Raw genomic sequence first — 57,011 nt, 5'->3', positions numbered from 1 at the left:
ATAGTGGCGACACAAAGCGGCGATGCAAATTTAATCTCAGATTAGCCACTTTTTAGCGGTTTAGAGTAATCTGGCAACCAGTTTGTAAACCAACCGAAACACGATCGCTACAAAAACTACCGTCAGGGCAGTCACTCCGGCAGCAATCAGAATGGTTTGCAGAGGGCTTCCTGTCGTTGCCAGCAGAGTGCGTAAAAACGGCGCACGCGGCAAAACATCGCGCAGAAACGGCAGAAAGAAAATGGCGGCAATCGACCCGCCCGCAATCAGCAATAAATCAATTCGCTCGATCCAGCGCAATGCCTGAGCTATCACCAATCCCGCCCCGATCGCCAGCAAAATTAACCAGAAAGTCGGCGTAAAAGCAATCGTTCCTAGCAAGCTTGCCAGCGCGATCGTCACCAATCCCCCTTCAAATCCTGTAAAAGCCGCATTGTAAAGATATTCCAGCGTAGAAAAGGGTTTGCGAGTCGGTTTGGACTTGGGCGCAGGCTTGGGGGTGGGCGTTGGTGCAGGAGCCGGAGTAGAAACTGGGACTGGGCTTGCCGCAGGCGGCGTTTGAATTGCCGTGCCGATCGAACCTGATTTAGCAACTTGACCCGGAGCCGGGCGAACAGGCGCAGCCGTTGGAGTGACCGCAGGAACAGACCCAGGCGAACTCGAAGGGTGTAGGGCAGCCAACACTTCACTGGCAGATTGAAAGCGTTGGCTTGGAGTGGGCAGCAGCAGCCGATCGAGCACGGTCGCCAGCCGATCGCTCACCGTCACATACGATCGCCAGTTCCACTCGTCCCGGTAGGTATCGTAGAGATCCTGGGGCTGTTCTCTGGTTAGCAGCATTAGACAAGTGACAGCAAGGGCATACAAATCGGTTGCCGGATAAACCTGATTCCCCTTCATCTGTTCCGGCGGAGCAAAGCCCATTGAGTAGATACCCGTCGAGGAGGGCTGTGCCTGCCCTGGCGTTGCAGAGGTTGCCTGCTTGACTGCGCCAAAGTCTAACAGAAATAGAGTTCCGTCTTTGCGGCGCATCACGTTGGAAGGCTTAATATCGCGATGAATCGAGCCGCGATCGTGAACGAATTGCAGCACGGGCAGCAAGCGTTGAAGCAGTTCCAGAATTTTTGCTTCCGAAAAGCGTCCCTGCTGTTCGAGTTCTTGTTCCAAATTCTGCCCGTCGATAAACTCCTGAACCAGATAAAAAAACTGATCAGGATCATCGGGGAAGCGGCGCGTTACGGGTAGCGCAAAGAAAGCCAGCAAATCAGGAATCTGCGGATTAGTTCCCAGTTCTTCTAGCACCTGACCTTCTCGTTCAAACAGGTTTTGAGCAAGCTGAAGCTGCTGAGCAGTGAGGTGGTTTGAAGGTTGAAACTGCTTGACGACGCAAAACCGCATCGCCGGAGTATAGCGATCGCGTGCCAGATACGCTGTGCCAAAACCGCCCTGCCCCAGCACTTTCACAGGAAAGTAGCGACCTGCGAGTAAAAGCTCCAGACCGCAAGCCGTGCAGTATTTTTGAGGAATCGTTCTCAGCGTTGCCGGAGTATCGAGGTCGGCAAAGTGATTGAGCGGACGAGGACAACTTGGGCGGGTGCAGTACACTTCCATAAGTCCTCAATTCTGCGCCATAACTGCCTGAGAATCAACTGCTTGAATCAATCCTTTGCGTCAGCCTGCTGAGTGATCGAACTGGATCAATCATCGAGTTGAATCACTTTACCCAGCGTTGCCTCCAGTGCCAGCGCATTCACATTCAAATGGTCTGCCATAACTTTCTCCCTCGATTTTTCCAGGACTTGGAGCGGCGACTCGTAGGTCGAAAACTGCGGCAGAATTTCTTTGGTAAAGGCTTCAGCAGCTTTTGAGCGATAGCGGTTGGGATTGGTAATCACAGAGAGCGTTCGGTTCACCACCACTCCCTCGATCGCGGCACGATGCAGCACGCCAAGCTGAAGCTCTTTTTCGATCGCTGAAATTGACACAAACGCTGCCCCCAAACCCGATTGAACCGCATTCTTAATCGCTTCGATCGTGTTCAGCTCCATCTCGATCTTGAGCCGCCGAGTTTCAATGCCGCAGCGAGTCAACACCTGATCAATGACTTTCCGAATCGTAGACTGAGAATCAAGGGCGATAAATTGCAGCTTGTACAAATCATCTTTCTCGATCTTGTCTGCCTGCGCTAGCGAGTGGAACATTGGCAGAATCAGTGCCATCTCATCTTCAGCGTAGGGAATCACTTCGAGCGAGTCTTGCAGCTCGGGTGGAATTTCACCGCCGATAATTGCCAAATCGATCTGTCCATTTGCTACGCTCCAGGCAGTTCGCCGAGTCGAGTGAACGTGAAGCTGAACCGCAACATCGGGGTACTTTTGCCGAAATAGCCCCAGCATTCGCGGCAGCAGATAGGTTCCGGTGGTTTGACTCGCACCGACAATCAACGTTCCGCCCTGAAGGTTTTGCAGGTCTTCGATCGCCCGACAAGTTTCCTGACACAAACTCAAGATTCGATCGCCGTAGTTCAGGAGCAAATGCCCCGCTTCGGTAAGCTGTGCCCGTCGTCCCCCCCGGTCAAACAAAGGAACATCTAATTGCCGTTCCAGGTTTTGCACCTGAAGGCTAACGGCAGGCTGAGAAACGTACAGACTATCGGCTGCACGCTTAAAGCTACCCTCGGCGGCAATGGCTTTAAGAATGCGTAACTGATCCAAAGTGAAAGGAAGATCAGACATGGCTGCTAAATCTAAAGAGAAGAAAAGCCTGGAGACGAAGCAAGATCAAGGGGTCAAAACAAAAGGAAAGACAGCAATTCGATGACTCATCCAAAGTCTAAATGGAAACCGGACATCTGAGAAGCAGTTCTCGATCGCTAGAAACCGCAGGATAATTTGATCGATCGAAGAAATTAACGCCAATAGAACAAAACGAGGAGCCAACGTATTTGGATGAGCAAGATTGGGAATCATAGTATTGCAGAAGCAGCTTTAAGCTATCGTCCTCTTTAAATTAAGGAGGGCTGCTGAAAGCATCTCCTGAAGATACATCGCGATCGTCATGCCCCTATACTGGCATACTCAGGGGTAGCATCGATCAAATGAGCCCAAATGAGTCGAGATTGAAAAGACTGAGGAAGTCAGCGTTTGCAATTCTGCCTAAGGCAGTGAGCAAGGGGCTGTCCCTGTCATTTCTCAGTTAGTCGACTTCGTTCACGCTTTAGCAACGGTTTAGCAAAAGTTGATTTCAGGCTTTATGAGGCGGGAGGTTGTCCAAAACTTTCTCAATTTACCGGGGGTTGCTGGAGTTGCCCTGATGGATGGACGATCGCGTCCCTACTTTTGTGGCATAGATCAAAGGCTCAATTTTCAGCAAAAAGAAGCCCTGGTACGCGGGATCCAGCAGGTGGTTAATACGACTCCGCCCGGTTTCAAATTTTTTGAGTTCCAGTTTAGCGGGCAGCAAGTTTACCTTTACAAACTCGAGCACGGCATTATTCTGCTTGTTCTTACTACCCGTGGCCTTGTCTATTCCTCCTATGCAGAAGCCATTGAACAGCTCAAGCAGGAACTGCAACAAGACATTGTCAATTCGATCGCGACCTTCCGCTTATTAGCAGGCAGCACAACGCTCTCAAAGCAAGACTACTGGCAGCAAGCGAAGTTTGAAGCGGTTCCAACCGTACCCCCAGAGGTCTGGCTGTCTAGTTCTTCGTCGCTCGCTTCTCCCTTTACGGCTCCTCCTGCTCCTGCATCAGGATCCAGCTCCCAACCTGACCTCGGCATTACGGTTAGAGAAACGATCGCAGCCATGAATCAGCTGAGCCAATTTACGATTCAATACCTGGGTGGAACAGTTGTGACAAACTACTGGAAAGCAACTCGCCCCGATACTCCCTGGCTCCAGCAGTTTCAGGTCGAACGCTCTGCCCAAATCACTTTTTCTGCTTCTACGTTAGACAATGCAGTGCTAACGCCTGAACAGCAGCAGTGGATTCAGGATTGGGTCGAAGCGTTCATTCAGCGATGTGCAAAGGTGATGCGCGACTTTCCTAAAACAGTACGGCAGCAGGCACTCAATGCTCAACAACAGTTCCTCCTGCGAGATAAGCCAGCCTAAAAAGCAGCCGTTTTCCTTGTCTTTCATTCCTATGCTCTGGAGCAGTTTTAATCTATGGTGAAAATCGTTCGACTGGAACCGATCGCGCAGGAGACGGCGATCGAAACCAATGGCAATCTACTCTCGGTGCTGCTGAAGAAAGACTTAGATGTGCTGAAGGAGTGCGGCGGACGCGGAATGTGCGCGACTTGCCACATCTATGTAAAAGATGGGATGTCTGGACTGTCGCCCATTAATCGCCGAGAACAGCGCACGCTGGAAGTGATTACGTCCTGCAAAACGAATTCGCGTCTCGCCTGTCAGGCACGAGTCCTGGCAAATGGAGTTGTCGTCGAACTGCCCCCCGGAATGTACATTAACTCGATTCAAGATATCGAGGCTCTCATTGGGCGACGCGCAGAGCAAAACCTGCTGCATCCCGTGACAGGGCACATTCTGGTTGAGGCAGGAAAGCTGATTACTCGCTCAGTGCTTAAACAGATTGAAGCAACCACAAGCTTTAACTATACAGACTTCTTTACCCACAGCAGCAACAGCTAACTCAAAATCCTCAAACCTAAAATGCTGGATTTGCAGATCATTGATGCACATTCTTAAGGGTAAGACTTTGGGGTGAAACTGCTCTGCATTAACATTCCCCTGTCTGAGTCCTCGCCTTCAACCGTCACCTAGCAGCAGGTTCTCCTTTTGTTATCTGAATTCTCAAAGTGGGCAAACTGAGAAACAGGTTCCTTTCGTAGGAGGTATAGATCAGGAGGTATAGATGCTGAGTCAACTCAATTGCTTGAGTCGAGACGTGGAAGGTCGCTATGCAACCGATGCTGAACTTTTGTTTATTGCAGAGTACGTTAAGTCCTATCTACGACGCCTGCAAACCTATCAAAAACTACAAGAGATAGAAGTTACGATCGTTCAGCAAACCCATGCAAAAATGCAATTGATCGACCCAAAACTTTTCTATTACGGCGCAGAAGATGTTACAAGCAAATGGAAACAAGACACTCTAAGAACGCTACGCTATAGCGCAGTCGCAATGCTGTTTAATGACCTGGAGACGCTGCAAGAGCAATTTTCATCCTGGCCTCAGATTATGCGTGCTTTTGGGGCACAGCAAAGCTGTCGCGTCACTTATCAGTTAATGCAAGAGGTCTTTAAGCGGCAGCTTTCCGCTCAACAAGCCGATCGACTTTGCCCGATTCTCGAACTCGCTCGCCAATCCTTAGGGTCAGTAAATTAAACCGCAAATCGCCTCGCGCTCATGGCTCTTGAGCGATCGCTTAGACAGCAGAGCAAAAGCTAGTTTCTTTCTGTTTAACCTTTAACCTGCTTAACCTTTAAAGAGGTCACTCCTCACAAACTTAATTTTCAAATTTGCGTTCAGTAAAATCTTGCTTTCTACGGTTAGAAACTGTGAAAAGAGCTCGTAAAGCTCCGTAACAAACCCGGATGGGTAAGGCTATTTTTTCAAGTTCTTTAGTGAAGCTGGGCTTTCTGCCATTCGCTCCTCAATCCGCAGCTTTTTATCAAATCAAACAATTTTTACAGCCCTCAGCAGACATCGAAATACCCTGCTTAATCCAAGACCGTTAAACCCAAACAATTATGATTACCGCAAAAACCGCAGCAACCTTAACAGAATCATCGAATCCTGCCCGGCAGAAACATCCCAAAAAGCATAACCACTACGGCTTTCGTGACTTTTTTCACTTCGACCCTGATAAAGGGACGATCGTCGATTGGAATGGTAGCCACAATATCTTAACGACTGAAGATTTTATTATTGGCTTGGTCGAGGGGCTAGAAGAAGAAGTGGGCGATGCCTCTGCCGTTACCATGTACACGATCGGCTGTGAGTGGGGTCAGAAAGACGCTTTCTTCTTTGAGAAATGGTTTGAAAAGGAGTTCGATTGTGGAATGCGTCAAACGAATCTGCTGTTTCTGCTAGAAACCTGGTGGTGGCCCTTTGTATCGCAGGGGTGGGGACGCTGGGAAGTGGATATGGGCGATCGAAAGCAGGGCTTTATGTTTATTAACATTTTCGATTCAGCCGTTGCTCGAACGCTTGGCGATGTGGGGAAGCCTGTCTGTCATCTTTACGCAGGTCTCTTTGCCGGATTTTTCACGGAGTTAGTTAGAAAACAGCTAAGCTGCATCGAAATTCAGTGCTACTCAATGGGCGAAACCTACTGCAAATTCTTGCTCGGCGGACAGGAGCGAATTGATGCAGCGACATTTTGGTTAAACGAGGGCGCAACCGCAAAAGATATTGAGAAACGGCTAAAAGCCGGGGAGGTGCTGCGATGACCAATGCACTCTTTTCCTTGCCCAACGGTTCAGCCCATTCAAATCATTCCTGGATGCAGCAGTCTGTCCAGCAGTTCTTCAGCCACTTCAACTGGGACAATCAACCCCCGGAGCTGCATAAATTTCAGATATCTTCTGGGTCGGATGATGATCCTGCTGCCAGTTTAATGCTGACGGTCAGCCAGTTCTTTAGCACCATCAACTGGGAAGGCAGCCTGCTTCATTTACAAGGAGAACCGCATTGCACCACAACCCTGGAAGACTCCCTTTTTCCTGCCTCTGTTGAGTCGTTTACGCTTGATGATTTTTCTGATTTGTTTTGATCTGAATCTAAATCTGATCCGAAATCTAATTTGATCTGGATCTAAACTCTGTTTGCAGCCGTTCCTTTTGCCCTTCATCCTCTGCTTATGAATTCTTTTCTTGAATCCATTTTTGATAACGCAGAAAACCGCTTCCTTAAGCCAGAAGAACTGAAGCTCCTGAACCAGTATGTTGGTTCTCTACCCGATCGCCTTCAAATTTACCGAATGCTGCGCGATCGTGAAATCGACATTATGCAGTGGGTTGCGGATCAGCTTCAGGCGGCCATGCCCCAAGAAAAAACTGAGCTTTTAGAACGCAGTATTAAAAATGCAGTGCTGATGCTGCGCTACTGCGCGATGGGAATGCTGATGAACGACGATCGGATTGTGTGTGATCGATATGTTACCTGGTTCAGTGAAATGAGCCACATTTACAACACTGAAGCGATTGACGCGACCCTTTATCACTACCTGAATCTAAGGCTAACTCAAACCTTAGACAGCAAGGCAATGAATCTGCTCAGGCCAATGCTGCTGCTGGCTCAAGCTCAACAGCCTGAAACCGCTTTGCTCAGCGGTGGTCTGCTCGGCTAATTCTTTTTGCCCTTAATTCGCCAATTGCTTCTCTCTCCCCCTCCCCTAACTTCATCCCTATGATTTCTGTTGCAGATTTAATCAGCAATGCTCCCGTTCCAGGTAACTATTTCGCGCCAGATGTGTATGTCCGTAGTGAATTAGAACTGGGGCTGCTCCAAAACCGTCAGGGCGATCGGCTACTTGCTCTACCTGAAACTCTGCTGCAAGCCATCTATTCTGGACTCGAAAAAGAAACTGGACAGGCAGCTCGTCTCGTCCTGTTTAACTGCGGTCGCTGGTGGGGCAAAAGCTTTTACACCCGTTTCTGGGAGCAGCTCAGTCACTACTACGAAACTTCAGCAGCGAATCTGCCAATGGCTGAATTTCTGCGCTGTCTGCAGCAGTGCTGGATTACCCATGGCTGGGGCAGGCTTGAACTCGACCAGACTTATCAAAGTCGCGGCTTCTTGATCATTAAAATTTGGAACTCTCCCTTTGTTCGTCTTGCACCTCAGTGGGAGTATCCGGTTTGTTTTTTAGAGGCGGGCGTTTTATCAAGCTTTTTCAGTCAATTGTCGGGCAGGGAGCTACACTGTATCCAAACAAGCTGTGAATCTCTAGGCGCGGACTGTAATCGCTTTGTTCTAGGTTTGTCAAAGCGGATTGAGCCAGCCGAAACAATGGTGACTAACTTCGACCACGATACAATTATGCAGCAGCTTTGCCAGTAGAGCTTTGGGGTGAGATGTTTTGCTGAGGGTGAGCGCACGTGGCAAAACCTCTAGAAAGTGAACCAAAACGTTCAAAATATCGTCTTCTCGGTCTGGTTGGGCAAGGACAGTTTGGGCGTGTGTTTTGTGGCGCCCATCGGCAGACCGGGCAGCTTGCTGCGCTAAAAGACCTCGATCGCCATCGCTTTCCCACAGCTAAATTTTTACGGGAACTCCGCTTTCTACTTAGCCTCCAGCACCCTAACATTGTGATGTTTCAGGCAGTTGAGCATACCGCGACCGGACGCTACCTGGTCATGGACTACTGCGAAGGCGGCACACTCAGAAGCTTGATTGCAGAAGAGGGCGGACTCAGCTTTTCCCAGAGCCTAAAGCTGGTGATCGATATTCTGGCAGGGCTGGAACACGCTCATGCTCGGCAGATTGTTCACTGCGACATCAAACCGGAAAATATCCTGCTCAACGTAACCTCGATCGGCTGGACAGCCCGCATTTCTGATTTTGGCATTGCCCGTCTCAATCAAGAATTAGACGATCATCGCCTGAGCAATACCAATAGCGGTTCGCCTGCTTACATGGCTCCAGAACGGTTTTATGGTCAGTTTTCTCCTATTTCTGACCTGTATGCAGTTGGAGTGTTGCTGTACGAACTGCTGGTGGGTCATCGCCCTTTTTCGGGAACTCCTGCTGAGTTAATGACCGCCCACCTGAATCATCCGGTCACTTTTCCAGCGTCTTTTCCCGAAGTTTGGAAGCCAATTCTTGTCACTGCGCTGCAAAAGCTTTCGGCGCGGCGATTTCGATCGGCACAGGAAATGCGAGAAGCCATTCTCTCGATCGCTCGTGCCGCTGATTTGCTCGATTCAACAGCAGTCCTGCCTTTGCTTAAACCAGTAACGTTGCCTTGTTCTACAGCGTTTCATGCTCAATCTCAAGAAACGTTGCGCTCCCCTGTCACTGCGCTCTGCGCGACGGCAAATCAGCTCCAGACCTATGTGTTTCGAGGTAGCAATCAACAAGCCGCTTTTCAAGCCTATCAGGGAGCAGACCCGTTGCCGACGACCTACATTCCTTGCTCAAAGCTTTGGCAGCTTGCGCGACTACCCTCTCCAATTATCCAGTTAGCTTGTCGTCCTCAAGGCTGCTTTGTAGTTGCAGAAAAGGCTCTTTACCTCATCTGCCCAGAGGTGCAGGCAGCTACCTTAATCCCTCAGCAAATCAGAAGCCTGCTGCCGTTTAGCCAGGTGGTGCTCGAAGCAAAAGGACGCTGGCTTGCAGTGCTTGCCCCCAACTCACACGGCGAACCCTATCTCTGCTTTGAGCGTTTGTCTCAGGTGGCAACCCAAATGCAGATCGTCTCTGACCCAATGCCGATTTCCCTGCCTGGGCGATCGACGCGTTCCAGTCGCATCTTTGCACTCGATGCCCATCACGTTGCAATCTTGACCGATATTGACAGCGACGGCGACCAAGGCGGATTGACCGTCAAATCCTCACAGAAAGCTGAGGAGCTGAGCTACGGTACAGAAGTCCAAATTTTCTGCCGGAGAGGGCTTCGCATTGGAGCATTAATGCTGCCCCTCCGCCTGGGAGCTACCCTGGTGACTTCCAAGCCTTATCGTTTGCTAGCGGTCGATCGGGACAACCCTGGTCTTGTGGCACTGCTTGACCTCAAGCCCTACCGCATCCTGAGAATTAGCGTTGATATTACCCCCATTTTTCTGGCAACGGCTCCCTGGGGGTATCTGCTGTCAGATCAGGAAGGAAAAATCGTTTTGCTTGACGTAGAAGGGCAAAAAGTGGGCTGTCTCATCGCGCCCGAACCGATTACAGCAATAACTGCCCTGGAGCAGCACCAAGTGGCGATCGCTACCTGGAACGGCTCACAGGGCAGCCTCTATACCGTGAATCTCAAAGACGTTGACGTTGACCTGATTTTCTAGTTTGAGCTTAAAAAGTAGCTTGAAATCAGAATCGCTCTAAACCGAGGCGGAATAAGAGCGATGGGGCAGAACTTCGGATAGTGCAACTTGCAGCATTGCTGAGGCTTCACGAAAATCGCTGCGATTGTGGAAGCGATCGATTCGGCAAAGAACCTGCTGTTTATTGAAGAGCAGCACCGTCGGTAAAGTTTTGAGTTTATAGGTGTTTGATAACTTAAGATTGTCGTCTGCGTTGATACTGACTAGTTTGATTTGCCCGTCCCAATCTTTCTGGAGTTCAAGCAGTAGCGGATCAATCATCCGACAGACTCCGCACCAGGGTGCCCAAAAGTTTACCAGCACAGGCGTAGCCGAACCCAAGACTTCCTGATCGAATGTCAACTGATTTACCGTTAGCATCATGTTGCCCATTTTCTAATTGTTCGTTCCATGAGCCTTTGGGATCATGCTACCAGCCTACGTTACTCGTTGCGCGAATCAAAATAGGGTGAATCCACCAAAAGATCAGTACGAATAGGGTCACTCCGATGTAGGCAGGACGCAGCATTTCTTTCAGATGAAATGTTTGCCGCCCCTGCAAGATTGCCAGGAACGGAATCACGGAAGTTCTTGCTCTTACCACATCAAATGCTTCTCCATAGCGAACTTTGAGCCGTCGATCGCCGTGCCACACAGCAAACAGGTGATGCAGAATCAGCCCCAGCGAAGTCACAATCATAAAGCTGGTTCCGACCCATAGCGTATGGGCAATACACCAAATTACCTGCCCCACCATCTGCGGGTGACGGGTAATCCGAATAATGCCCGTTTCGTAAAGATGTACTTGAGGCTTTTGAATTGCAGCCACTTCCAGCAAATTAAAGGTTGCCGGATAAAGAAACAAAAACGAAATAGCAGACAGTATCCAGACGATCGCCTCAACGGTTCCATTGCCCTGAACATTCCACAGGCGCACCCCGTCATAGCGATGACTAATAAAATACACAATCAGAACCACGGCATAGGGCAAACTTGCCAAGGCAAACATAACCCGATAGAGCCGTGCCCCAATCAGCTTTTCGCCTTTGGGGCGCAGTGCCGCCAGCCCGCTATGCACGATCGCAAAACCCAGCAGCAGCCCGAACATGATTCCGTGGCTTGCAGTCAGCCATCCTTCACCCATAACCTGTATCCACCCAGTAATAAAGAAGCAATAAAAGAATTCGTTAAAAAATATTGCAGCCCCAGATCAGGACTTTAGACCGAGAGGGTGCTTGCTGTAAATGGGAAAACCTGACGATCAATCGCGACTTTTCCGCCGGATTTTCCTTGGCGGGAAAGTTGCACTTTAGGGCTTTCTGATAGTAAGATTGTAGACTGTGTCAAATCAGCTAAACCAGTAGGCGAGCCATGCCCAAACTTAAGACTCGTAAAGCCGCCGCCAAGCGGTTCCAGCGTAGCGGTAGCGGTAAGTTAATGCGCCGCAAGGCTTTTAAAAATCACCTGCTCCAGCACAAGTCCGCCGAGCGCAAGCGTCGAATCACCGGATTAGCGGTCGTGAACGAGCGGGATGCTGAAAACGTTGAACTGATGCTGCCTTATTCGTAAATTGAAGTTCAGGAGAAGTAAAGTTATATGACACGGGTTAAGCGCGGCAATGTCGCTCGCAAACGCCGCAAAAAGATTCTCAAATTAGCGAAGGGCTTCCGGGGGTCTCACTCTCGGCTGTTCCGCACGGCCAATCAGGTCGTGATGAAGGCACTGCGAAATGCCTATCGCGATCGTCGCCGCCGTAAGCGCGATTTTCGTCGTCTGTGGATCGTTCGCATTAACGCCGCCGCACGGCAGCATGGCATCAGCTACAGCAAATTGATGGGCGGACTGAAGAAAGCAGAGGTGCAAATTAACCGCAAGATGCTGGCACAAATGGCAGTGCTTGACCCGGCTGGGTTTGGCAAAGTAGTTGAGGTAGTCACCCAGGCTTAACGTCTGCTGTTCTTTGACGCTTGCCCTAATACAGCTTAACTGTCGGTTATGAAACCGAGTTCAAATTTGCCTGAGCAAGTGATTGCTGAGGCGAATTGTTTTAAGTAGACAAAAATTGTTTACCTCAACTTCTATTTACCTTAACTAGTTCGCTGCATGAAGCTTCTGCGGAAGAGATTCGATCGCCTCAATCGTTTTCTGTCTATGAGTTTGCTATTGGGTGGATGGGCGATCGGGTTTGTCTGTGGATTTGTGGAACCGGGAGCCGCAGCGACGTTGGCTGAAATTCGGCAGCGCGGCTATTTGGTAGTGGCAGTCAAAGACAATTTGCGTCCCCTGGGGTTTATTAGCAATGGCGGACAAGTTCAGGGGTTTGAAATTGACCTGGCACGCTGGCTGGCTCAGGCTTTGCTAGGGGATGCGAATGCAGTACAGTTTTTGCCCGTTGCGAACCGCGATCGAATCAGTAGCCTGCTCGAAGATCAAGCGGATTTAGTCATCGCCCGACTCAGCGTTACGGATGCCCGCGCTCGATTGGTGGATTTTAGCTTGCCTTACTTTATTGACGGCACCGGTTTTGTGACGCGAAGTGAGGCAGTTCAATCACTGCGGGATTTGAGCGGACAGCAAATTGCAGTGCTAAATGGGTCAGATACGATATCAACGGTTCGATCGCTCATCCCCAACGTGCAGCTACGGGGCATCAATTCATACCAGGAAGCAAAGGCAGTGTTGCAGACAGATGAGGTAGCCGCATTTGCAGCAGACGCGACGGTGCTAGCAGGCTGGGTGCAAGAATTCCCAGACGATCGCCTGTTGCCAAATCTGATTTCTGCTGATGCGCTTGCCGTTGGAATGCCAAGAGGACAGCAGTTTGCCGCTTTGCGGCAGCAGGTGAATACAGCGATCGAGCGGTGGCAAGAGTCTGGAACGTTGCAGCAGCGAGTGTTGTTTTGGGGTTTACCCGAAGACGGTATTCCTGAGGTGAGACAAACATCTGAATTCTGACCGTTTTACAGCCAATATCGTAGTTTGCGATACTAAGACACGCTCCCAATTCCCTTAACGTAGCGATACCGGAGAACAGGAAGCGATCGATCTTCTATTTCGGGATTCTCTACGTTGAGATATTATGCGGCTGGAACAGTTGCAAGCATTTTTGGCAGTGGCGGAAGCGGGTAGTTTTCAGCAAGCAACCCGTCGCTGTCAAGTGACGCAGTCCACGATTAGTCGGCAAATTCAGGCATTAGAAGCAGAGCTGGGGCTACCCCTGTTTCATCGCGCCTCTCAGGCAAAGCTGACGATCGCCGGAGAACGTTTTTTGCCGCGTGCTCGTAAAATCTGTCAGGAATGGCAGAACGCAACGACGGAGTTGGCGGATTTGGTAGCAGGCAAGCAGCCGGAACTTTGTGTAGCGTCGATACACTCGGTTTCTGCGTACTTCCTGCCGCCTGTGCTTCAGCAGTTCTGTCAGGATTATCCAGAGGTGCAGCTTCGCGTCACTTCGTTGGGCAGCGATCGTGCCCTAAAGGTGCTGAAAGATGGCTTGGTGGATCTGGCGATCGTGATGAACAACCGCTTTCTCACCTCTAGCGCAGAAATTGTGGTGGACTCTCTGTTTCAGGAGCCGATCGCGGTTCTGATCTCGTCTAGTCACCCCCTCACGCAGTACGATCGAATTCCGTGGGCCGAATTGTCTTGCTATCCGCAGGTGGTGTTTAAGGACGGATACGGAATGCAGCGATTGGTGCAAGAGCAGTTTCAGCGATCGGGGCTTTCGTTGCAGCCAGCGATCGAACTAAATACGCTGGATGGTTTTCGCGGTATGGTGCGACAGGGAAATCTGGTTGCCCTGCTGCCTCAGTCCGCGCTATCGGAGATGAAGAGTGATCCGACGCTGGCAATTCGCCCAACCGACGAGCCGATCATTAGCCGCGAAGTAGTGCTGGTCACCACCCAGGATCGTCTGGAAATCCCTCCGATTCAGCGATTTCGCGAACTGGTACATCAGCTTGTGGCAGTGCCGCGCCTGCTGCTGCCATCGACTCCGAATGACCTGCTTGGCTCCCGATGGCCTCTCTAACCTCCTGACCTGAATCTCCTGACCTGCTAACCCGATCGCAAACAACCCGACCGCCCATGAGTGAAGCATTTCGTAATCTGCTCCGTAAAGTGGGCAGTGGACCGCACACGAGCGAGGATTTGACCCGGACTGAGGCAGCCGCTGCCACACGCATGATGTTGACTCAAGAAGCTACCCCCGCTCAGATTGGCGCATTTATGATTGCCCACCGCATCAAGCGTCCAACCGGGGAAGAACTGGCGGGAATGCTGGATGCCTATGACGAACTAGGACCGAAACTAACGCCGATCGCCGCGACCGTTCCAACCTTGGTAATGAGCATTCCGTATGACGGACGATCGCGTACTTCGCCGGTCAGTCCACTGGTTGCGCTGATGCTGGCAACGGTAGGCTGTCCGGTCGTGATGCACGGCGGCAGACGCATGCCTACCAAAGAGGGGATTCCGCTGATTGAGATTTGGCAGGGGTTGGGAATTGATTGGTCTACCCTTTCGCTGATGCAAGTCCAGCAGGTATTTGAGCAGACGCGGGTGGGATTTGTTTATCTGCCGACCCATTTTCCCCTGGCAGAAGGACTCGTGCCCTATCGGGAAGAAATCGGCAAGCGTCCGCCTTTTGCCACGCTGGAGCTATTCTGGTGTCCCTATCAGGGAGAGTCGAGGCTGGTGTCTGGCTTTGTGCATCCTCCAACCGAAGAAATGGCGCGATCGGCGTTTGCCCTGCGCGGAACTGATCGCTTTATGACCGTGAAAGGACTAGAAGGAAGCTGTGACCTGCCCCGTGAGCGCACCTGCATTATCGGCATTCACACACCGGAAAGCGGGACAGAACTCAATCGGCTCCTGCTGCACCCGCGAGACTATGGTTTTGATGCCGCCGAAGTGCCTCTGAAAGACGAAGCGCAGTACATCGACCAACTGAAAACAGTGCTGCACGGCGAACCCAGCGAGCTGCTGAAATCAACGGTTTGGAACGGCGGCTTTTATCTCTGGCAGTCTGGATTGTGTCCTGATCTGGCGATCGGACTGGAGGAAGCAAGACGGCTGCTGTTGAGCGGCAAAGTGCTGCAATTTCTTCAGGAGTTGCGTGAAAGTTTGGAGCGGGTCTGAGAACGATACACTAGTATCTTGCATTTCACAGACAATCGACGTTCACGCATCATGATTCAGCCTTTTGTTCCGATCGCCCTGACGATCGCAGGTTCCGATAGCGGTGGCGGAGCCGGGATTCAGGCAGACCTCCGCACGTTTGCCTTTCATCGAGTGCATGGAACCAGTGCCCTCACTTGCATTACTGCCCAAAACACGATCGGCGTTACGCGAGTCGATGCTCTACCGCCAGAAGCAATCGCGGCACAGATTGAGGCAGTTGTTCAAGACATTGGCGTGCAGGCAGTAAAAACCGGAATGTTGCTGAATCAGGCAATTATTGCCACGGTTGCCGATCGCGCCGTTGAGCTAGCGCTGCCCAATCTGGTAATCGATCCGGTGATGGTGTCACGCACCGGGGCGCAGTTGATCGATGACGCAGCAGTTTCAACCCTGCGCGATCGACTCGTTCCCTTAGCCACAATCCTCACGCCCAATCGCTACGAGGCACAAATGCTGAGCGGTTTAGAAATTGATTCGCTCAACACCATGCAGGCGGCGGCTGAAAAAATCCGATCGCTGGGTGCAAAAGCGGTGCTGGTAAAAGGCGGCGGAATGCAGGGAGAACTGCGCGGCGTTGATGTTTGGTTTGATGGCGATCGGATGGAAGTCCTCCGCACAGAAACGGTAAACACAAACGATACTCACGGTACGGGCTGTACTTTGGCAGCAGCGATCGCGGCAAATTTGGCGCAGGGAAAGGATGCTCTTACTGCGACCCGGGCGGCAAAAACCTACGTCACCCATGCGCTTCACTACTCACTGCGAATCGGACAGGGACAGGGACCCGTAGGACACTTCTTCCCCCTGCTAGAGGTAAACCGTTAAGGTATCGCTATGATGCAAGATAGGCAGCATTCAAGCGAAGGAGTGGCGAAAGAATGCCCAAATTTGCAAATACGCTGGCATGGCAGCAGGCAGAACTGCTGATGCAGCCTGTTTTTATCCGTATTATCGACAATATTCGCAAGCAGCTTGACGAGTCTAGCTGGAAAGGCACTTATGAAGATGTGCAGGTCTGGTCAGCCGATGTGTCTGAAGCAATCAAGGCACAGGTTGTTGAGCTTCAGCAGCAACTTGCCACCGCAAGCCCCGAAGAAGCAGAAGAAATTCACGCCGTTCTCGATCGCCTTCCGAAGCCTCATCCCGGCTATCTGCTCTGTTTAGAGAAAAACGGTCAGCGCATCACGATCGACCTGTGGGAGCTATGCTATCAAATCTGCTTTCGCAACTACAGTCCAGTACTCAATGCGCTCGATCGCGATCTAAAGGTTGAAGTGGATACGACTCTGATTGACGAAACAGGGGACGTAGACTGGCAGCAGCTAGACGAAAAAGCAAAGCGAATTGTCGGTCAAATTTTCGGCAGTCTTCCCGGTGCGGTTACCCCAACCGAGCAGGAAGTTTGAGGGTTTGCACTAATCCCCAGCAGGAACATAGAGAATTTTCCATGCACCGTTCACTTGCCCTAAAATAAGACGTTCGCCAAGCGGTCGATAAGCATAGCGGTTAAACACAAAGCCCTTCTGTCCATCGGGCAGAATTGCAGGAGTCCAGCCGTCGATCGGGTGCAGCAGTTTTGCTTCGCGCTGTTCTGGCGGAAAATCTTCCCAGGCTTGCTGATCGAACTGCACGACCTCATTGCTCAGCACTCCGACGATCGCGCTATTTACCACGGGCTGGGCACGAACATTGACCCGATTTCCCACGACAATCACCCGACTGATTTCATAGCCAACTCCCGGTTCGGTTCCAGGATTGGGATACTGCTGATTAAAAGCCGCTGTTACGTTCGAGCAAATCCAGACTTCAGAATTGGCATCGACAGTTGGATAATCCGATCGCCTGGCTGCCGCGCATCCCCGACTAATCGATTTTTCTAAAACTCCCCAAAATCGCGAACTCGGATTCTCTAGCTCTAGCTGCTCAGCCGATCGCGGTGTCCCAAAGCCGATCGAAAGACCCTCAGCCGGAATCAATCCTTTCACAAACGCTACATTCCGATCGCGAACTGCCTGTCGAAACTGCGATCGAAACTGGTCAAACGCACTGCCAGGAGGAACTTCATCGCGCAAGACGATCGGCTGGCGGGGAGCAACTGAGGTCGAAGCCGTCAGACTATCCGGGGCGACGGGTTGATATGGGCTGACAGGTTGGCTAGAAGGTAACTGACTCGCTGAATTCTGGCTTAGCTGGCTTTGCCATGAAGAGGTAGAACGGTTGCTTTGCCTATTCAGGGCAGGGGGATCGATTGGCAACCTGAGGCGATCGTGATTCACCAGAGCAAGCGTGCCACCTATGATCGAGGAACTGAGCACAATAAACCAGACAAATAGATGCTGCGGCTTCATAGAGACTACTCCAGCAATTCGATTAAGTCTGAAAAGAGTGACTACAAAAGCGACGCGACAGTTTCAGCACAGCAGCTCAGTATGATGAGAAGTAAGGATGAACAAGGCACAGGCGAAAGACACCCATGACTCAGCTTCACGACCTCCAGCAAGCCGCAGGCGCAACCTTTACTACTCTTGCCGGGGTAGAAATTCCTGCTCGCTTTGGCAACGATGCCCAGGCATTTCAGGCGGCTCAGTCTGGTGTGGCACTTTACGATCGATCTCACTGGGGCAAAATTAGGGTGACAGGAGACGATCGGCTGCGGTTTCTCCATAACCAAACGACCAACAATTTTCAGACGCTTAAGCCGGGGCAGGGTTGCGACACGGTATTTGTCACTTCAACAGCCCGGACAATCGACTTGGTCAGTGCCTATGCTATGGAAGATAGCGTGCTGCTGCTGGCTTCTCCCGGCTACAGCGAGAAACTGATTGCCTGGATGGATCGCTATATCTTTTTTGCGGACAAAGTAGAGCTAAAAGATTTGACTGCAACTCAAAGCGTTTTCAGCCTAATTGGTTCCGAGAGCAGCCAGGTTTTAGAAAAATTGGGCGCAGGGGCAATCGTCGATCAGCCGTTGGGCAATCATGTTCAAGCTGCGATCGGTGGGCAACCGGTAAGAATAGCAGTCGGTAGCGGACTCGCCCTAGCCGGATATACGCTGATTGCAGAGGTAGATCAGGCAGCAAATCTGTGGCAAACCCTGGCAGAAGCAGGAGCAGTTCCCATGGGTGAACAAGTCTGGCAGCAGCTCAGAATCCTTCAGGGGCGACCTGTTCCCGGTCAGGAACTCACCGACGACTATAACCCCCTCGAAGCCGGACTCTGGCAAACGATTTCCCTCAGCAAGGGCTGTTACATCGGACAGGAGACGATCGCCCGCCTTCACACCTATAAAGGCGTAAAACAGCAGCTCTGGGGCATCCAGCTCGATCGATCGGCTGAAATTGATACCCCAATTACTGTTGATGCTGAAAAAATTGGCAAGCTAACAAGCTGCACCCCAACCGAGAACGGTTTTTTTGGACTCGCCTACATTCGTACCAAGGCAATCGCTCCCGATTTAGTGGTACAGGTTGGTGAGGCAAAAGGACAACTGGCTTCGCTGCCGTTTATCAGCCATGAATATCTGTAAAGCCCTAACCTGAGTTTCAAAGTCCTCCATTGATGGGGAATTTAGAGGGCAATGCAGCATTTCTACGACTCCTCAAACCATCCCTTGCACAAGCCGTCCCCAGCTCGATTACCCCGTAGGAGGAATTGCTTAGCATCGCCTCATTTGCATCAGTGCAGCCTGGACAGGAGCAGGAAGTCGGCGCATGATTTTGCCCTTCTCTCGATCGATCGCTACCAGCGTCACCTGGGCAGTGATATACAGCTCTTGGGCATCCGGTGACTCAATACGGTAGTCCCAAAAAATTCGCACCCCCTGAGCCTGCACCATCCTGGCTTTTACAATTCCCTGCATTCCCAGCCGCATCGAGCGATGGTAGCGGATCGAAAGCTCTACTACGGGCAATTCACAGCCAAGGGTAACCCAATCTGCATAGTCAATCCCAATCGACCGCAGAGCCTCAACCCGCGCCTCCTCTAACCAGACAACATAAGAACCGTGCCAGACAATGCCGCCATGATCAGTATGATGAGGGTGAACGCGAATGGGATAGTCAAACCATTGGGGATTAGTTTGAGAATCGATCGATTGAATGGCTTGAGCGGAAGAAGGATCAATCTGTGGCATCGTTAAACCAGGCAAGGCTAAGGAGTATCATCCTGTTTTTATAATATTTTTTGCATCGGTTTAAACGTAAAACTTAGAAACAAAATAAGCTTTTCCTAATATCTCAAGCCGTCTTTGTTGCCTGATCGATTTGCTAAATACTTCTGTTATCAGCGCTTTTCAGCACCACCCGTTAAGTGCGATCGGCTCAAATTAAAGTTATCAAAACGATAAAAACTATTGACTTCGAGTAAAAAGCAGTGTAAGAACAAATCTCTCTAATTAAGAAACAATCGCCCTAATTGATTGACCTGATTTAACTAATTGAAACGATTATTTTTCTGTCCATTCCTTTACCTACAAGCTGTCCTAGACTGAGTCATAGAGCAATTCATGATTGACCGAGAACTCATCAGCAGCCTCGGGTTAAGGTTAAGGAGCAATTATGATAGAAAAAATTTTGCTGGCAAACTCTGGCATGGGACATACCGAAGAGATGCTCAAAGCTCTCATGGAAGTTCCCATGATCCAGCATGCCAAGGTTACTGTTTTACACGTCGTTTCACCCCAAGTCACCGCTGAGGGAATGACTCAAAAATGGGAAGAAGGCGGCAAAATTCTGGCAAACGCCATCCAAACCCTGAATCTCGACCCTGCACAGGTCAATGCAGTGCTACGCGAAGGCGATCCAAAAGATATTGTCTGTCGCGTTGCCGAAGAGATTGACACGGATCTCATTATTATGGGTTCGCGTGGTCTAAAGCGGATTCAGTCAATTCTAGAAAACTCAGTCAGCCAATACGTTTTTCAGCTTGCATCTCGTCCCATGCTGCTCGTGAAGGACGAGCTTTTTGTTAAGAAAATTAGTCGAGTCATGGTTGCTCTGGATAAGTCAGATGCTTCAAAAGACTCTCTAAAGCTAGCGATCTCCCTTGTGCGAGACATCAAGAACGGTCAACTCATTCTGGTTCACGCCAATTCTGACCTGAAACTCAAGCCTGGCGAAATTGCTGCAAATCCTAACGAAGACCCGGTGCTGATTCCAGCAATCACAGAAGCTAAAAAACAAGGAATTAATTACAAGTGTGTTGCGCCGGAAGGCAAGCCTGGCGAACGGATTTGTCAGGTGGCTGAAGAATTAAATGTCGATCTGTTGATTCTCGGTTCGCCCGATCGCCGTCCTTCAATCGCCAAAGGTCTCCCGGATCTCGATCGCCTGCTGGGACAATCGCTGTCAGACTATGTGCGCGTGTACGCCAACTGCCCGGTGCTGCTGGTGCGATCGGGAAGCTAACGGCAACAGTTCAGCCTTTTGGAAGTAGGGAATGCCTGAACTCACACCGCTTTTGCATCCCTGATTCACCTCAACCAATCAACTTAAAAAGTGCCAGAAGATAAGCTCCCTGGCACTTTCGATTATGCTTGAGTCACGACTGCTCAAGCGACAAACAATTCGTAGTCCCAATTCGTAGTCCGATAAACGACTCTACAAACTGATTAATCTTACGGGTTGTTCTGCCGACTCGCGGTTTGAATATACAGAATAATCAGAAATACCGCAGGCACCAGGACAAACAAAATCGTTGCAACAAAACCTAAATCATTAACTTGCATGAAACCCAGCCTCTAGATCATTTTGTTAACAATCCATGGTCTAAGGATACACCTCAACCTGACCAAAACAGAATGATCAGGACGACTTAGCGGGTTTTGTCACAATGCTGGCACTGCCGTGAACGAGCGTTTGGCAAGCAAGGCGGCAATTTGTCGATCGCTTCTTCAGCTTTTGCTCCTCAGTTGGCGTGCGGGGCGACAGGTTTTCCATCCCTTCCACAACTTCAACAACGCAGGTTCCACACTGACCGTAGCCGCCGCAGCTCATCATCTTGCCCATAAAGGTGTACAGGTCGATCCCGTTTTCCAATGCCTTAAAGCGGAGATTAGCTCCGTCTGCTACGATAACTTCCTTGTTTTCTTTAACAAACTTAATAGTTCCACCGAACGAAACTTTTGCCGGAGTTTGCGCTGCATCAGGGGCTTCTGAGGGCGTTAATTGTTCTTCTGCGCCAGTTTGAGTCATGCTTGCATTCGCCTCTCGCACTAGTTACACTTCTTTATACACTTTCATTTTTACAAGCGGATTGCCAAACTGTCCAAATTGTTTTTTTCAAGGAAAACAATCCAGTCTCCAAACTCCTTAAGTCTGATTAGACAAGAGGTTGAGCAACAGTTGTCAATCGTGCGATCGGGTGCTCCGATAATCTGGTAGGCTAACCAGTATTAGACACCTTAATAAAAGGCTGAAGGAAGCGTTGAAATTTATAGTAGGAGGAGCGTAGTCGATGGGACTACCCTGGTATCGCGTACACACAGTCGTCCTGAATGACCCAGGACGGTTGATTGCTGTACACCTGATGCACACCGCGCTGGTGGCAGGCTGGGCTGGCTCGATGGCACTCTACGAGCTAGCAATTTTTGATCCGAGCGATCCGGTACTCAACCCCATGTGGCGGCAAGGGATGTTCGTGATGCCCTTTATGGCGCGTCTCGGCGTCACTAGCTCTTGGGGCGGCTGGGGCATTACGGGCGAAACGGGCGTTGACCCCGGATTCTGGTCGTTTGAAGGCGTAGCCGCTGCTCACATTATTCTCTCTGGTTTGCTATTCCTGGCTGCCTGCTGGCACTGGGTCTACTGGGATTTAGAACTTTTTAGAGATCCGCGTACGGGTGAGCCTGCACTAGACTTGCCCAAAATGTTTGGAATTCATTTGTTCCTTTCTGGTTTGCTCTGTTTTGGATTCGGGGCATTCCACCTTACGGGTCTATTTGGGCCGGGCATGTGGGTGTCCGACGCCTACGGATTAACCGGAAGCGTGCAGCCTGTTGCTCCCGCCTGGGGTCCAGAAGGCTTTGATCCATTTAATCCGGGTGGTATTGTGGCACACCACATCGCTGCCGGAGTCGTTGGTATCATCGCAGGTCTTTTCCACCTGGCGGTACGTCCACCGGAGCGGCTCTATCGCGCTCTGCGGATGGGAAATATCGAAACCGTACTGTCTAGCAGTATCGCAGCCGTCTTCTTTGCAGCCTTCGTGGTCGCAGGAACGATGTGGTACGGCAGCGCAGCAACCCCGATCGAACTCTATGGACCGACTCGCTATCAGTGGGATAGTGCCTACTTCCAGCAAGAAATCGATCGCCGCGTTCAGGCAAACGTTGCTGATGGCGCAAGCCCCGAAGAAGCCTGGTCTGACATTCCTGAGAAGCTCGCGTTCTACGACTACATTGGCAACAACCCCGCGAAAGGTGGTTTGTTCCGTACTGGTCCGATGGACAAGGGTGATGGAATCGCTGAAGGCTGGCTCGGTCACGCTGTCTTTAGAGATGGCGAAGGTCGTGAGCTGAGCGTTCGCCGGATGCCTAACTTCTTTGAAACTTTCCCGGTTATCCTGACAGATAAAGATGGCGTTGTCCGGGCAGACATCCCCTTCCGTCGTGCAGAGTCTAAGTACAGCTTTGAGCAGGTTGGCGTAACCGCTAGCTTCTACGGCGGTGAACTGAATGGACAAACTTTCTCTGATCCGGCAGTGGTGAAGCGATTTGCTCGTAAAGCACAGCTCGGCGAAGGGTTCAAGTTTGACCAGGAGACCCTGAACTCAGACGGTGTGTTCCGCACCAGTCCTCGCGGTTGGTTTACCTATGGGCACGCCGTGTTCGCGCTGCTGTTCTTCTTTGGACACATTTGGCACGGCTCTCGGACACTATTCCGCGACGTATTTGCAGGTATTGACCCGGATCTAGCAGAAGAGCAAGTCGAGTGGGGCTTTTACCAAAAGCTGGGCGACAAATCGTCCCGTCGCACCACACCCATCTAGTCGAAGTCTAAGTAGCTGGAGCGCGGCAGGTTTGGTATTGATTCATCCTTGTCGCCTCTAGCTTTCCTCGATACAGTACGGTCGAATCGGACGGCTAAATCAATCACTGAATAGGAGGAATTCCACAATGGAAAGCGTTGCATACATTCTGATTCTGGCGTTGGCAATCTTTGTTCTGTTCTTCGCGATCGCATTTCGTGAGCCACCGCGCATCACCAAAGACTAATTTCGATCGCTGTGATTTTTCGCGAGCAGCAATCTACGCTTTAAATAGCAATTCGATATTCCTGAGCAGTACGCTTGATCGGGTCTGAAGCCCTTAAATCGAGTTAACTCGCTCAGGTTTTATCGTTTTTATAAATGCAGTATGATGGCTGTATGTAGCATCACTTCCTAATGAATTAGGAATACTTTTGTTGTTAAATCTGCCTAACATTGCGGAGGACGTTTGCCATGCGATGTCCATTTTGCCAGTTTCCAGACAACCGGGTTTTGGAGTCGCGTTCAGCAGAATCTGGGCATAGCGTTCGCCGCCGCCGAGAATGTTTAAGCTGCAATCGCCGCTTCACAACCTATGAGCGAATTGAGTTTGTTCCGATCGTTGTCATTAAGCGCAACGGGGAACGGGAATCCTTCGATCGATCGAAAGTTTTAAAAGGCGTCATGCGAGCTAGTGAGAAAACAGGTTTATCTCCGGCTCACCTGGAGAATTTGGTCGATGAAATTGAGATGGAGCTTCAGCAGCGATCGATTCGTGAAGTCACCAGCAATGAAATTGGAGAACTGGTGCTTAAGCATTTGCAGCAACTAAATGAGGTTGCCTATATTCGATTTGCCTCGGTGTATCGGCAGTTTCAGGGCATTCATGATTTTATTGAAACCCTAAATCAGCTTCAGACCGGATCGTTAAAAAGCAAGCGGGAAGGCAGCCTGAGTCTGGAAAGCGATAATTTTGCAGAGTCTAATTCAATGAATCAACCTCAAGAACCGACTTCTCCAGCCCTCAACTCTGTGCCTCGGTGATCTCGCCTGAAGGAGGGTCTTTAAAGAGCCTTCCTTTAACGCTTTTCTCTCCCACTTCACCATTTTAGGCAAGTCAGTGAAGGGAGGGTATGATCCTGCCCAAAATGAGCTATGATTATCTGTCTAGGGTCTAGCACGGAAGATAGCATCTTCCAAACTTTTTGCGTGTCGGTTCTGCTCAGCAGGTTGCTGTTCCTGTGGTTCCAGAGCTTTGGGTTCTAAACTTTTGGTTCTAAAATGGGGAATCGTCAACAGACCACTACTATTACGGAGACAAACACCAGGAAATACATCGCATGGTCAATCAGGAAGTAACGGAAATTGGCTTTACTCACGAGGATTTTGCGGCTCTCCTCGATCAATACGACTATCACTTCAACCCCGGCGACATTGTTGCTGGAACCGTTTTTAGCATTGAGCCGAGGGGGGCTCTGATTGACATTGGTGCTAAGACAGCAGCTTACATTCCAATCCAGGAAATGTCGATCAACCGGATTGAAAACCCGGAAGAGGTGCTGCAATCCAACGAAACCCGCGAATTTTTCATTCTGACTGATGAGAATGAGGATGGACAGCTTACCCTGTCGATTCGGCGCATAGAATATATGCGGGCATGGGAGCGGGTGCGTCAGCTTCAGGCTGAAGATGCTACGGTGCGCTCTGCCGTCTTCGCTACAAACCGAGGAGGCGCACTGGTTCGCATTGAAGGATTACGTGGATTTATCCCTGGTTCTCACATCAGCACCCGCAAACCAAAGGAAGAACTCGTAGGCGAAGAACTTCCTCTTAAGTTTCTGGAAGTGGATGAGGACCGAAACCGTCTGGTTCTGAGCCATCGTCGTGCGCTAGTTGAGCGAAAGATGAACCGCTTAGAAGTGGGCGAAGTTGTTATCGGAACGGTGCGTGGCTTAAAGCCCTACGGTGCATTTATTGATATCGGCGGTGTCAGTGGTCTGCTGCACATCTCTGAGATCTCCCATGACCATATTGATACGCCTCATAGCGTTTTTAACGTGAATGATGAGGTCAAGGTCATGATCATCGATCTGGATGCAGAGCGGGGTCGCATTTCGCTCTCGACTAAGCAGCTTGAACCCGAACCGGGCGATATGGTGAAGAATCCAGATGTGGTGTACGAGAAAGCAGAGGAAATGGCTGCAAAGTATCGGGAACGTATGTTGCAGCAATCTCAGCCTCAGGCTGCTGCGGTAGAAGCGGTAGAAGACGTTGTGCTTGAGGAAGAGCTGCCGGCTGCAACTGAGGACTAGGCGATCGATTGCTGAACGTCTTGTCTTATATATCTCATCGGTTAAGTTGGGGAGGGGTTTCTCTCCCTAATTTTTTTTGAGGTGATATTGGGAGGGAAGCGAGGTGGCAACAATTCAGTGTGGGAAAGTCACCTTCACTAACGTTGAAGCGGTAATTTTTGATAAGGACGGCACTCTGGCAAATGTGGAAGCGTTCCTTTGTAAGCTTGCCTGCTGTCGATCGCGCCTGATTGATGCTCGCGTTCCAGGAATTGAAGCTTTGCTGCTGGATGCGTTTGGTATTCAGAAAGGTAATGCTCAAGCCTCCCCCCAAGGTTATTGCCTGAATCCGGCAGGGCTGATGGCAGTTGGAAGCAGGCAAGAGAACGCAATCGCTGCTGCCGCCTATAGTGCTGCAACGGGACGAGGCTGGACACAGTCACTTGCCCTGGTTCAAGAAGCGTTTCAAGCTGCGGATCGATCGAGTCAGCCAAAAGCAAAGCAAACTCCACTCTTGCCGGGTGCAGTACCACTCCTACAAAAGCTCACTCATGCGGGAATCAGGCTCGGAATTTTGTCTTCTGATAGCCAAAGCAACGTAGATGATTTTGTCGTTACTTACGAGTTAAGCCGTTATTTTCAGATTGCGATCGGTGTTCGAGAGAATTTGAGCAAATCCGATCCAATGCTACTGGAGCAGGTTCTACTGAAATTAGGAACAGTTCCAGGACAAACTCTGATAGTTGGCGATTCTCAGATTGATATCCAAATTGCAAAAACAGCTCAGATGCTCGGCTGTATTGGCATGACCGGGGGATGGTCGAGCAAACCGAATCTGACCAATGCTACTGTTTTAGTGAATCAGCTTGATCAAATTCAAATTATTTAGAATGACCAAATCAGTAAACCTACTGGGGGAATTTATTGCTTTACAAAAGAGCTGGTTATCCGAAAGGATTCCAGAATTCGGTTAAGCTGAGATTGTCGCTCCGTTCAGGAAGGATATCAATTTATTCCCTTCCCTGATTATACTTATCTCTGACTCTAGCGTTAGGAGAGGTTGTTGCCTTGGCACGTCGTTACCTGTTCACATCGGAATCTGTTACGGAAGGTCATCCCGATAAAGTCTGCGACCAGATCTCGGATACGATCCTGGATGCGCTGTTAGCTCAAGATCCTGCCAGCCGCGTTGCGGCAGAAGTTGTCGTGAACACCGGTCTGGTGTTAATCACGGGCGAAATTACTTCAAAGGCGCAGGTCAATTATGTGGATTTGGCACGCAAAAAGATTGCTGAAATCGGGTACACCGATGCAACAAATGGCTTCTCAGCCAGTAGCTGCGCTGTCCTCGTTGCGCTGGATGAACAGTCTCCCGATATTGCTCAGGGAGTAAACCACGCACAGGAAACCCGTGAACAGTCCAGCGAAGAAGCACTGGATGCGGTTGGGGCTGGCGATCAGGGTTTGATGTTTGGCTTTGCCTGCAACGAAACCCCCGAATTGATGCCGCTCCCAATTTGTTTGGCTCACCGGATCGCTCGGAAGCTAGCCGCCATTCGGAAAACAGGACAGCTTGCCTATTTGCGTCCTGATGGTAAAACACAGGTGACGGTGATCTACGAAGACGGTAAACCTGTTGGAATTGACACAATTCTCGTCTCCACGCAGCATGCCCCTGAGATTGGTGAGATTACAGACCTGGCTGAAATTCAGGCAAAAATTCGGGAGGATCTGTGGTCGCTAGTTGTGGAACCTTGCTTTAATGATCTGGAAGTCAAGCCGGACGATCGCACTCGCTATCTGGTCAACCCGACAGGAAAGTTTGTGATTGGTGGACCTCAGGGCGATGCAGGCTTGACTGGGCGTAAGATTATTGTGGACACCTATGGCGGCTATTCCCGGCATGGTGGAGGGGCTTTCTCTGGCAAGGATCCCACAAAGGTTGATCGCAGTGCTGCCTATGCCTGCCGCTATGTCGCCAAAAATATCGTGGCAGCCGGGCTGGCGGAAAGATGCGAGGTTCAGCTCAGCTATGCGATCGGGGTCGCGCGTCCGGTGAGTATCCTGGTGGAAACCTTTGGCACTGGCAAGATTGATGACGATCGCCTGCTAGAGCTAGTGAAACAGCACTTTGAACTGCGTCCGGCAGGTATTATTCAAACGTTTGGATTGCGAAATATTCCGGGTGAGCGGGGCGGACGGTTTTATCAGGAGGTTGCTGCTTACGGTCACTTTGGACGTAGCGATCTGGAGTTGCCCTGGGAGCAAACGGATAAGGCAGAGCTTTTACGAGCAGCGGCAGACCAGTTGCTTTCGAGAGCAACCGTGTAAGCTTTAGAACCCATGTTGGCTGACAATTTCAACTGATATTCAACTGACAATTTCTAGTTTGAATTTTAGTTTGAAAAGTAAAGAGGGATCGTTGTCCCTCTTTTTTGCTGCTTCAGCGATTAGAGGAATACCATCCCACAAGACTCATTGGTAGGGGAATGCGAAACACGCGATTGCCGCTTGCCCGTTCTTGAATCACCAGTGTTGCCTGCCTCGGACGCGAAGAATTCCAGTTGCGATCGAGAAGCGAGACTGAGCCTGACATCGCTTCTCCAGGTTGCAGCACAGTTTCAGAGGTGCTGGTCAGCAAAACTCTGGAGCGAAGCACCTGGTTTTCAGCCGTTTGCACCTCAGCATAGACAGGACTAAAGCTAAATGCTCGATCGCTATTGTTGACAATACGGAGATTGGCGGTCGGCACTCCATCAGAATTAACCAAGGCTTGATCGACCCAAATAAAGACCTGGCTCGATCGATGCGTTGCCATGGCCAGACGCGGTATCGGTGAGGAGCGGCGAGGCGGCTGTGAGCGAGATGCAGCCCTTACCTGAGACGATCGCTTTAATGCCTGAGCACGGGATGGCTGAGGCACACGAGCAACAGACCGGGATGAGCTATTGGTCTGAGCTGGCTGAACAGCCGTAGGCTGCGACACAGCAGGAGCAGCAGCAGCACTTGTAATGGACGGTTGCGCCTGTAGGGCAGGTTGCCCTTGAGCCACCAATCGATCGAGTTTTGGAGACTGATCTGGCTTTAGAAACTGCGGCATTGCTGCTAGCCGTAGGTCAACTGCCTTGAGGCGAGTTCGATATTCTTCTGAACGCGATTTCGCCTGTTTTGTCACAAATGCTCGCTTAGGAATTGCCTCAAGGGTTGCAACTGCTTTTTCCCACTGCTGCTTTGCACCGATCAACTGCTGAGCCGTTTTTGCGGTATGACTTTGCGCTGCGGCTTGCTGAGCTTCTGCCTCTGCTCGTTTTAAGAGCTGTTCTGCCCGCGCTTCTTGTTCAAGGTGGACTTCTAACCCCTGAAAGACCGCCTGATACTGCCGCACCAGATTGACTGCCTGGGGCTGAGTTTGAGGGTCTGTGCTGAACGTGCTGAGCTGTGCCAAGGATTCAGAGAGCCGATCGCGGGCACGCTGCAAATCAAGCACGGTTTGAGCCTGCGACATCAGCGTTTTTGCACTCGCTGCCTGCTCAATCGCCTGCCGATATCGCTCTGCTACCTGAAGCCCTGCACAGTTGCCCAGCGGCGCACACAAAGGCGTGATGTGAGGTGACTGGACTCCGACCACAATTCCTGCTACTGGTAGCAGCAGCAGTGAGGCAACCATGAGCGCTTGACTAACCGATCGCTCAAACCAGGCTGGTTTCTGCCTAACCCAAATCTTTGAATATCCTGTCCTAGGAGCGAAGCGGAGCTGGTTCTCGTATGGAGGAATCGCGCTGCCTAGCTGCCCTGATGTCAGCGGATTGAGATCGGTCAGGGGAAGCGGCACACAAGTTGAAGACAAAGCAACCTGGGAAGCCAATGTCAGGCGAGTTCGACTAGAAGCGGATTCGATCTGGGTGGAGTCAGTCGCGATCGTCAGAAAGGAAACCGAGGACTGGAGCAGGGTCAGCTCAGGCTGGGCATTTCGGACGGAACTCTCCTCAGGTTGCGCAGTTCGAATCGGCTGCGGGCGAGACAGGAAGCTGATTGACTCAGAATGAGAACCTGTCGGCAGACCTGACAAATCCCGTAGAACAGCACGAGCCGAGGGGTAACGATCAGTGGGGCGTTCTGCCATCATGCGATCGAGGATCTGCATAAAGCGGCGATCGAGCTTAACCCTGCGATGCCATTGCCAGTCCAGCGTTTTTGGATTCATCAGCAGGTGCGGCGATTGCCCAGTCAACAGCACAACGGCGGTAACTGCCAGGGCATAGAGATCGCTGCGTGGCGAGCACTGCCCCATCCGAATCTGCTCGTAGGGCGCGTAGCCGACTTTGCCAACTGCGACAGAAGCCTGAATCAGCCCAGAGCTTTGAGGAATCAGCTCTGCCTGGGTCGTTTGCTTAACCACGCCAAAATCGATCAAAACTGGGAGATTGCGCCTGCGGGAAAGCATGATGTTGTCGGGCGAAATGTCCCGATGCACAATCTTCTGGCTGTGTAGATAGTCAAGCAATTCCAGAAGGCTGCGAAGCCAGGGCACAATTTCCTGTTCCGTAAACGCTTCACCCTGCTGTTTTCGTTCCTGAAGCTGTTTCCAGTAGGTTTTGCCGTCGATGAACTCCTGAACGATAAACAGCCGATCATTTAGCTCAAATCCTGCATAGAACTTGGGGATCTGCGAATGATCGAGCTTGTGCAGAATTGCCGCCTCTCGCCGAAAGAGCTGACGCAGTTTTGAAGCAACCACCGGGTCGCCCTGGTGATTGGGCACAAATTCTTTAAGAACGCACAGCTCGTTAAAGCGACATCGATCGATCGCCAAATAAGTCCGTCCACAGCCGCCCCGTCCAAGAACGCGCTGAATATGATAGCGGTGATTTACTACCGTGCCGGGAACCAACTCTACGCTTGACGTCACCCTCTAGCTCCTTGCTCAATGCTTCCACAAATGCTTGCTTGCACAAGAGTCTGGATAGATTTATCAAACTCTAATATCGATTCGCAAGGGGATTCTCCCCCTCATCCTGCGATGGCTTTTTCTAAACGGTAGTAGCACCTGTTCCGGACACACTGATTTAGTCACGATAGTAGGATAGCAGAATCATCCAGATCGAGATGTGATGAGTATTGCTTCATTCCGGAGAAGAAGCATCAAAAGTATCAATTCACATAGGTACCGAGAGAGCAAAAAGCTTGATTAATAGATTTATTCAGTTCTGTCACGTTTCAAAGAGTGTTTAGTAAAGTTGTGAGCAGTAACTTTGCAGTAGAGGATGTCTGTTCTTTTTGATACCTTTTTTCATCCCTTGCGTTGAACACTCTGCTGTGATTAAAGTTGAAAGCGTTAAGTCTTGAAACTGCGTGGGCTACACTCGCCCGTCCTGGGGCTCCTTGTAATTCGCGCAGGGGAGTGCATCAATGGGTTGATGTGGGCACGTTAGAAGCATACTTGTAATCGTTCAGGTTAACAAAGGACGCATGAAGAAGCTTCGATTTGGATTTCAGCTTGTTTTCGCCAGTGTTTTGCTGATGATTACCGACATCGGGCAATTTTCATTGCGAAACGATCGCGCAATGGCACTTCCGGGGCAAACGGTTGATCAAGCGGCCGCATGGATTCAAGCCAATTCTGCCCTTCGTCCTGCCAGTGGCGAAACGCTGCTTGTGCGAAAAAGCGATACGCCTGCCCGCCGATTTTCCTTTGAAGCACTCACCGCTTCACCCGGACGCGCAGCCGCTCTAGAGAGCCGGGGCACAATTCGAACAGAGCGCATTACCCTGTTTGACATGACCAATGGCGTAACATTCGATCGCCTTGCTTCAACTCTTCGCAGCGTCTACGGCGATGACATTTATCAGGATTTTGTGCAGGGAAACCTGGTGTACCGCTATCCCACGGAGGAGCAGCAGCAAGCCGCAACGAATCGTGACACTCCTCTGCTGGAATCGGTTCAAGGAGAAATTCGCCAGGGCGATCGCTATGCCTACTGGATGGAAACAGCGCAAACGCGAAGCGGCGAGGCGTACAGCGGTCAAATCTACGTTTTTCTGCCGGAAGATATCAATAAGCCAGAAACAGAGTTGCGCGATCGGAGTTAGCGATTGGATGAAACAAATACGATAGAAGCAATGCGTTTCAGAACATAGTTTGAAATCCTAATTCTGAAACCCTGGAAAAAAGTCTTTATCGACTCTTCACTATCAATCTGTATCTAAAATTACACAAGATCCGACATAACTAGAGATATCGCCCCCATTAGGCACAGCCCCATTAGGCACAGTAAGTTCTTTGCAGGCCGGATTCTTGCAGAACTCTTGCAGAATTGCGGACTGTATTCTCGCGAACCGTATCCTCATCAGGTAACTTGAGTCGTTCAGTGAGCAGTATTTTGGTGAGCAGTCGTTTGGTGAGCAGTATACCGAGCTAGAACACTGCTTCTATTCCAGCTTTTTTCGATTGCAGTGGGTCAGATATGCTTGTTTGCTGCTCTTGCTTATTACTTATCGTCTTCCCATTGCTCATGATGTTTCCCTGGTTACCCTCCTTTCAGAATTTCTTGGGTTTATGAATCATTCTTCTTTCATTCCATTTGTTGATTTTCAGTTCCAGCAGCCGCTTCAACAAGAGCTTGAACAGGCAATTCGATCGGTAATCGAGCAGGGCGACTATGTTTTGGGGCAAGCAGTAAGTGAGTTTGAGTTTGCCTTTGCTCAAGTTTGCGGAACTCGCTATGGGGTTGGGGTGGCTTGCGGCACAGATGCAGTTGCGCTGGGGCTTCAAGCTTGTGGAATTGGCCAGGGCGATGAAGTGCTGCTGCCAGCAAATACCTTTGTTGCCACACTGATTGGGGTACTGCGAACGGGGGCAACGCCAATCCTGGTAGACTGCAATCTGGAAACTGGGCTGATCGATTTGCTGGCAGCCGAGAAGGCAATCACCTACCGGACACGGGCGATCGTCCCAGTTCACCTCTACGGGCAAATGGTGTCGCCTAGTGCACTGCTGAATCTCGCCAGTGCCTATGACCTGCTGATTTTCGAGGATGCTGCCCAAGCGCACTTGGCAGCGCGGGAGGGCTATCAAGCAGGCTCGATTGGCAGCGCGGCGGCGTTTAGCTTTTACCCCAGCAAGAATCTGGGAGCATTCGGCGATGGGGGTATCGTGCTTACTTCGGAAGAGATTGTGGCGCAAACCTTGCGATCGCTTCGCAACTACGGCGCACTCCGCAAATACTTTCACACCGATCTGGGCACAAACAGCCGGCTGGACTCGATTCAGGCTGCCGTCCTCAAGGTGAAACTGCCTCATCTGGCTGCCTGGAATGCCGATCGCTACCGAATTGCTCAGCAGTATGACGCTTTGCTTCAGCCGCTTGCAGAATACGGCATTGTGCCGATTAAGAACCAGAGCGGTCCGGGTCATGTCTATCATCTGTATGTGGTTCGTGTGACCCAGGCTTGCACAATCGATCGAATCGCACTGCAAACCGGACTGACCGAACTCGGCATTCAAACGGGCATTCACTATCCGATTCCCTGCCATCTTCAGCCCGCCTACCAGCATCTTGGCTATCGCGCAGGTGACTTTCCCGCCGCAGAACTAATGAGCCAGGAGATTTTGTCGCTGCCGCTCTATCCGGGTATGGCAGACTCACAGATTCAGCAGGTGGTCAGCGCGATCGAATCCCTGATGAAGCAGTCGATCCTTGCCTCACATCCAGCGATGGAATTTCAGGCGGATCGATCGCTGCTAGCAGGATAAAGCGTAAATTTGCAGCCTGGCATTATTAAGTAGAACACAAACCTGCTCCCCTAGCCCTCACTTGGAGTATGCCAACTATCTTTGGAAGTAAAAAGTTTTAGAAGCTCTAATCCTTGATTTACCTTCTTCTATCAAGACAGAAGGAAACGAGGTTTGATTCCTTCCAAAAGTAATGAACTATACCGAAAACTAAAGAGCTAGGGGCAGCTTAAGTAATCGCCTGGATTTTCTAATGTCCGAATGAGATTGTGATCGTTACCCTGATTCACTAAAAGGCTGTCAAACCGCCTTCTACTCAGTGTTTTGCTGGCACAGCACATGATTACCAGGAACAATTGTAGGGAGTTAGGATAAGTTTCCTACATATTTTTACAGATGCCTTCATAAAGGTTTTGTGAAGCACTGGAATACTTACGGATAGCCCAGTATCTTGTAAATAACACTGCCAGTACCTGGGAAAACAATGAGCATCTTTTCTTTTGCATTTATTACCCCCAGCTATGCGCCAGATTTTCAAAGATGCAAGCTACTGTGTTGGAGCATCAAGCAGTTCGTAGCTTTCCCAGTAAAACATTACATCGTTGTCGAGAAAAAAGACTTTGATCTTTTTCAGCAGCTATCTAATGAAAACACAATCATCTTAACCAAAGAAGAAATTCTTCCCTTTTGGATTAAGCGAGTTCCTTTCTTTGACCGAAAAAATATTTGGTTAAATCTGAAAGGTTACCAATCAGGTAACTTTTTGCTGCGAGGATGGTTAGTTCAGCAGATTGTGAAACTAGCAGCAGCGCAGTATGTAAAAGAGGACATTCTCATATTTGTTGACTCAGATGTTGCATTCATTAACTCCTTTGATCCTCGAGCATTAACGAAAGGCGATAAAGCCCGAATCTTTCGAGTGAACCACTCTAGCGATCACGAATTTGAGGAGAGCAGAAAATGGAAGGATACTGCCAAGAAATTACTTAATTTGCCCCTGGAAAACAACTACTATGACTTCTACATTAGCCAGATTGTTACCTGGAGACGTGATACTTTAATCCAACTGTATCGATTGCTTGAGGAGAACTTTCAGCAGGACTGGCTAGAGGTCGTTACTAGAGTAAAGCATTTGTCCGAGTACGTTCTCTACGGGTTGTTTGTAAGCTATGTAATGAGAGAAAACGCTGGGCACTACGACGATCATTTGCAAAAAGTGTGCTGGTGTTATTGGGAAGAGCGCCCAATGTCCAACGAGGAGCTAAAGGAGTTTTTTCAGGAAGCTCAACGCTCTGGTCATCCGGCTGTCATGATATCAGCAAAGAGTTCTCTCGATTTGTCGATCAAGGAATTTCAAAATTACCTTTTCTTGAGCAAGCAGGGCGGTCAGGACAAGGTTGCCCTGTTGCAGGAATTCGCAGAATAATTCTATTCGTCTACTCGTCTACTCAGTAATGTCCATAACTTCACAGCAGTTTTCAGATGAAGTGCCTCCCGCTTGAGAGGCTTTCAAAATTTTTGGGGGAGGACGTTTATTTGAGGATGACGGGTCTTGGTGTTTGGAAGGCAGTTGCGGGAATGCTAGAAACAGCCATTCTGAAAAGCATTTCCTGCGCTTATGCACGTCAGGCAAAAACTCGATGCACTTCCTCAACAATTGCCCATACTGGCGATCGGCGGTTTGCTGCTGTTACTGTACACGCCGCTGCTGCTGCACTGGATCGATGGCTGGATCAACAAATCCATCAGCACCGAGCATGAATACTTTAGCCACGGGCTGCTAGGCTTGCCTTTTGCTGCCTATCTGGTCTGGTCAAAACGGCATCGCTGGCAGACCTTACCCGATCGCACTCACCTTGGCGGCATGGTGCTGCTGACGCTGGGCTTGGTCTGGTATCTCAGCCCGCTCCCGGACGCGATTAATCTGTCACTGCCGATTTTGCTGGCGGGGCTTTGTCTGTGGCTGAAGGGGATTCCCGGTCTGCGGCTTCAGGCATTTCCGCTGCTGCTGGTGCTGCTAGCAACGCCCAACTCAGTTCCCTATTTGCTCGTACCCTATACCCTGCCGCTTCAGCGTTTTATTGCCGGAGTTGCAGGGTTTTTGCTGGTGCAAGCGGGAATGCCGGTGCGGGTGGATGAGATTTACCTGTTTGTAAACGATCGCGTGGTAGAAGTTGCTCCCTACTGTGCGGGGCTAAAAATGCTGTTTACCAGCCTTTATGTGGGGATGATTTTGCTCTACTGGACAGGAGCACGGATGTCTCGCTCACAGGTGATGCGGCTACTAGCGGGAATCTTGCTGCTGAATCTGATTGCTAATATTATTCGCAATGCATTATTGACCTACTTTTACGGCACAGCGCAGGAGGCGGGTTTTCACTGGCTGCATGACGGCTGGGGCGGCGATCTGTTTTCCACTGTGCTGCTGGGGCTGATTGTGCTGCTAATGCGCTGGATCGATCGCCAATCAAACGATACTGCTCCTCAACCCACAGATTTCTGATGATTTCATTTCGAATGACTGTAATGAAATGGGCTGTGATCAAACAAAGCATCGTCTTATTTACACTGGCAATCGTTGTGGCGATCGTTGTGCCAAACTACTGGACGCAAGCTTGGACGTGGAATCATTTGCCCGAACTCGCGCAGGTCAAGCAGCTCAAACAGATTCAGCAACAGGGACTTGCCCTGAAAGGCTGGCAAACGCTGAACCAGCGATCGATCAAAATTGGCGGACATAGCTGGTCAGCGCAGGCGATGCGAAGCACTTTCCCCACTGAGGCAATCATGCCTGAAGCAGAAGCCGCACTTGCCACACCGCAAACCACAACCCTGCTGCTGCTGCGTCCCCAAACCTGGATTCGCGATTTGCCTCAGGTGGACTGGATGGATATCAACGGACTCCAGCAGTGGAAGACAGACTCAGCGCGATCGATCGAGTTTAGGGTGACTGGTTCAAATGGACAGTCGATTCCAGTGAAGGCTCGATTCCTGCGCGGCTGGACAAAGGAACGCACCTATGCCGTGATGCAGTGGTATGCCTGGTCAACGGGCGGCAGTCCTTCCCCGACCAACTGGTTTTGGGCAAACCAGATAACGCAGTGGAAAACCGAGCAGCCACTTGCTTGGATTGCCGTCAGTGTGATGCAGCCAATCACTCCTTTGGGAAACATTGAAACGGTGCGTCTTCCACTCGAAACCCTGGCACAGCAAATTCAGACTGCTTTGACTGAAACTGCCCTTCAGCCTTCACCATAGGCTGTGATTGATTTTGCTGTCAGGGTGATTGCTTCCTGTAGACCGCACACCTGATCCCTATGTTTCGCCAACTCATAATCCTCTCGCTTACTTCGCTGTTCTGGGCGACCCAGGCAAGCGTCTTTTATCAGGCAGCTCAAGCCAACTCGGAGATGCCGATCAATTCAGCAGACCCCCAAAGGCTGCCTTCTAGAGAAGTACCTACCTCAATCACCGATATTTTCCAGGAAGTTTCCCAATCGGCTGATGAGTTTGATGAATATCGTTTAGGAGCAGGCGATTCGCTGTTTGTGAATGTCTTTCGCTTTCCTGATCTGACCTTTCAGAACACGATCGATCCGGCGGGCAATCTGCTGATTCCCCTGGTGGGCGCGTTGCCATTAGAGGGGTTAACCCTGGAAGAAGCAAAAGCGAAAATTCAAACCGCGCTCGATCGCTTTGTAATTCAGCCGCAAATCGATCTGATGCTAGTGGGGCAACGTCCGGTTTCAGTAACGATCGTGGGTGAGGTGGTGCGTCCGGGCTTTTATCCGTTGCAGTCGCCGCAGTTGACCTCAGCGTTGATTGCAGCAGGCGGAACCAGCGGACAGGCAGATCTGCGATCGGTTCGGGTACAACGGCAAATGCCCGATGGCTCGGTACGCGATCGAGAAATTGACTTGTACACGCCCTTTTCCCAGTCTCGAACCCTACCGGATGTGCGGCTAAGCGATGGCGATACGATCGTGATTCCTTCACGCACCAGCGATGAGGGCTATAACCGGATGCTGATGGCGCAATCCACCCTGGCACAGCAGCAAATTCAGATTCGGATCATGAATTACGCTGCCGGAAATGGAGGCGCGATGGGAAGTTTAGCACTGCCGAGCGGCAGTCGGTTTCTCGATGCCCTGACTGCAATATCGATCGATCTTAATAGTGCTGACATTCGCAATGTGGGGTTGGTGCGGTTTGATGAACAGCAGCAAAAAGCCGTGAGTCAGGAGCTAGACGGCAAAAAGGCGATGCTCGGTGACTCGACGCAAGACCCGATGTTGGAAAACGACGATGTGATTGTGATTGGTCGGAACTGGGTAGCACGAATTACCTATGCGCTGAATACGTTCACGCAGCCATTTCGCGATGTGCTGGGATTTTTGCTGTTTTTTCAGTCGCTTGGCAACAGTGCGGCAAGTTTGTTTGGTCCGTCAGGGGAATCGAGATCAAGTGATTAAAGCTCAGACGTTAAGATCAACCGCGATTCGGCAGGACACTCAGGGAACACTAAGGCTGGCAACGTGAGGGCAATAACCAAGGGCTAACCCATGACTCCCCCCTTCATTAAGCGATATTGGATCGCCCTCGATCGACATAAATGGGCTGGACTCGCCGGATTCCTGGTCGTCGCAGGGCTTGCAGGCGGAGCGGCAGTGCTGCAAAAGCCACCCACAGCAACCTATGTAACCGAGGGCGCTCTCACCTATGGCGCGCCGCCAGACGTTTTTTCTGCTACAGGAACGGCATTACAGCGGCAAGGACAGGCTGTAACCAAGGAAATGCTGCTTTCCGATCAGGTCGTTAGCGCGACGCTCAAGCTGCTTGAGGCAGAGGAGATTCGCCTATCGGAACTGGCTTTAACGCAGCGTGCCAAAGTTACCGTTACGGGAAATGGCACAGAAGCTGCGGGTGCTGCTCCAGCTGGCTCTCAGGCTCTACGCATTACCGTGGCGTATCAAGACAGCAGCAAAGAGCGATCGCAAAAAGTCACTAATCTGCTCATGAAAGCCATGATCGAGCAGAGCCGTCAATTTAATACGCAGCAATTGCGGCGCGTGATCGAAAACCTGGATCAGCTTTTGCCGAAAGTCACCGACGAACTGCGATCGGCAGAACAGCAGCTTGAAACCTATGTGCGGCGAGAAGGAACGGCGATCGAAGCAGCCGAAAGCGGTAGTTTGCTCGGCGCAATCACCAGCACTCAGCAGCAGCAGCGACAGCTTCGATTAGCCCTCACGGGAATGACTGCTCAAATTCGCAGCTTGCAGAACCGTCTGGGCATGACTCCTGAACAAGCCTATCTTGCTTCTGCCCTGAGTGCCGATCCGATTCTTGCCGACTTGCGGGCGCGAATTTATCAGGTGGAATCGCAGCGGGAGCTATTTGCCAAAACCCTGCGTCCCGATCATCCAACAATGCTGGACTTACAGAGTCAGCTCGAAGTGTATGAGCAGCAGCTTCAGGCACGGGTGGGTGAAGTGATTGGCGGCAATCCAATCGCAGCTTCCCTGGATCGTGATAATGCTCTCGGACGAAGAACAGCATTACAGCAGATTCGCCAAGCCAGTAGCCTCGACCCGGCACGAAAGGCACTGGCAGATACCTTAGTCGGGCTAGCCACTCAGCAGCAAACCCTTCAGCAGCAGCTCACCGACCTAGTGCGATCGGAACAGGAGCTTCGGCGAGAGTATGGCAGCATTCCGAATAAGCAGCTCGAACAGCAGCGACTTCAGCAGCAGATTGCCCTGAAGCAGACTTTCTACAATCAGGTACAGGCACGCTTAGCAGATGCAAAACTGGCGCAAGAAGAAACGGTTGGCAGCTTAATTGTGGCTGAGCCGCCGGCAACCGAGGCGACTAGCGAAGCTAGCTTGAGCGGCAGCATGATTCTATTATTAGGCGGGGTATTCGCCGTACTGGTTGGTGGGGGACTAGTCATGGTGCTGGGAATGATCGATCCCACGTTCTACACATCTGAAGATATCCAGGCAGCTTTGCGCCAGCAAGAAGTTCCCGTGCTGGGCATTTTGCCTTTGTTGCCCGAGGAAGATGAGCAGTTGCCCGTCTTAGAAGCGGACTCGCCCTATCTAGACTTCTATGAGCGACTGAGGACTAACCTGAAGCGAATTGGGGGCGAACCTGAGCTAAAGGTCGTTTTGATTACCAGCACAGTGAGCGGCGAAGGAAAAACGGTCACGGCTTACAATCTTGCAGTCGCGGCAGCACGGGCAGGCAAAAAGACGCTGCTGATTGAAGCAGACCTTCGATCGCCTTCTCAAGCCACCGCTCTGCACCTTCAGCCATCTGATGGTCTAGCCTTTAAATCGGCAGAGTATTATCAGCAGCTCGATCGCTGTATTCGGGCAGTTCCGGCGATCGATCATTTATTTATTGTGCCGAGCCTTGCGCCCCAGCGATATGCCGCAGCCATTCTGGAATCGGACGCAATGCGACAGCTCATTAAAATCGGACGAGAACAGTTTGATTGGGTCGTTCTAGATACACCCGCTTTGAGTCGATCGAGCGATGCCCTGCTGCTGGAGCCGCTCAGCGATGGCATTATGCTGGTAGCGCGTCCTGAAGTAACCGAAGAGGCCTTGCTGAACGAAACGACGCAACAGCTATTGGAGTCAGAAGAAATTCAGTTTTTGGGGACAACGATTAACGGAGCAGATATCCCCGTACCAGAAGTTGAGTTTGACCCAGAGCCAGAAGCAGAACCGATTGATTCGATTTATCCAGAAGCCGCTTAAGGGGTGTTAGTTGGGTTTAGCAATGCGATGGGCAACGATGGGATAAGCAACGATTTGTCGCTCAGGGGAAAGCGTTCGATCGATTTCTCCAGTTTTCGATCCGAATGCTGATCGAAGGTTTTACGATTTCTGAAACTTAGTGATACGGCAGACCACCTGCACAGTTCACGTCTATCAGGAAACGTTCTATAAAAATAAGGGCAGCTTGCCGACTGCCCCTAGACTCTGAACGATCGCTGCCGAAATATCTAGCTGAAATATCGATGTGCCGTCTAGATATCAGGAGTTTCTTTAGAAACTAGAGGTCTTTCCGGTTTCTGCCTGAGTTGGAATTGGCTCCACTTCGCTGTAGCCCATGTTGCTCGCGATCAAACGCAGGACTGAAATCTGCTCTTGAAACTCCAGGTCTTCGAGCGCCTTCAGCAGGTTTTGGATTGCGTCCGTGGGCTGATAGTTGTCTGGCATTCCCACTACGGTATCGCCCATGCCCTTTGCCCAGGCATACCACACTGCAAGCTGATTATTTTCTCTCAAACCGCCGTATGCTCTGGAATATTCTGTCTCTTCACGGTTCACGATTTCGCGCATAACGGCGAGCTGTTTGTCCTTGTCAAGATGATAAAAATCACCCAGCAGTACAGGAGCCAGATTAGGTTCTGCTGCTGCCGGAGCTGCAGGCGTAATCGACTCACCCATTTTCTCATAAATCAAATAAAGCAATGCAAGGCGATCGTCAATTCCCAATTCACCATACGACTGAAAAACGCGCTGTTCTTTTTCTGCAAGCAGTTGAGAGTTCTGATCGGTATTAAATGTCATCGTTTGTTATCTCCTGAACTTTTTCCCGTCTAGATTTAGCAGGTTACTGAAGCCATCGGAAACGCTCCGAGGAAAGACTTTGAAAAGTGGAATTGTCTTTTCGAAATCTCTCCTGCGAAAAGAATTAAATCTGCCTCAAGGGTGGTATGGCTCGAAAAAGCAGTTGGTACGATTAGCCCATTCAATCCGCGATATTCATAGCAAAAGTTACAAGGAGTAGAATATGACTCAAGCTGGTGCAAACTCTAATTTTGATGCTGAACGCATGGTCGAAGAAATCAAGACGGGCGATGAGAAAATGCCCCAGGTTGATGTTGCTTCAGACTATGAATTATCAAAACAATTTGATGTTGCCGCGATCGATCGTACGGGCGAAGGCGAAAAAGCAGCCGAAGAAGCAACTTCTCCTAACCTCGATATCAGTAAAATAAGCAGCCAGTCTGATGCGTCGCAGGCGACCGAAGGATTCTCGGATGCCGACCCAGCAGCTTTTCTAGACATGGCAAAAGACGTGAATCCCCGCCTTTAAAAAACATCAAAAAACTTAATTTTTCTTGCTTCAGGACCATGCAGTTTTGCTGTGTGGTTTTTTTGCGTTTTGGCTTTGCAGGAGGGGAGCGATCGAGCAGTAAATTTGGTAACAAAACTTAAACATCTCCTGCTTAAGAGATACGCCTATTGAGAGATATGTCGGAGTGCAGGCATCGGGTATCTGTTTAACTTAGATTTAATTCCTGTTTAGTTATTTTCAAGGGGACACTTGTTATGATTCAGCGTGGCTCGACAGTTCAGGTTCTCCGTAAAGAGTCCTTCTGGTTTCAAGATTTTGGAACTGTCGCATCAGTTGACCAGAGCGGCGTCAAGTATCCGGTTGTTGTTCGTTTTACAAAGATTAACTATGCCGGGGTGAATACCAACAACTTTTCGATGAATGAACTGCTCGAAGTGAGCGTTCCTGCTTCTCAGCCGAGAACGTCCACCGAGCCATCCGGCGGTAAGCAAACCACGCTGGATGAGCGGACTCGCAGAACCGGACAGGGCGCACGCAACGATGTTCGCTCGGGCGCTTCATCATCAGGTGCTGCACCAGAAGCACCAGGAACCGACAATCCAAGCATTGAGGGCAGCCCCAACCAGGGAACCGATTCTCGCTAATTTTGAATCGATCGAAGATCGAATGTTTTGCAGAGGTCAATCATGAACTTTGGGATGCTGAGAAGTGTCCCTTTTTTGTGGTTTATAACTATCGAGCGAGTGTTTTTGCTCAAAAGAATTCGTCAATAGAAGACAGGATTCACTTGAACTTTCTTTTGACTGTCCTCTTGAAGCAAATTAGGACTTTACAGTCATGGTACAGCTCGCTCAATCCCATCAGTATCCAATCAAAAAATTCTCTGACGTTCAGCAAGGGGCAACTGCTCTCAGTGCCCTTCAAGATGCAGGCTTTTCTCCAGAGCGGCTCGCCCTGGTTCCAGAGGCACTGCAATCAACGCCCAAACTGTCCCAAACCGAGGCGGCTGCTAACGCGGGGAAAGGCGCGATCGCCGGAACCGTGTTAGGGGCAATGGCAGGCTTTTTGATTGCTGCGCTCAGTCTGCATGATCCTGCTTCGCCCAGCATGGCTCCCTTTAGCCAAATTTTGACCTTTACCTTAATTGCAAGCGGTGTTGGAGCAGCAGGTGGAGCCGCGATCGCAGCAATCACGGGCGGCTTTGTCAATAAACAGGCGGTAGCAGACTCGACCCCCACAGAGCAAAACTTCCTGCTGCTTATGGATGGCGGTACCCAAGAAGAAGTGAAAAAAGCACAGGAAATTCTACAGCAGATCGACAACAACACGAATGTTTAGTAAAACGCAATCAATTCATTTTGATTTGTGATTCGTTCAGCTTGTGTCCTATCTCTTTAGGTAGAAGAGAACCGATCGCTCCTCTGACTAATATCCAAATATTGGAGGAATCGAACCATGCAGTCCTTTTCCTTTGGGGGCTGCTTTTTTGCTGTCAATTTGATTGCAGGTTCGGGTTGCTATTGCTTTTTGCTCTTCACAGTTTGGCGACGACTCTAACTTTTTAAGCCTCTTCTTACCGGATGATTTGTCGATCGCCTGTATCATGGATGAATAGGCAAAGCATCAGCCGGTAAAGGTTCTGTATCGGTAAGGATTGTGTGTTGGCAAAGCCTAACGCACCCGAGGCTTACAATTGGCTAATCCTGAGTCAAAAATAGGTTTTTATTCATTCTTCTGGACGCAGTTCACGAAGGTTGCTCAATTTAATCCATTTAATTGAACGATCCGCAAACCGTAAGTTCTGAAAACCAATCATTTATCAATCTTTGGTCACTTTGCAGCAAACAGTTGACCCCAGCTCAAGCTTAAGGATAGTTTAGAATCGGTGTTTTCGCTGATACGCCCTCTTTCGATCGAGGGATATAGAGCTTTAGTTGCCCTGTTCTAGCTGTTTTGCGAGTCAGGATCATCGGGGTTATTTTATGCAACTCAAGAAACTGCTCCTGGTTGGACTGCTGTTCACGCTGTTTCAAGGCTTACGGGGCACTGCATTAGCAGATAACATCCTGGGCTTTAAAAATCATCTGATTGCCCAGCAAAATCAATCGGCTGACAGCCCCTCTCCTGAAACAATCGAGCCAGGCCAAAACGATACGCTTCCGCCCATTCCGCAGCCGCGTCTTTCATCGCTGATTTTGCCGCTGCCGCCACTGCTGATGCCCGATCTGCTGCTGCCGCCGTATAATTTTCCGTCTTTTAACAGTCAGCGGCTTGACCAGGAACTTCACCTCTATAGCCGCTACCTCCGCACATTTGGCAAACCTGATGTGCTGATTATTGGTAGCTCTCGATCGCTTCAGGGCATTGATCCGATCGCGCTTCAGGAAGGATTAGCAAAGCGAGGCTATCCAGGGCTAAAAGTGTTTAACTTTGGCATCAATGGGGCAACGGCTCAGGTAATCGATGTGCTGCTGAACGACATTCTGCTGCCCGAACAGTTGCCGCGCCTAGTGATCTGGGGAGACGGGTCGCGGGCGTTTAATAGCGGTCGTCCCGATATTACCTATAACGGCATTATTGCTTCAGAAGGCTATCGGCGCGTGCAGCAGGGCGATCGTCCGATTCCGCCGCGCAGCCAGTGGATGGCTCTCACGCTGCAAGCAAATCAAAAAACTAGCCAAAATGCGTCCAGCCGCCCGACCCGTCCACCGCTGCCACCCGACCTCACCCCAAACGGATTTGAAGTGATTCCCGGTCGGTTTGACCCACAGACCTATTTTCGCCGCTTTCGCAGAGTTCCTGGCCAGTTTGACGGTGACTATCAAAACTTTCAGCTTACAGGCAGCCAGCTTCAGTCCACGCTCTTGGTTGCCCGGTTCGCACGCGAGCAGCAAATTCGTCTGGTGTATGTGAATCTGCCCTTAACTGAGTATTATCTAGACTCACTTCGTCGCCGCCACGAGCAGCAGTTTCGCCAGCACATGCAGCGCGTTGCCGATCGCCATCAGTTTACATTTGTCGATTTGAGCCAGCGATCAGAGCTGATGCAGAACCAGTACTTTGTTGACCCAAGCCATATTAACGCTGCAGGGGCAAGGGCAATGGCTCTAGCTCTGGCAGCAGACAATCGCATTCCCTGGGAAGTTGTGCGATCGTCTGAGTCACAAACATCTGAATCACAAACGCCCTGAGCAGGCTAAGTGCTAGATGATGTTGCGATGGCTGGGCTTCCCGCTCGTGCTAGCACCAAACCATCGCCTGGAAATTAGGGGCTATTCCGGCTGAGGCAGACCAAACACCTGGGCAAACACCTTGCCAACTTTATAGCCCGAATCGATCGACTCTAGCGGGTCTTTCCGCAAACGGTGGCGCAGTGCCATCACGATAATGCGCTGAATGTCTTCGACCGTTACTTCTGCTCGTCCTTCCAGGGCAGCGAGAGCTTTTGCAGTGCGGTTGGTCACGATATCGCCGCGCAGTCCGTCTACATCCAGCTCCGCGCAGACCTGGGAAATTTTGATCTTCAAGTCCTGATCAATCTTCACCGAAGGCAGCAGCGTTTGGGCGTTGATCAGCTTTTGTTGCAGGGCATCTTGCTCCACCTGATATTTTTCCAGAAAGCTCTCCGGGTCTTGGTCAAAGTCCGATCGCTGTTCCACAATTTGCACCCGCAGGGCTGGCTCTTTCACCGTGCGGATTTCGGCATGTAAGCCAAAGCGATCGAGCAACTGGGGACGCAGTTCGCCTTCTTCCGGGTTGCCAGAACCAACCAGCACAAATCTTGCCGGGTGGCGAATCGAAATGCCTTCTCGTTCGACTGTATTCCAGCCCGATGCGGCAGAGTCAAGCAGCACATCAACTAGGTGGTCGTCGAGCAAATTTACCTCATCCACATAAAGAATGCCGCGATTTGCCTGCGCTAGCAGTCCCGGTTCAAATGCCTTCACGCCTTCAGAAAGGGCTTTTTCAATGTCGATCGTGCCGCAGACTCGATCCTCGGTTGCGCCGAGCGGCAGGTCGATCATCGTTACTTTTTTCTTGGCAGTCTGGATTGGTTCTCCTGCTTCAATCTGCTGCTTGACGGCATCGCTCATCAAGCCCGTATCGCTCGGATGGCTATTGAACGGATCGCCTGCGACCACATCAATTTCAGGCAACACATCTGCCAGGGCACGAATTGTCGTGGATTTTCCGGTTCCCCGGTCGCCCATGATCATCACGCCCCCGATCTTGGGGTCAATGACGTTGAGAAGCAACGCAAGCTTCATTTCTTCCTGACCCACGATCGCGGTGAAGGGGAAAACGGCGCGGCGGGTCGCAGCTTTGGCAGAGGGGCTGGCTGAAACAGTGGGACTCACAGAACTACCTGTAATGACAACAAAGTATAAATAACCGTTATCTATTGTGACATAAGAGGAGAGATGCAAACGGGAAGAAACCTTACAGGAAGTCAGGCTCTACACCTGTACAGCAGTTTGCTCGATCGGTTTCTCTTCCCGAATCGGCGGACGCAGCGTGATGTATGCCAGCGGACCGAGTAGCGGAATTAGCGACACTGCCCAAAAAATTCGACGGTCAGACAATCCGCGTCGTGCCATATCGTCTGGCAACAGGACGGGAAACAAAAGACAGAGCAGGCAAAAGTCGAGGCTCATGACGTGAACAAAGCGGCTCGTTTGCCACTGCTGAATAAAATTGCTCCAGTCGCCCGCAGTAATGCCGTATATCAGTAAACCGATCGCCCCCACTGCAACAAAGCCTCCGGTAATGCGAGAATCGAGCAGCTTCAGCAGCCAGTTCTTCTGCCCGGTAAAGGTCGGATTCGATCGCCGCAGTGCCAGATAAGGCAGAATCGAAAAGACGCCAACGCCAAACGAAAAAGATGCAAATAACCACGCTGGAGCCTTTTGCCCACGACCGTCTAGAAACATCACTGACGCATAAAGCAGCGGCACGATACCCAGGATATTAAACAGCGCGATCACTAACGGGTTAATGCCGTCCCAGTTGCCGCTAATCAAGTCTTGAATAAGATTAAGAGTGTCGGGCTGATTTGGTGGCGCAAACAAAAAGGCGTAGAGGATAAAGCTAGCCCAGAGCAGCCAGAGCGCAACTTGTAGCATGATCAATAATTTGTCAGAGATACTTTTTCCTGATTCTCTAATAAAGCCTACAGCAAGCCCTTATCCCGTAGATAGACTTCAACCGCAGCACGGATTAACTGCTGGCGATCGGCTCTTTCACGCAAGATGGAATCGACTTCGGCAGAAAAGCGAACGGCAATCGTGTTGCCTAACGGCTTTTCTCCATACTTCGGTTTTTGCTGTGCTAGAAATTCGGGAGTTTGTACAGGCTTCGGATTTGCCATGGTCGATGCTGCCTTAAAACAAAGAATGAAGGTTAGGTGACTTGAATCTGACTGAGATCGCTTGAATCGTTAGAGGAAGCTGTCGTCTAGCTTGCCCAGGACAGAATCACCAGTAACAGAAGAAGGAAGCGTATGAATCAAAACCCGCAAAATTACGGCATTGTTCTCGTGACCGCCGCCTCGCAGTCAGAAGCAGAAACGATCGCAGAAGGGCTAGTGGCAGCTCGTTTGGCAGCTTGTGTTAGTCTGACCCCGATTCGATCGATTTACACCTGGAAGGGGGAGGTGCATCGCGATCAGGAATGGCAGCTTGTGATCAAAACCGACCTGCGGCAATTTAACCAGCTCGAAGCAAAAGTCTACGAACTTCACTCCTACGAAGTGCCCGAAATCATTGCCCTGCCGCTAGTCCACGGGTCAGCTCCCTACCTTGCCTGGATTGCAGAACAGGTTGGAAACCAAAGGGATTAAAGACTGACTACCCATCTCTGAACGTCCTTGCTTCAAGCTTTACTCCCTGAGCTGTAAAAGAGCTTTGAAGCGGAGCTTGGAAACCTGTAGGCTTTGAAATCAATCAAAAAATTTGGTCTCCCATTTCCTCAAATGGGACACAGTGCAGCCCGATCTTGAACCTGCGTTTGAAACTCAACCAATTTAGAACTCAACCAATTGGACTGAATCAGGATCTGACTGACTCAAGCTATCTAAATCAAGATATGCGGTACAAAAGACGTACAGCAAGACAAGAGAGATAAAGTATGGGCAGTGAGGGACTCGAACCCGCGACATCCTGCTTGTAAGGCAGGCGCTCTACCAACTGAGCTAACCGCCCGCGCATTGGTTGCACGATTATTAATACTAGCAGACCAAGCGCATTTGTCAAACAGTTTTTCCGGCGGAGGCTATCCGGGCTAAAGGACGATCGCGCTTGAGGGCGCACTTCGCTGCAATGTTCTTACCGAAGCTCGGAGCCGATCGCGATTCCACCTCGATTCACCCCTCGAACCACCATTCCTTCTGGCAAAGAAAAAGTTTGCGCCAGATCGCTGAGCGGGTTTTCCTGCAGTTCTGGTGGGTCTGTCAAGTTTTGGTTGATTTGCTCCGCGGTCAGATTGAACGCTTCGGCACGATCAGCTCTGGGGGCATTGGGCGATCGGGCTTCGACGGTCAAATCGGCTGCGCTGCCCTCCGTTGAAAAAACAATGGGTGCAACAGCATCATCAACGCTCGTAGGCATTAGGGCAGGTTGAGGCCCAAAGGAAACCGCAGGGGACACGGCGGCAGGCATCGCTTCAGAAACGTTTGCCCAGGCAAGCAGACTGCTGAAAGAGAGACAAAAAGCTGCAACAGAAATAAGTGACAACTTCATAGTGGCGATACTAAACCCGATATCCATAGGATAATCACAGAGTTCAAAATTGCGACCTGAATTTCTGCGGATTCTCGAATAAAATCTTGTTACCCAGTGCAAAACAAATCCTAATCGGTAGCCTGCGCCACACTTATGCCTTCTGGTCGCACCCACGATCGCATTACCCTCTGGACTTTGCCTCTGGTTGCCATTTTGAGTCTGGCAGTCACTCGCCAGAGTCCCTTCACCTTAAGCCTCTGTGCCGGATTTTTGTTCGGCGGACTGATGCTCGGTCCCGATCTAGATATTTACTCGATTCACTATAAACGCTGGGGCTGGTTGCGCTGGATCTGGATTCCCTATCGCGGCAGTTTGAAGCATCGATCGCCCTTTTCCCACGCGCCAATTACCGGAACCGTGCTGCGGGTTATCTATTTGCTGGCATGGCTGGGTTTGTTGGGGTTGGGCATGATTGCAATCGTGAATGAGCTATGGCAAATGGGCTGGACGTGGGGCGAGATTGGGCAGGTGATGCAGCAAAGCCTCTGGCAATATCGCTGGGAAATCCTCGGATTTGCGATCGGGCTGGAGATTGGCGCGTTTAGCCATTACACGGCAGATTGGAGCCTTTCGACCTATAAGCAGGTGAAGAAGAAGGGCTGGCGGGCAGTTTTGGGGCGATCGAAGGGGAAGAAGAAGAAAAAAAAGTAGGGAAGGAAATCAGAGGATGGGGGAATCAGGGGGTGAGGAAATGAGGAGAGCTACAATCCTAAGAAGCGGCTGCGAGCAAGCTGGGTGAGGAGTTAGGGGTTTTGCAGGGTGGTAGTTTGGAATTTTGCGAGTGTGAGTATGACTGATTTTGTTGATCGATCGAGAATGCTTACCAATTTGCAGCGGCTGATAGAGGTGGTAGCGCAGCTTCGATCGCCAGAAGGAGGGTGTCCGTGGGATCTGGCACAAACGCCGGAGTCGCTCACGCCTTACGTGCTTGAGGAGGCATACGAAGTTGTAGACGCCATTCGGCAGGGTCAGCCGGAGTCGATTGCGGATGAGTTGGGAGATTTGCTGCTGCAAGTCGTGCTTCAGGCACAAATTTTTAGCGAGGCAGGACAGTTTGATTTGGCAAGGGTGGCAGAGTTGATTACGGAAAAGTTGATTCGGCGGCATCCCCATGTATTTGGAGAGGTCGAAGTCGAGAGCGTTGATCAAGTAAAGCAAAACTGGGAGCAAATCAAGGCAGCTGAGGAGCAAGCCCATCCGCAGGAACCCGTGATGCTCAGCCCCAAGCTAAGCCGCTATGCTCGTTCGCTTCCGCCCTTAACCGCTGCAATGAAGATTTCTCTCAAGGCAGCGGGGGTTGGCTTTGAGTGGGAGAACGTGGAAGGAGTTTGGGCAAAGTTTCACGAGGAGCTGGGAGAATTCGAGCAGGCGTTGCAGTCGGAGCCGAAGGAAAATCAGCAGGCAGAACTGGGCGATTTGCTATTTACGATCGTCAACCTGGCACGCTGGTATGATCTCGACCCGGAAGAGGCTATGCGCGGTACAAACGATCGATTTATTCGGCGGTTTTCCCAGGTTGAGCAGGCATTGGGCGGCGGACGATCGCTGGCAGACTACACCCTGGACGAATTAGAGCAGCTTTGGCAGCAGGCAAAGGCAAACCTAAAGCAGGAACAGGGCTAGCCTTACACTTTGCTTCCAGGACGCTGAATCACTCGCTCCATCACGCGCCGTCGATCGCGCGGGTCAATGCCCACCAGTCGCACATAGTCGTTTTGATGCTCTCGCAGACAGGTTTCTAAGTCATTCATCGCGGCTGAAGCACTGCCGTCAACACTGCTGTAGCACTGCCAGGAATTGGTGCGGAATCGCCGTTCGTCCACATACTCGATGGCGATGCGATAGCCATTGTCCGCCAGTTCTTGAATCTGCTGCCCTGCTTCTGCCGTCAAATTGCTAGGGCTGCCTTGCGATCGTCCAGAATAGCCATTCCCAGAAGGAGGACTGGAAGCATTGCCCGCATAAGCTGCTGGAGCAGACCCGCCATTTCCAGAAGACGATCGATCTGCAATTCCCCCAACGGGCGATCGGCTCGTCGGAGCAGTGGGAGCAGTGTAGGTTGACGTTTCTGCTGGTTCTTGATGCAGCGAAGCGTGATATTGCTTCACCAGCCGGAGTTCCTGAATGCGCTGCTGTTCGCGAACGAGCTGCGTTCCCAGTTCAATTAGGTGTGGCAGGCTGAAATCGGGCGGACGAAATTCGGGCAAGGCTTCAGTGCTATTGACCACGCGCAGCGAAATCCGCTCGATACCCACGGATTCGATAAACTGTCGCACCTGCTCATCGTACAGCCGCGAATGCAGCGCGCTATAAAAGTCGATCGACTGAGTGGGAAAGGTATCCACTAACTGTTCAATCGTGCTGCGCGACACTTGATCCTCGGAAAAAATGCCGCTCACAATGCCAATGCGATCGTCACGATCAGGTTCCCAGTAGAATTTCTCCATTCGTCCATCCCGAATCAGCGGGGCATAAAGCGTCGAGAGGTCGTTGCCCGTGACGATGATTGGAATGCGCTGAATTGGCTGGGAGTCATAGCTGCCGGGAAGCTGCACATTAGTGGGATTATCGGCAATATTCATCAGCGTGCCTGCCACAAGCTGAGTGTTGACCGTGTATTGCGTCGCTTGATCAACCCGCCCCATTCCAGCATCAATGTCGTTGATGATCAAGACTGCCATTCGTCCTCGCACTTTGCTTAGATCTGCTGCCTCCCGGTAGCGTAAGCGAATCAGCCGCGCCGGATCACCTGCATCGGGGCTTTCTAGCTCTCCTGCCGACATATAAACGGCTTCAGCACCCATCCGCTCAAATGCCAGATCGCACTGAAACGATTTGCCTTCGCCCTTGCGCCCATGGACTCCTAGAATTAGCGGTACTTTGACCCTGGGCAGGTCAAGAAAGTTTTTTGTGATGTGGATCGCCAGCTTGTCGAGAAAGCGCGGAGAAAGGTAGTAGCTCATGGAAATGGGGTGAGGAATACAGCTCGAAGTCTTGATTTTTCTTAGGAAATAAATGCGGGAACGATTACCCAACTCCTTATAATTATTCCAGAAACGCTTCATTAAATTTATAAATTTGATAGTTTTTGCAAAAGGAAAAGTACCCACTGGGGTACTGCGGTGATTCATTTGAAATTTGAAAATAGAAGATAAGTTTACTGAATCAAACAGTGACTCTGAAGAGGAGAAACACGAGTGCAATTCAACCGCAAATCAGAAAAGCTAGATAAAGAAAAAATAATTTCACTCTAAATTTTCTGAAATAGTTCGGCGATGAATTGAATCTCTTTTTCAGTCATTCGCTATCTCGTTCATCCACAAGCGTCATCACACAATCGTTACCAGGAGAAGATCATGGCTTTTTATATTACAACTGATACCGAAAACATTGCTAAAGTTGAGTTCAAAAGCAATCCCGATCGCAGCAATCTTGCAGTTGGCTGGAATGGCAATACGCTGTTAATCACTGACCTGCCGGCTGGCATTGGGGCTGCGCTGGCAACCCTGGCGGGTTTCGGTGGAATCGGACTTCCGGCAAAGGAACTGTACATCGAAATCGATCGCAATCCGGCAACTTTCCCAAGCGGTCGCGGGACTTATCTGGAAGCAGCCTATGCCGGACGGATTGAAATTCGGAATCCGATCGGGGTTGAGCGCGAAGTCATGGCAAGTCGTTAATTAACGTTCCCTTAGGCTGGAGAATTGATGTTATGAAATAAGGGGCTTTTGCCCCCTTTTTTTGTTTTTTTATTGATGCAGTTTTGCTATTTCCGTCTACACACTCACCGCGACTTTTTCTAGTTCGGGGCTGTATTTGCCTACACTGGCAGCACTATTGCATCTCGCCCGCAGCGCAAGTGCCTTTTGAGCCGTCGGAACGTTTTCAGGTTTGCCCATCCAGGCTTGCATTGCCGCTTGCTGAAGGGCACGTCCATAGGAAAAAGTCAGCTTCCAGGGAAGTTTGCCGCCATAAAGGACGTTCATCCTATTCAGGTGTTCAGTGGCTTGCTGATCGGTTTGTCCACCCGAAAGGAAGGCGCAACCCGGAACCGAGGCGGGCACACAGTCGAGCAAACACTTCACCGTCGCCTGAGCCACTGCTTCAACGCTAGCTGGCTGCGAACTGGTTTGACCAGAAATCACCATGCTGGGCTTTAGCACCATTTGATCGAGCGCAATCCCGTAGCGGTGCAGCTCATAAAACACGGTTTTCAGAACTTCCTCATGCACAGCGTAGCTGCGTTCCAACGTATGATCACCGTCCATTAAAACTTCAGGTTCGACGATCGGCACTAGTCCCCCTTCCTGACAAATTCCGGCATAGCGGGCCAGTGCGTGAGCATTTGCTTCGATGCAGCGACGAGTGGGAATGCCCTCCCCAATCGTGATCACTGCCCGCCATTTGGCAAACCGTGCGCCTAGTTCGTAGTATTCTTTGACGCGATCGCGCAGTCCGTCCAGTCCTTCAGTAACAAGCTCGTTGGGAGACTTTGCCAGAGGTTTTGCCCCTGCGTCGAGTTTAATACCGGGGATAATGCCTTGATTGCTGAGCAACTGCACAAAGGGAGTTCCGTCGGCGGTCGATTGTCGGATTGTTTCGTCAAACAGAATAACGCCGCTAAAGAAATCGCCAATTCCGGGCGTGGTAAACAGCATTTCTCGATAGGCGCGACGCATTTCTTCGGTCGTGGGAATGCCGAGTTTTTGAAATCGCTTGTTTGCAGTGCCAAAGCTTTCATCGGCTGCCAAAATGCCTTTGCCCGTTACCACCATTGCCTGTGCTGTGGCTCGTAGCTCGTTCTCAAACATGGCTGACGCTCCATCATGCTTGTACCCATTCCTTCTAGATCATCTCGATTCAAAACGTCATCAATCCTGAGCAGCATTCTGCAATCGGAGCCTGCTCAAAAAACAACCGACAGCCCCTGAATTGGGGAGAATCTTTATCGGCGTGAGGTGCGGGTTTCAGTGCCATTTGGATCAGGCACAGGCGTTCCGGTAATCTGAGCAATTTGCTCCGCTGTGATCGATCGCACCAAGCGCACGGGCAAATCAGGACGGCTGATTAACTGCGCGTAGGCAGATTCCAGATAGGGGGTGTAGCCGGGGCGATCGGCAACGTAGGTTTGCAAAAAGGCAACGCTGAGGCTTCGCAGATAGGTTTGTGCCAGCAGTGGATTGGGTCCGACGATCTGGGGCGGCAGTTCAACCAGATCTTCTGATCGGGTTTCGTCTTTGCTGATCGTTGAGAAGTGCGTGCCACCTTGCAGCATGACCAGATATTTGTTGGGCGTGGTGAGCCAGCTATAGGGCACAATTTGCTCCAGCAATGCCGGACTGACCGTATCCGCACTGCTGCTCACCAGCATGACGGGAATTTGAATCGCGGCGAAATCCGCTGCACCGATCAAACTGCTGCCGATTGGATTAATCGCAATAATGGCTTTGACGCGATCGTCCTTTAAGTTAGGAATCGGTAAGGACAGCTCAGCGGCGCGACATTGCAGCAGCAGGGATAAGTTCAGGGTTTCCGACTCCGATCGAGCGCATTCCTCCGTGAGTTGAGCCGAATTAATCCTGCCGCCTGCCAGAGCCAGAGCCGTGTAGCCACCCAGCGATTGACCGATCACGCCCACCTGCTGCACGTTAAAGCGTCCGCGAAATCGGGGATTGTTTCGATTCAGGGCATCCAATCGATTAAGCAGATATTTAATATCGAGCGGGCGATCGATAAACTCGTTGGGGGAAGTAACCTGGCTGGCACTCCCGGAAATCAAAGCCTGAAGCTGTTGAGCGTTGCTGCCCGGATGTTCGGGTACGGCAACCACAAAACCGTGCGAGGCAAGCTGGCGGGCAAGATAGCCATAGCTCGTGCGATCGGAGCCTAAGCCGTGGGAAATCACGATGAGCGGAGCTGCTGTCACCTGAGCCTGAGCCTGGGTCTGGGGCAGGTAAAGGTCTACCGGAAAGCTGCGATTTCGGCGGCGATCGTTTAGCTCCAACGTGTTTTTCTGCCAGGTATATTCTCCAGGACGGCGCAGATCGGGCAAAACCGCAAACTCTACCGTCGATTGGGTACTGGCTTCCTGATCTGCCTGCTGCTCGACCAGGGCAATCGCGGCTTGCGTTTGGCGAATTAGGGCTGACAGGTCTCCGGCGATTCGCAGCGTCTCGGTTAAATCAATGCGAATTTCCTCATGAGGAAAACTGTCAAGGACATTGAGCAGCGATAAACCTTCTGGCTCAGAGGCAGCAAGAATTAGTGCCGATCGAATCGCATAAAACCCGGACAGGTTGGATTCCGTCCGAATCACATTGCCGAGGCGATTGAGCAGAATTTCACCCTGCTTGGTGTAAAGAAACTGCGCCACTGCAACCGGAGATAGCTCGGCTCTGGCATTAAGAACTTGCCGCAACTGGGCAAGCTGTTCGTTGTTGATGAAGGGTCCGTAGCTTCGCAGGTCAGCATCGATCGTTCCTTCCTCGGCATAAACGCGCAGCGAATCCACTGGAAGCGATCGCGCCAGCAATCCGTAGGACAATATCAGGCGATCGGCACTCCAGGCGGCCCCTGCCGACAGCGTGAACGGAAACAGGGCAAGACCGACGATTAGCCCTCCAGAGAACCGTGAAGCAACCGCTTGCAGCCAGCGAGACGGACGAAGCAATGCAGGAAAGTGCGCCATAGGATTTCGCCTGGAGATTGCCCACAGAGGGCTGATAGGACTGTAGCCACTATTCGTTTAAGGATGCAATTAGTTCAAGCAATTGCGCCTCCGACAATTGGGTGATCCCGAGTTTTTGTGCTTTTTCCAGCTTCGATCCGGCATCTTCGCCCACGACGAGATAATCCGTTTTCTTGCTCACAGAATCGCTTACTTTGCCGCCTGCCTGCTGAATCATCTCTTTTGCCTCGTCGCGCTTGAGGCTGGGCAATGTGCCTGTCACAACAAAGGTTTTTCCGACCAATCTGCCCAATTTGGAACGAACCGACGTGGTATCGCTGGCAAGCTGAAGTCCGGCGCCTTTGAGGCGATCGATCAGCGCCAGGTTTGCCGGAACCCGAAACCACTGATACACCGCCTGAGCAATTTCATCCCCAATTCCGTAGATTGCAGCAATGTCTGCGATTTCTGCCTGCGCCAGCGCATCAACGGTGGGAAAATTTTCGACCAGGGTTTGGGCGTTGACGCTGCCAATATGCCGAATACCCAAGCCATACAGCACTCTTGCCCAAGGCTGCTGCTTGCTGCGATCGATCGCCTCTACCAGATTTTGCGCCGACTTTTTGCCCATGCGCTCTACCTGCATCAGTTGCTCCACGGTCAGGCAATACAAATCCGCAACCGTATGAATCAGCCCATGATTCACAAATTGCAGCACCCACTTTTCGCCCAGTCCGCGAATATCCAGTGCCCCTTTAGAAGCCCAGTGAATCATCGCCTCGCGCAAAATCGCCGGACAGGACACATTCACGCAGCGCGTCACCGCTTCATCCTCCTCGCGCATCAGCGGTTGGCTGCATTCCGGGCAGCAGGTAGGCATCTGAAACGGCAGAGCCTCTGGAGGACGCAGCTCAGGCAGCACCCGCAGCACTTCCGGGATAATTTCCCCCGCCTTTCGCACAATCACCGTATCTCCAATACGAATATCCAGCTCCGCCACTCGGTCGGCATTGTGCAGCGTTGCCCGCGAAACGGTTGTGCCCGCTAACTGCACCGGACGCAATTCAGCAAGCGGCGTAACAGCTCCGGTTCGTCCCACATTGACGCTGATATTTTCTACGATCGTTGGAGCTTCTTCCGCCGGATACTTCAGCGCAACTGCCCAGCGCGGAAACTTTTGAGTAAAGCCCAGCTTTTGCTGGAGTGCCAGCGAGTTAAGCTTCACTACCACGCCATCGGTCATATAAGGCAGCGTCAGCCGTTCCGTTGAGAAGCGATCGTAGTAATCTCCCACTTCTTCCAGCGACTTGCAGCGCACACGATTCGGGTTCACCTTGAACCCCATCTGAGACAGCACATCGAGCGAGTCAATCTGCGTCTGGGGGATTCTGATTTCAGCGTTAGAGCGCGGTTGCTTCGCAGTTTGCTGAAGGAGCGATCGTCCGTCTGACCCTTCATTAAACAGTCCAAGCTGTCCGTCTAAATCAGCAGCAGGTCGGCTCTCCTCTTCCTGTACCCCTTCGCTCAACATTCCAGGAATTTGCAGCGTATAGGCAAAAAAATCGAGCCGCCGCTTTGCTACCACCCGCGAGTCAAGCTGCCTGAGAGTGCCTGCGGTCGCATTCCTGGGATTCGCAAACAACGCTTCGCCTGCCTGCTCTCGTTCGCGGTTAATCTGCTCAAACACTTCCAGCGACAAAAACGCTTCGCCCCGCACTTCTACGATCGGTGGCGGGTTGTCCAGATTTAAACGCAGGGGAATCGATCGAATCGTTTTCACATTTTGCGTAATTTCTTCCCCAGTAATGCCGTCGCCTCGCGTTGCCCCCCGCACCAGCACTCCGTTTTCATAGGTCAAAGCCAGCGCATTGCCATCAATCTTCAGCTCACACCCATATTCAAACGACTCCACCTCAGGCACAACTCGTCGCCAGCGTTCCTGCCAGTTGGCAAACTCCGCCATGTTAAACGCGTTTTCCAGGCTGTAAAGCGGAATATTATGCTTAACAGAATTAAACCGTGCTGCGGGTCTTTCCCCCACACGCTGCGTTGGGCTATCAAGCGTAATCAGCTCTGGATGCTGCTGTTCCAGCTCTTGCAGTTCCCGATAAAGGCGATCATAAACTTCATCAGGAAGGCTGGGATTATCCAATACGTAATAGTCGTAACTTGCCTTTCGCAGCAGCTTTCGCAGTTCTTCAATTCTTTGCTGGACAGAAATTTGGGGGGTGGCTTGAGAATTCACAGGCTGTTGAGTCGCGGACATAGGAGGAAAGCGAGTGACATTGGGCGATCGGAGATATTTC

General features: G+C 50.9%; 57 protein-coding genes, 1 tRNA gene and 1 pseudogene (1 of these 59 only partly in view). 38 read left to right on the top strand and 21 right to left on the bottom strand.

The features are described 5' to 3' along the window. The 4 genes from NDI45_RS06115 to NDI45_RS06100 all read right to left on the bottom strand — a co-directional run. On the bottom strand, positions 1-2 hold a 2-nt sliver of the coding sequence (locus NDI45_RS06115) for an ABC transporter substrate-binding protein (protein ID WP_190789803.1). It extends 1,414 nt beyond the left edge of the window; only 2 of the gene's 1,416 nt are visible here; its start codon straddles the left edge of the window (only 2 of its three bases are visible, at positions 1-2); its stop codon lies off the left edge, out of view. 58 nt (positions 3-60) lie between these two features. Continuing rightward, positions 61-1,611 carry a serine/threonine-protein kinase gene (locus NDI45_RS06110; RefSeq protein ID WP_348246768.1) on the bottom strand — a complete coding sequence of 517 codons (1,551 nt, stop codon included), beginning with the start codon at positions 1,609-1,611 and terminating at the stop codon, positions 61-63. An 86-nt stretch (positions 1,612-1,697) separates the two neighbouring features. Then, the gene (locus NDI45_RS06105) at positions 1,698-2,735 is read right to left on the bottom strand and encodes a LysR family transcriptional regulator (RefSeq protein WP_190789805.1); all 1,038 of its coding nucleotides are present in this window, start codon (positions 2,733-2,735) and stop codon (positions 1,698-1,700) included. A 45-nt stretch (positions 2,736-2,780) separates the two neighbouring features. Continuing rightward, positions 2,781-2,969 carry a hypothetical protein gene (locus tag NDI45_RS06100; protein WP_348246767.1) on the bottom strand — a complete coding sequence of 63 codons (189 nt, stop codon included), beginning with the start codon at positions 2,967-2,969 and terminating at the stop codon, positions 2,781-2,783. 283 nt (positions 2,970-3,252) lie between these two features. On the opposite strand from NDI45_RS06100, the gene NDI45_RS06095 reads away from it, so the two are divergent. The 8 genes from NDI45_RS06095 to NDI45_RS06060 all read left to right on the top strand — a co-directional run bounded on the left by NDI45_RS06095 (position 3,253) and on the right by NDI45_RS06060 (position 9,975). Continuing rightward, on the top strand, positions 3,253-4,116 hold the full coding sequence (locus NDI45_RS06095; protein WP_190789806.1) for a hypothetical protein: 864 nt from the start codon (positions 3,253-3,255) through the stop codon (positions 4,114-4,116). Positions 4,117-4,170: 54 nt separating this feature from the next. Next, positions 4,171-4,656, top strand: coding sequence for a 2Fe-2S iron-sulfur cluster-binding protein (locus NDI45_RS06090; protein ID WP_190789807.1), 486 nt, complete (start codon positions 4,171-4,173; stop codon positions 4,654-4,656). A gap of 223 nt (positions 4,657-4,879) precedes the next feature. Further along, positions 4,880-5,353 carry a phycobilisome protein gene (locus NDI45_RS06085; RefSeq protein WP_348246766.1) on the top strand — a complete coding sequence of 158 codons (474 nt, stop codon included), beginning with the start codon at positions 4,880-4,882 and terminating at the stop codon, positions 5,351-5,353. 365 nt (positions 5,354-5,718) lie between these two features. Then, positions 5,719-6,420, top strand: coding sequence for a V4R domain-containing protein (locus tag NDI45_RS06080; RefSeq protein WP_190793835.1), 702 nt, complete (start codon positions 5,719-5,721; stop codon positions 6,418-6,420). Next, positions 6,417-6,743, top strand: a complete 327-nt coding sequence (locus NDI45_RS06075; protein WP_190793836.1) for a hypothetical protein — start codon at positions 6,417-6,419, stop codon at positions 6,741-6,743. Before NDI45_RS06080 ends, NDI45_RS06075 begins: the two co-directional genes overlap by 4 nt. 87 nt (positions 6,744-6,830) lie before the next feature. After that, on the top strand, positions 6,831-7,319 hold the full coding sequence (locus tag NDI45_RS06070; RefSeq protein ID WP_190793837.1) for a hypothetical protein: 489 nt from the start codon (positions 6,831-6,833) through the stop codon (positions 7,317-7,319). 59 nt (positions 7,320-7,378) lie between these two features. After that, on the top strand, positions 7,379-8,032 hold the full coding sequence (locus NDI45_RS06065) for a V4R domain-containing protein (RefSeq protein ID WP_190793838.1): 654 nt from the start codon (positions 7,379-7,381) through the stop codon (positions 8,030-8,032). Between the two features lie 38 nt (positions 8,033-8,070). After that, positions 8,071-9,975: a serine/threonine-protein kinase gene (locus NDI45_RS06060; RefSeq protein WP_348246765.1), complete on the top strand. Its 1,905-nt coding sequence runs from the start codon at positions 8,071-8,073 to the stop codon at positions 9,973-9,975. 36 nt (positions 9,976-10,011) lie between these two features. On the opposite strand, the gene NDI45_RS06055 is transcribed toward NDI45_RS06060, so the two are convergent. Beyond that, on the bottom strand, positions 10,012-10,377 hold the full coding sequence (locus tag NDI45_RS06055) for a thioredoxin family protein (RefSeq protein WP_190793853.1): 366 nt from the start codon (positions 10,375-10,377) through the stop codon (positions 10,012-10,014). 46 nt (positions 10,378-10,423) lie between these two features. After that, on the bottom strand, positions 10,424-11,137 hold the full coding sequence (locus NDI45_RS06050; RefSeq protein WP_348246764.1) for an NnrU family protein: 714 nt from the start codon (positions 11,135-11,137) through the stop codon (positions 10,424-10,426). A gap of 227 nt (positions 11,138-11,364) precedes the next feature. Between NDI45_RS06050 and rpmI the strand changes: the two genes are divergently transcribed. The 7 genes from rpmI to NDI45_RS06015 all read left to right on the top strand — a co-directional run bounded on the left by rpmI (position 11,365) and on the right by NDI45_RS06015 (position 16,580). Continuing rightward, positions 11,365-11,562, top strand: a complete 198-nt coding sequence (gene rpmI, locus NDI45_RS06045; protein ID WP_190793841.1) for a 50S ribosomal protein L35 — start codon at positions 11,365-11,367, stop codon at positions 11,560-11,562. Positions 11,563-11,589: 27 nt separating this feature from the next. Then, entirely contained in the window at positions 11,590-11,940 is a 351-nt protein-coding gene (gene rplT / locus NDI45_RS06040; protein WP_190793842.1) for a 50S ribosomal protein L20, read from the top strand. A gap of 156 nt (positions 11,941-12,096) precedes the next feature. Beyond that, a complete protein-coding gene (locus NDI45_RS06035) occupies positions 12,097-12,948 on the top strand; it encodes a transporter substrate-binding domain-containing protein (protein ID WP_348246763.1) in 852 nt (283 codons plus the stop codon). Between the two features lie 124 nt (positions 12,949-13,072). Further along, positions 13,073-14,023: a LysR family transcriptional regulator gene (locus NDI45_RS06030; RefSeq protein WP_190793843.1), complete on the top strand. Its 951-nt coding sequence runs from the start codon at positions 13,073-13,075 to the stop codon at positions 14,021-14,023. Between the two features lie 56 nt (positions 14,024-14,079). After that, complete coding sequence (locus NDI45_RS06025) at positions 14,080-15,132, top strand: anthranilate phosphoribosyltransferase family protein (RefSeq protein WP_190793844.1); 1,053 nt, start codon at positions 14,080-14,082, stop codon at positions 15,130-15,132. A 51-nt stretch (positions 15,133-15,183) separates the two neighbouring features. Then, the gene (gene thiD, locus NDI45_RS06020; RefSeq protein WP_190793845.1) at positions 15,184-15,999 is read left to right on the top strand and encodes a bifunctional hydroxymethylpyrimidine kinase/phosphomethylpyrimidine kinase; all 816 of its coding nucleotides are present in this window, start codon (positions 15,184-15,186) and stop codon (positions 15,997-15,999) included. A 53-nt stretch (positions 16,000-16,052) separates the two neighbouring features. Beyond that, on the top strand, positions 16,053-16,580 hold the full coding sequence (locus NDI45_RS06015; protein WP_190793846.1) for a hypothetical protein: 528 nt from the start codon (positions 16,053-16,055) through the stop codon (positions 16,578-16,580). A 9-nt stretch (positions 16,581-16,589) separates the two neighbouring features. Here NDI45_RS06015 and NDI45_RS06010 read toward each other — a convergent pair whose 3' ends face one another. Then, positions 16,590-17,522 carry an SH3 domain-containing protein gene (locus tag NDI45_RS06010; RefSeq protein ID WP_190793847.1) on the bottom strand — a complete coding sequence of 311 codons (933 nt, stop codon included), beginning with the start codon at positions 17,520-17,522 and terminating at the stop codon, positions 16,590-16,592. A gap of 125 nt (positions 17,523-17,647) precedes the next feature. Here NDI45_RS06010 and NDI45_RS06005 point away from each other — a divergent pair, with 125 nt between their 5' ends. Continuing rightward, on the top strand, positions 17,648-18,700 hold the full coding sequence (locus NDI45_RS06005) for a folate-binding protein (protein ID WP_348246762.1): 1,053 nt from the start codon (positions 17,648-17,650) through the stop codon (positions 18,698-18,700). Between the two features lie 129 nt (positions 18,701-18,829). Here the strand turns inward: NDI45_RS06005 and NDI45_RS06000 are convergent, their stop codons facing one another. Next, positions 18,830-19,306 carry a thioesterase family protein gene (locus NDI45_RS06000; RefSeq protein WP_190793849.1) on the bottom strand — a complete coding sequence of 159 codons (477 nt, stop codon included), beginning with the start codon at positions 19,304-19,306 and terminating at the stop codon, positions 18,830-18,832. 424 nt (positions 19,307-19,730) lie between these two features. Between NDI45_RS06000 and NDI45_RS05995 the strand changes: the two genes are divergently transcribed. Continuing rightward, positions 19,731-20,579 (top strand): universal stress protein, encoded by an 849-nt coding sequence (locus NDI45_RS05995; protein WP_190793850.1) that lies wholly within the window; start codon positions 19,731-19,733, stop codon positions 20,577-20,579. Between the two features lie 209 nt (positions 20,580-20,788). On the opposite strand, the gene psbM is transcribed toward NDI45_RS05995, so the two are convergent. Then, positions 20,789-20,899, bottom strand: coding sequence for a photosystem II reaction center protein PsbM (psbM, locus tag NDI45_RS05990; RefSeq protein ID WP_190793851.1), 111 nt, complete (start codon positions 20,897-20,899; stop codon positions 20,789-20,791). A gap of 76 nt (positions 20,900-20,975) precedes the next feature. Beyond that, the gene (locus tag NDI45_RS05985; protein ID WP_347277914.1) at positions 20,976-21,275 is read right to left on the bottom strand and encodes a 2Fe-2S iron-sulfur cluster-binding protein; all 300 of its coding nucleotides are present in this window, start codon (positions 21,273-21,275) and stop codon (positions 20,976-20,978) included. 352 nt (positions 21,276-21,627) lie between these two features. Between NDI45_RS05985 and psbB the strand changes: the two genes are divergently transcribed. The 6 genes and pseudogenes from psbB to metK all read left to right on the top strand — a co-directional run bounded on the left by psbB (position 21,628) and on the right by metK (position 27,761). Next, the gene (psbB, locus tag NDI45_RS05980) at positions 21,628-23,160 is read left to right on the top strand and encodes a photosystem II chlorophyll-binding protein CP47 (RefSeq protein ID WP_348246761.1); all 1,533 of its coding nucleotides are present in this window, start codon (positions 21,628-21,630) and stop codon (positions 23,158-23,160) included. A 127-nt stretch (positions 23,161-23,287) separates the two neighbouring features. Next, the gene (locus NDI45_RS05975) at positions 23,288-23,386 is read left to right on the top strand and encodes a photosystem II reaction center protein T (protein ID WP_190792260.1); all 99 of its coding nucleotides are present in this window, start codon (positions 23,288-23,290) and stop codon (positions 23,384-23,386) included. A 227-nt stretch (positions 23,387-23,613) separates the two neighbouring features. Further along, a pseudogene (gene nrdR, locus NDI45_RS05970) lies at positions 23,614-24,057 on the top strand (transcriptional regulator NrdR); the annotation flags it as partial. Between the two features lie 422 nt (positions 24,058-24,479). After that, positions 24,480-25,451, top strand: a complete 972-nt coding sequence (locus tag NDI45_RS05965) for a 30S ribosomal protein S1 (RefSeq protein WP_190792258.1) — start codon at positions 24,480-24,482, stop codon at positions 25,449-25,451. 103 nt (positions 25,452-25,554) lie between these two features. After that, on the top strand, positions 25,555-26,319 hold the full coding sequence (locus NDI45_RS05960) for an HAD family hydrolase (RefSeq protein ID WP_348246760.1): 765 nt from the start codon (positions 25,555-25,557) through the stop codon (positions 26,317-26,319). Between the two features lie 179 nt (positions 26,320-26,498). Further along, complete coding sequence (gene metK, locus NDI45_RS05955; RefSeq protein ID WP_348246759.1) at positions 26,499-27,761, top strand: methionine adenosyltransferase; 1,263 nt, start codon at positions 26,499-26,501, stop codon at positions 27,759-27,761. Between the two features lie 112 nt (positions 27,762-27,873). On the opposite strand, the gene NDI45_RS05950 is transcribed toward metK, so the two are convergent. After that, positions 27,874-30,339, bottom strand: coding sequence for a protein kinase (locus tag NDI45_RS05950; RefSeq protein WP_348246758.1), 2,466 nt, complete (start codon positions 30,337-30,339; stop codon positions 27,874-27,876). Positions 30,340-30,899: 560 nt separating this feature from the next. Here NDI45_RS05950 and NDI45_RS05945 point away from each other — a divergent pair. From NDI45_RS05945 to NDI45_RS05915, 7 genes are all read left to right on the top strand, one after another. After that, positions 30,900-31,520, top strand: coding sequence for a hypothetical protein (locus NDI45_RS05945; protein WP_348246757.1), 621 nt, complete (start codon positions 30,900-30,902; stop codon positions 31,518-31,520). A gap of 466 nt (positions 31,521-31,986) precedes the next feature. After that, on the top strand, positions 31,987-33,183 hold the full coding sequence (locus NDI45_RS05940; protein WP_190792546.1) for a DegT/DnrJ/EryC1/StrS family aminotransferase: 1,197 nt from the start codon (positions 31,987-31,989) through the stop codon (positions 33,181-33,183). Between the two features lie 463 nt (positions 33,184-33,646). Next, on the top strand, positions 33,647-34,588 hold the full coding sequence (locus NDI45_RS05935) for a DUF6492 family protein (RefSeq protein ID WP_348246756.1): 942 nt from the start codon (positions 33,647-33,649) through the stop codon (positions 34,586-34,588). A gap of 192 nt (positions 34,589-34,780) precedes the next feature. Continuing rightward, a complete protein-coding gene (gene crtB, locus NDI45_RS05930; RefSeq protein ID WP_190792548.1) occupies positions 34,781-35,665 on the top strand; it encodes a cyanoexosortase B in 885 nt (294 codons plus the stop codon). Between the two features lie 35 nt (positions 35,666-35,700). Beyond that, positions 35,701-36,420 carry a cyanoexosortase B system-associated protein gene (locus NDI45_RS05925; RefSeq protein WP_348246755.1) on the top strand — a complete coding sequence of 240 codons (720 nt, stop codon included), beginning with the start codon at positions 35,701-35,703 and terminating at the stop codon, positions 36,418-36,420. Positions 36,421-36,479: 59 nt separating this feature from the next. Further along, positions 36,480-37,634 (top strand): polysaccharide biosynthesis/export family protein, encoded by a 1,155-nt coding sequence (locus tag NDI45_RS05920; RefSeq protein ID WP_190792550.1) that lies wholly within the window; start codon positions 36,480-36,482, stop codon positions 37,632-37,634. A 90-nt stretch (positions 37,635-37,724) separates the two neighbouring features. Beyond that, positions 37,725-39,929 carry a lipopolysaccharide biosynthesis gene (locus tag NDI45_RS05915; RefSeq protein ID WP_348246754.1) on the top strand — a complete coding sequence of 735 codons (2,205 nt, stop codon included), beginning with the start codon at positions 37,725-37,727 and terminating at the stop codon, positions 39,927-39,929. A 291-nt stretch (positions 39,930-40,220) separates the two neighbouring features. On the opposite strand, the gene NDI45_RS05910 is transcribed toward NDI45_RS05915, so the two are convergent. Then, entirely contained in the window at positions 40,221-40,748 is a 528-nt protein-coding gene (locus tag NDI45_RS05910) for an orange carotenoid protein N-terminal domain-containing protein (protein WP_348246753.1), read from the bottom strand. A gap of 223 nt (positions 40,749-40,971) precedes the next feature. Between NDI45_RS05910 and NDI45_RS05905 the strand changes: the two genes are divergently transcribed. The 4 genes from NDI45_RS05905 (at position 40,972) to NDI45_RS05890 (ending at position 44,450) form a co-directional block, all read left to right on the top strand. Continuing rightward, a complete protein-coding gene (locus NDI45_RS05905; RefSeq protein WP_348246752.1) occupies positions 40,972-41,277 on the top strand; it encodes a hypothetical protein in 306 nt (101 codons plus the stop codon). 236 nt (positions 41,278-41,513) lie between these two features. Further along, entirely contained in the window at positions 41,514-41,903 is a 390-nt protein-coding gene (locus NDI45_RS05900; protein ID WP_190790338.1) for a photosystem I reaction center subunit IV, read from the top strand. Positions 41,904-42,096: 193 nt separating this feature from the next. After that, positions 42,097-42,597: a hypothetical protein gene (locus NDI45_RS05895; protein WP_348246751.1), complete on the top strand. Its 501-nt coding sequence runs from the start codon at positions 42,097-42,099 to the stop codon at positions 42,595-42,597. Between the two features lie 644 nt (positions 42,598-43,241). After that, positions 43,242-44,450 (top strand): hypothetical protein, encoded by a 1,209-nt coding sequence (locus tag NDI45_RS05890; RefSeq protein ID WP_348246750.1) that lies wholly within the window; start codon positions 43,242-43,244, stop codon positions 44,448-44,450. Between the two features lie 81 nt (positions 44,451-44,531). On the opposite strand, the gene bchI is transcribed toward NDI45_RS05890, so the two are convergent. From bchI to NDI45_RS05875, 3 genes are all read right to left on the bottom strand, one after another. Then, positions 44,532-45,617, bottom strand: a complete 1,086-nt coding sequence (gene bchI / locus NDI45_RS05885; RefSeq protein WP_190792490.1) for a magnesium chelatase ATPase subunit I — start codon at positions 45,615-45,617, stop codon at positions 44,532-44,534. 99 nt (positions 45,618-45,716) lie between these two features. Next, complete coding sequence (locus tag NDI45_RS05880; protein WP_190792500.1) at positions 45,717-46,385, bottom strand: DUF2834 domain-containing protein; 669 nt, start codon at positions 46,383-46,385, stop codon at positions 45,717-45,719. A 44-nt stretch (positions 46,386-46,429) separates the two neighbouring features. Beyond that, positions 46,430-46,627, bottom strand: coding sequence for a hypothetical protein (locus NDI45_RS05875; RefSeq protein WP_190792491.1), 198 nt, complete (start codon positions 46,625-46,627; stop codon positions 46,430-46,432). Positions 46,628-46,759: 132 nt separating this feature from the next. Here NDI45_RS05875 and cutA point away from each other — a divergent pair, with 132 nt between their 5' ends. Then, complete coding sequence (cutA, locus tag NDI45_RS05870; RefSeq protein ID WP_190792492.1) at positions 46,760-47,098, top strand: divalent-cation tolerance protein CutA; 339 nt, start codon at positions 46,760-46,762, stop codon at positions 47,096-47,098. A 288-nt stretch (positions 47,099-47,386) separates the two neighbouring features. Here the strand turns inward: cutA and NDI45_RS05865 are convergent. Beyond that, positions 47,387-47,459, bottom strand: a tRNA-Val gene (locus tag NDI45_RS05865). A gap of 123 nt (positions 47,460-47,582) precedes the next feature. Next, positions 47,583-47,996, bottom strand: a complete 414-nt coding sequence (locus NDI45_RS05860; RefSeq protein WP_190792493.1) for a hypothetical protein — start codon at positions 47,994-47,996, stop codon at positions 47,583-47,585. A 135-nt stretch (positions 47,997-48,131) separates the two neighbouring features. Here NDI45_RS05860 and NDI45_RS05855 point away from each other — a divergent pair, with 135 nt between their 5' ends. Further along, entirely contained in the window at positions 48,132-48,689 is a 558-nt protein-coding gene (locus tag NDI45_RS05855) for a metal-binding protein (RefSeq protein ID WP_190792494.1), read from the top strand. Positions 48,690-48,827: 138 nt separating this feature from the next. Next, complete coding sequence (mazG, locus tag NDI45_RS05850) at positions 48,828-49,661, top strand: nucleoside triphosphate pyrophosphohydrolase (RefSeq protein WP_190792495.1); 834 nt, start codon at positions 48,828-48,830, stop codon at positions 49,659-49,661. A gap of 2 nt (positions 49,662-49,663) precedes the next feature. Here the strand turns inward: mazG and NDI45_RS05845 are convergent, their stop codons facing one another. Next, positions 49,664-51,001, bottom strand: a complete 1,338-nt coding sequence (locus tag NDI45_RS05845) for a ribulose bisphosphate carboxylase small subunit (RefSeq protein WP_348246749.1) — start codon at positions 50,999-51,001, stop codon at positions 49,664-49,666. Positions 51,002-51,394: 393 nt separating this feature from the next. Between NDI45_RS05845 and NDI45_RS05840 the strand changes: the two genes are divergently transcribed. Continuing rightward, positions 51,395-51,718, top strand: a complete 324-nt coding sequence (locus NDI45_RS05840) for a hypothetical protein (protein WP_190792497.1) — start codon at positions 51,395-51,397, stop codon at positions 51,716-51,718. 96 nt (positions 51,719-51,814) lie between these two features. Here NDI45_RS05840 and NDI45_RS05835 read toward each other — a convergent pair whose 3' ends face one another. From NDI45_RS05835 to ligA, 3 genes are all read right to left on the bottom strand, one after another. Continuing rightward, the gene (locus tag NDI45_RS05835; RefSeq protein ID WP_348246748.1) at positions 51,815-52,849 is read right to left on the bottom strand and encodes a class I fructose-bisphosphate aldolase; all 1,035 of its coding nucleotides are present in this window, start codon (positions 52,847-52,849) and stop codon (positions 51,815-51,817) included. 134 nt (positions 52,850-52,983) lie between these two features. Beyond that, a complete protein-coding gene (locus tag NDI45_RS05830; protein ID WP_190792499.1) occupies positions 52,984-54,726 on the bottom strand; it encodes an alpha/beta hydrolase in 1,743 nt (580 codons plus the stop codon). Between the two features lie 49 nt (positions 54,727-54,775). Beyond that, on the bottom strand, positions 54,776-56,971 hold the full coding sequence (ligA, locus tag NDI45_RS05825) for an NAD-dependent DNA ligase LigA (RefSeq protein ID WP_348246747.1): 2,196 nt from the start codon (positions 56,969-56,971) through the stop codon (positions 54,776-54,778). Positions 56,972-57,011 lie beyond the last annotated feature (40 nt).

It is taken from the genome of Leptolyngbya sp. GB1-A1 (genome assembly GCF_039962475.1).
Lineage (GTDB): Bacteria > Cyanobacteriota > Cyanobacteriia > Elainellales > Elainellaceae > Leptolyngbya_A.
The sequence above is the reverse complement of the archived record's forward strand: the minus strand, read 5'-3'. Positions and strand labels throughout refer to the sequence as shown.

Coding starts and splice junctions, on each gene's coding strand:
- NDI45_RS06110 (WP_348246768.1), bottom strand. CDS start 1,611: ATGGAAGTGTACTGCACCCGCCCAAGTTGTCCTCGTCCGCTCAATCAC.
- NDI45_RS06105 (WP_190789805.1), bottom strand. CDS start 2,735: ATGTCTGATCTTCCTTTCACTTTGGATCAGTTACGCATTCTTAAAGCC.
- NDI45_RS06100 (WP_348246767.1), bottom strand. CDS start 2,969: ATGATTCCCAATCTTGCTCATCCAAATACGTTGGCTCCTCGTTTTGTT.
- NDI45_RS06095 (WP_190789806.1), top strand. CDS start 3,253: ATGAGGCGGGAGGTTGTCCAAAACTTTCTCAATTTACCGGGGGTTGCT.
- NDI45_RS06090 (WP_190789807.1), top strand. CDS start 4,171: ATGGTGAAAATCGTTCGACTGGAACCGATCGCGCAGGAGACGGCGATC.
- NDI45_RS06085 (WP_348246766.1), top strand. CDS start 4,880: ATGCTGAGTCAACTCAATTGCTTGAGTCGAGACGTGGAAGGTCGCTAT.
- NDI45_RS06080 (WP_190793835.1), top strand. CDS start 5,719: ATGATTACCGCAAAAACCGCAGCAACCTTAACAGAATCATCGAATCCT.
- NDI45_RS06075 (WP_190793836.1), top strand. CDS start 6,417: ATGACCAATGCACTCTTTTCCTTGCCCAACGGTTCAGCCCATTCAAAT.
- NDI45_RS06070 (WP_190793837.1), top strand. CDS start 6,831: ATGAATTCTTTTCTTGAATCCATTTTTGATAACGCAGAAAACCGCTTC.
- NDI45_RS06065 (WP_190793838.1), top strand. CDS start 7,379: ATGATTTCTGTTGCAGATTTAATCAGCAATGCTCCCGTTCCAGGTAAC.
- NDI45_RS06055 (WP_190793853.1), bottom strand. CDS start 10,377: ATGATGCTAACGGTAAATCAGTTGACATTCGATCAGGAAGTCTTGGGT.
- NDI45_RS06050 (WP_348246764.1), bottom strand. CDS start 11,137: ATGGGTGAAGGATGGCTGACTGCAAGCCACGGAATCATGTTCGGGCTG.
- rpmI (WP_190793841.1), top strand. CDS start 11,365: ATGCCCAAACTTAAGACTCGTAAAGCCGCCGCCAAGCGGTTCCAGCGT.
- rplT (WP_190793842.1), top strand. CDS start 11,590: ATGACACGGGTTAAGCGCGGCAATGTCGCTCGCAAACGCCGCAAAAAG.
- NDI45_RS06035 (WP_348246763.1), top strand. CDS start 12,097: ATGAAGCTTCTGCGGAAGAGATTCGATCGCCTCAATCGTTTTCTGTCT.
- NDI45_RS06030 (WP_190793843.1), top strand. CDS start 13,073: ATGCGGCTGGAACAGTTGCAAGCATTTTTGGCAGTGGCGGAAGCGGGT.
- NDI45_RS06025 (WP_190793844.1), top strand. CDS start 14,080: ATGAGTGAAGCATTTCGTAATCTGCTCCGTAAAGTGGGCAGTGGACCG.
- thiD (WP_190793845.1), top strand. CDS start 15,184: ATGATTCAGCCTTTTGTTCCGATCGCCCTGACGATCGCAGGTTCCGAT.
- NDI45_RS06015 (WP_190793846.1), top strand. CDS start 16,053: ATGCCCAAATTTGCAAATACGCTGGCATGGCAGCAGGCAGAACTGCTG.
- NDI45_RS06010 (WP_190793847.1), bottom strand. CDS start 17,522: ATGAAGCCGCAGCATCTATTTGTCTGGTTTATTGTGCTCAGTTCCTCG.
- NDI45_RS06005 (WP_348246762.1), top strand. CDS start 17,648: ATGACTCAGCTTCACGACCTCCAGCAAGCCGCAGGCGCAACCTTTACT.
- NDI45_RS06000 (WP_190793849.1), bottom strand. CDS start 19,306: ATGCCACAGATTGATCCTTCTTCCGCTCAAGCCATTCAATCGATCGAT.
- NDI45_RS05995 (WP_190793850.1), top strand. CDS start 19,731: ATGATAGAAAAAATTTTGCTGGCAAACTCTGGCATGGGACATACCGAA.
- psbM (WP_190793851.1), bottom strand. CDS start 20,899: ATGCAAGTTAATGATTTAGGTTTTGTTGCAACGATTTTGTTTGTCCTG.
- psbB (WP_348246761.1), top strand. CDS start 21,628: ATGGGACTACCCTGGTATCGCGTACACACAGTCGTCCTGAATGACCCA.
- NDI45_RS05975 (WP_190792260.1), top strand. CDS start 23,288: ATGGAAAGCGTTGCATACATTCTGATTCTGGCGTTGGCAATCTTTGTT.
- NDI45_RS05965 (WP_190792258.1), top strand. CDS start 24,480: ATGGTCAATCAGGAAGTAACGGAAATTGGCTTTACTCACGAGGATTTT.
- NDI45_RS05945 (WP_348246757.1), top strand. CDS start 30,900: ATGAAGAAGCTTCGATTTGGATTTCAGCTTGTTTTCGCCAGTGTTTTG.
- NDI45_RS05940 (WP_190792546.1), top strand. CDS start 31,987: ATGAATCATTCTTCTTTCATTCCATTTGTTGATTTTCAGTTCCAGCAG.
- NDI45_RS05935 (WP_348246756.1), top strand. CDS start 33,647: ATGAGCATCTTTTCTTTTGCATTTATTACCCCCAGCTATGCGCCAGAT.
- crtB (WP_190792548.1), top strand. CDS start 34,781: ATGCACGTCAGGCAAAAACTCGATGCACTTCCTCAACAATTGCCCATA.
- NDI45_RS05920 (WP_190792550.1), top strand. CDS start 36,480: ATGTTTCGCCAACTCATAATCCTCTCGCTTACTTCGCTGTTCTGGGCG.
- NDI45_RS05915 (WP_348246754.1), top strand. CDS start 37,725: ATGACTCCCCCCTTCATTAAGCGATATTGGATCGCCCTCGATCGACAT.
- NDI45_RS05910 (WP_348246753.1), bottom strand. CDS start 40,748: ATGACATTTAATACCGATCAGAACTCTCAACTGCTTGCAGAAAAAGAA.
- NDI45_RS05905 (WP_348246752.1), top strand. CDS start 40,972: ATGACTCAAGCTGGTGCAAACTCTAATTTTGATGCTGAACGCATGGTC.
- NDI45_RS05900 (WP_190790338.1), top strand. CDS start 41,514: ATGATTCAGCGTGGCTCGACAGTTCAGGTTCTCCGTAAAGAGTCCTTC.
- NDI45_RS05895 (WP_348246751.1), top strand. CDS start 42,097: ATGGTACAGCTCGCTCAATCCCATCAGTATCCAATCAAAAAATTCTCT.
- NDI45_RS05890 (WP_348246750.1), top strand. CDS start 43,242: ATGCAACTCAAGAAACTGCTCCTGGTTGGACTGCTGTTCACGCTGTTT.
- NDI45_RS05875 (WP_190792491.1), bottom strand. CDS start 46,627: ATGGCAAATCCGAAGCCTGTACAAACTCCCGAATTTCTAGCACAGCAA.
- cutA (WP_190792492.1), top strand. CDS start 46,760: ATGAATCAAAACCCGCAAAATTACGGCATTGTTCTCGTGACCGCCGCC.
- NDI45_RS05860 (WP_190792493.1), bottom strand. CDS start 47,996: ATGAAGTTGTCACTTATTTCTGTTGCAGCTTTTTGTCTCTCTTTCAGC.
- NDI45_RS05855 (WP_190792494.1), top strand. CDS start 48,132: ATGCCTTCTGGTCGCACCCACGATCGCATTACCCTCTGGACTTTGCCT.
- mazG (WP_190792495.1), top strand. CDS start 48,828: ATGACTGATTTTGTTGATCGATCGAGAATGCTTACCAATTTGCAGCGG.
- NDI45_RS05845 (WP_348246749.1), bottom strand. CDS start 51,001: ATGAGCTACTACCTTTCTCCGCGCTTTCTCGACAAGCTGGCGATCCAC.
- NDI45_RS05840 (WP_190792497.1), top strand. CDS start 51,395: ATGGCTTTTTATATTACAACTGATACCGAAAACATTGCTAAAGTTGAG.
- NDI45_RS05835 (WP_348246748.1), bottom strand. CDS start 52,849: ATGTTTGAGAACGAGCTACGAGCCACAGCACAGGCAATGGTGGTAACG.
- NDI45_RS05830 (WP_190792499.1), bottom strand. CDS start 54,726: ATGGCGCACTTTCCTGCATTGCTTCGTCCGTCTCGCTGGCTGCAAGCG.
- ligA (WP_348246747.1), bottom strand. CDS start 56,971: ATGTCCGCGACTCAACAGCCTGTGAATTCTCAAGCCACCCCCCAAATT.